Consider the following 57,671-nt stretch of genomic DNA (forward strand, 5'->3'; position numbering starts at 1 on the left):
CCACAGCGCGTCGGGGATGTGGTGAAACTTTGACGTCGATTGATCGCCCACAGGCACCTCCGTGCAAATCGAGAATGGTCTCCTCAACCTGCACTACGGATGCTTGCAGCCAAACGGTTCGGTACTCGGATAGGCTCTAAAGCGAGATGACCATGAGTGGACCTCTTATCCGCTGCAGTGACCCGAAACTGGCCGGCGTGTGCGGCGGGCTGGCCCAATGGCTCGACCTTGATCCGACAGCCGTTAGAGTTGTCTGGGCGCTGGGGACGTTTTTCACCGGCGTTATGCCCGGCTTTGCGCTCTATGCCGTGCTGTGGCTGCTGATGCCCGATGCGAATTCAGGAGCGACGTCGAGCGGCGTCCTGGCTCTGTCGCGCAAGCATCGGATGATTTTCGGCGTGTGCGGGGGATTCGCCGATTGGCTCGGCTGGGATCCAACCGTAGTGCGGATTACTTACGTGGTGTTTTCCGTGCTGTCGGCCGCCTTCCCCGGCACAATTGCCTACATCATTCTGTGGGCCGTCATGCCGCGCGCCGACGAATTGCACCAAACACCGTACTAGCCGTTGCCCTTTCAGCCGCGCGCTCGTGAGGTAATCGCGATCACCGGGCCGCGACGCGCCGTTCTTAATACCCCAGGCTCTGCTCGACTTTGCGAGAGTCCGAAGTCAGGCCCGAGCGCACGCCCGGCATCAGGCGTCGGCGGGCCGAGGCCTCGCTGGGATCTCTGGGCACCTGGTAATTGCTCGACGTGGGGCTCATGGTGCCATGCTGCCGGCAGGCGGTGCCCGAACTCGCGATGATCGCCAGCGCCGCCACGATCAGGCAACGAACAATCGCCGTGCGCGCTTGGGTCTCGATCATGCGGAGTTACCTGGCGGCAGAAATGCTACGGGGCGAGAAAATGGGCTGACGAGCAGTCGTCCCCGTTGCGGGCGAAGTCTGTCAAAACGGCCAATCTGCGTCCAGGCGAGCTGCCCGGCTTCATCAGGCCGATGGTCGGTTCGCATATCCAGCTCGTCCGGTGATTGCCTAACCGGGCCGTAAAATTTACGATAGCGGTGCTTCGACAGCAGCTTCGCACGTCTTCCAGATTCGCCCCGTCGCCGCGAGAACCACGATGGATGTAGATCAGGCCGAACAATTGCGCACGCATAAAACCCAGCTTCGCGAGCAAGCCCACGCCAATCGCAAGGCGCAGCTCGACAAGGAACCGCTCAGCGAGCGGATCGTGCAGAAGTTCATGGAGCTGCCCGAGTATGCCGCCGCCGGGAGCGTGATGTTCTATGTCGATGTCCGCACCGAGGTCCGCACCCGGCATTCGCTGCCAGGGGCGTTAGGACATGGCAAGCGGATCGTGGTGCCGTACTGCGTCAACGGCGAGTTGGAGCTGTTCCTGTTAGAGGACATGGATGAGCTGTCGATCGGGATGTACAAGATTCTCGAACCCAAGCCTGATCTGCGTAACGCCCCCGGCAAGCGCGTCCCGGTAAAAGAATTGGACCTGGTGATGGTTCCCGGCGTGGCGTTCGACCGGCGCGGCGCGCGGATGGGACACGGCATGGGCTATTACGACAAGCTGCTCGAGCACGCCCGGCCGGACGCGCCACTCGTGGCATTGGCGTTTGAATGCCAGCTCTTCCCCGAGATACCAACGCAAGAGCACGACGTTTTCATGGATAAGATCATCACCGAGAACGAAATCTACGCCGGCAGGGGGCGCAAGTAGGCGTGACGCATCGAGCCGAAGTCGAAGACACCTACGCCGAAGCTTTCCGCAGCATCTATGCCGAGGTGTTGATCACCGCGCGCGATCGAAAATGGCTGGACGAGGCCGTCCACGCCGCCACCGGTAACGCGTCGAGCACGATCCTCTGCGATTGCGAAGCGGGGCTCGATCGGTATGTCGGACCGGGGGGCGACGGCAGCTTCACCACGCCCGACGGCCGTCCCGGCGCGATCGTGCAATTTCATGTGCCGAGATTTCGCAAGGATCGGCGCGAGGCGCTCGAGCGGTCGCTCTTGGTGCGTTTGAGCCAGAACGTGCTGACCTGCCCGACGACCAGTTGCTTCAACTTGATTGACAGCGAAGACTATTTCAAACTTGGTCGCAAGATCGCCTTCTTTGGCGATGGCTATCAGTTTCGCGACACGCGAAACGGTCGTCCGGTGTGGGTCATTCCGATCCTAGGGGGCGAATTCTCGCTCGACCGCCGCTTCGGTTTCCGCGATGGACTGATGGGGGGTAACCTGTGGTACATGGGCGCGACGCTGGATGCGGCGCTCGAAGCGGCTGAGCGCGGCGCGAAGGCCGTGGCCGCCACGCCCGGCGTGATTATGCCATTCCCCGGGGGCATCGCGGCCAGTGGATCGAAAGCGGGCAGCCGGTATTCGTTCACGATCGCCAGCACTTACGCGGAATTCTGCCCCACCCTGCGCGAGAAGCTGGGGGACAAATCCAAGGTTCCGCCGGGCGTGCAATCGATTATGGAGATCATTATCAACGGCGCCGACCTGCCCACGATCGCCCGCGCGACGCATGCGGCGATCGAGGCGTCGGTCGATACGCCGGAGCTGATCAAAATCTCGGCCGGCAACTACGGCGGCCGACTAGGAAAGAGTTTCGTTTACCTACACCCCGAGAAGCAGCCGCAGTAGTAGCGAGTAGTCGGTAGCTGGTATTTAGTAGTCAGAACAAGCGATCGTCGGCGAAACACGGATGCATTACCGCGGACATCTTCTTCCTTCACTGCCCTCTGCCAACTTTTCCCCTCATGCCTGACTCCACGATCGACGTCCAACGACTGCAACGCGAGTGTTTGGTTTCGCATGTCGAACATTACGCCACGCTGACGTCGACCAACGATCGGGCCCGCGACATCGCGCTCGATCTGCCGGCCGATGAAATGGCGCTCGTGATTGCCGACGAGCAAACTGTCGGTCGCGGACGCGGCGCGAATCGCTGGTGGACCGGCGCCGGCAGCCTGGCTTGCAGCCTGGTCTTCGATCCGGCCGCGCAGGGGATCAAGCGGCAGCACTTCCCGTTGATTTCGCTGGCCACGGCCGTGGCGATCGTCGACGCAGTACGACCTACCCTGCCACCGGGTCAGCTCGGGCTGCATTGGCCGAACGACGTTTTCGCCGCCGGACGAAAGCTGGCCGGCATCTTGATCGAAGGTTTACCCAACGGCAAGCACGTGCTGGGCATCGGCGTGAACGTGAACAACCGGGTGGCCGACGCTCCCGCTGAATTGCGCGAGCGCGCGACGTCGCTTGCGGATCTGACCCGCCGCGAGCACTCGCGTACCGACGTGCTGGTCGAACTGCTCGGCCGGCTGTGGCCCAACCTGGGGCAATTGGCCGCCAACTCGGCCGAAGTCGGACGCCGTGCCGACCGTGCCTGCTTGCAGCACGGACGACCGCTCGTTCTACAATCGGGCGACCGGCAGGTCGCCGGAACGTGTGTTAAAGTCGCCGACGACGGCGCGCTCGTCTTACGCACCGAGCGTGGCGAAGAGAAATTCTATTCTGGCGTGCTCATCCATTCGTAGCGGCGCATCTCGCAGTCCCAGTAAGGGGTGACTGCGACGCATCAGCTAAACCAGCGCCGTATCGGCCGCTAGTTCTTTGCCAGAATCTCTTCCAGCAGCTTGGCCACCAGCGACGGGTTATCGGCCTTCCGCACGTGATCGATGCGGGTTTTGGGAACTTTGAGTTTTTCCAGCGTACCGACGACCTTCGTCCACTGCTTTTCGCGAGCTTTCCCGTCGGCCAAATACAGCTCCGTGATTTGCTCGCCCAGACGCTGCGTCAGAATCGCATCCTGGTTGTCGTAGAAACGCTTGATGATGTTCTGCTGGTACTTGGTGCGTTCAACCATCGCTCGGCTGTCCTCGCAAATCGCCGGTGAAAAAGTTACGGCCGCCTGGCAGGCCTAGGCGCAAGTCTATCGCCGGGCCCGCTCTCGGTGCAAATCGGCTGCCCAGCAGAGGGAACTTGACCTGCCTGGGGGGCAGGCAGACGCGATTCGCCAATCGTTTTGACCGGACGCTGACGGGCAATCGAATCCCCGGTCCGAGCCGGTATTTCGCGAACCAGTCGGCGGTTTTCCCGGTCTTTGCGGCTGGTATACTTACGTGCTTCCTGCCCCTGATCTAGCCCGCCCGGCGGCGAGTCCGGATCCATTCCTCGTTTCCCCCATTCAGGTTCCTTTGATGTCTTCCAGCACGCGAGCCTTGACCGCCCCGGCCGACGCCTTTCCCTTGCTGCGCACCGAAATCGCGGGACAGAGCGTCGACCAACTTGCCCGGCAGTTCGGCACTCCGTTCTTTGCCTACGACGCGGCCAAGATTCAGGAGCGCATCGAGGACCTGCGCAGCTTCGACTTCATTCGTTATGCCCAGAAGGCGAACTCGAACCTGGCGATCCTGGACCTGGTGCGTCGAGCCGGCGTGTTGGTCGACGCGGTCAGCGCCGGCGAAGTGCAGCGGGCCCTGGCGGCCGGCTATTCCGCGGCTGGTGATCCGCCGCCGATCGTCTACACGGCCGATATCTTCGATCGTGAGTCGTTGGATCTGGTCACGTCGCTGGGCCTGCACGTCAATTGCGGCTCGCCCGACATGATCGATCAATTGGGGGCCGTCGCGCCGGGGCGTTCGATCACGTTGCGTTTGAATCCCGGCTTCGGCCACGGCCATAGCCGCAAGACCAACACCGGCGGCGATCAGTCGAAGCACGGCATCTGGCACGAACAGCTCGACGACTGTTTGCGCCGCGCCGATCATCACGGCCTGGCGGTCACCGGGCTGCACCTGCACATCGGCTCCGGCACCGATCTGGAGCATCTCTCCCAAGTGTGCGAAGCGATGGAAAAGTTGGCTTTGATTGCCGGCCGGTCGCTGACCTCGATCAGCGCGGGCGGCGGCTTGCCCGTCCCGTATCGCTCGGGCGAGTCATACGTCGATCTGGACGTCTATTTCGACCTGTGGGACAAGACGCGTAAGCGGCTGGAAAACGCGTTTGGGCATTCGGTGCATCTCGAGATCGAGCCTGGCCGTTATCTGGTGGCCGAAAGCGGCTATCTGGTCAGCGAGGTTCGCGCTATCAAGCGGATGGGGGCGAACACGTTCTACTTGCTCGACGCCGGGTTCAATAATCTGGCCCGACCAATCCTGTACGGTGCGTATCACCCGATGTCGATCGTGCCGCGCGGCGGTGATGCGTCGCAGCGACCGCTAGTCGACGTCGTCGTGGGAGGACCACTGTGCGAGTCGGGGGACATCTTCACGCAAACCGAAGGTGGCTTCGTCGCTACGCGCAATCTCCCCGCCGCGCAAGTCGGCGACCTGGTCGTGATCGAGAACGCCGGTGCGTACGGCGCCGTAATGGCCTCGAATTACAATTCGAAGCCATTCGCCGCGGAGCTATTGATCCGCTCGGGACACGCTCACCTGGTGCGCCAGCGACAGTCCTTCGAAGACATCGTCCGCGGCGAATCGATCCCGGCAGCGGAATAGTAGGCAGAGGGCAGTCGACGGTAGGCAGTAAATGAATAGCGGCGCGCGATTGCTTAACTGGCTACGGCCCTCTTCTTAAAGTAGGGTGCGTCCGCGACGCACCGCATTGCGTTGATTCTGCGAAGGCAGTGCATTTTCGCCACGTTGCAGTGAAGTTTCGCGGAAGGTGTGTCGCGGACACACCCTACAAATTCGACTGCCTACTTCTTAAAGGGTCCAGCCGGGGCGGTATTCGCGCTGCAGATAATTGTTGGCCTCGGGGCAGTTCGTGGCCTTCAAAAGCTCGCCGTCCCAGTCGAGCTGCTTGCCGCCGGTGCGATACGAGACGTTGCCCAGCAGCACCGCTTCGGCCAGCGCGCCTGAGTAATCGAAATTGCAGGTCGTGGTGTCGCGCGTCTTGCAGGCGCGAATCCACTCCTGATGATGGCCGATCGAAGGAGGGATCGTTTCGGGCGGAGTCTCGGCCGTCAGGCCCGGCTCCATGAACAGCTTTCGGCTGCCGTAGTCGGCCAGCAATCTGCCGCGCTCGCCTTCGAACAACACGGCGCTCCCCTTGCCGTAGGCTTCGGCCCCGGCGGGCTTCCAGGTGCCGTGGTACCAGGTGAGATGGACCGGCGGTGCCTCGCCGCGGGCGGGAAACTCGTAATCGACCTGCATATTGTCCGGCACGTCGTTGTCGGCCTTGTAGGTGATTTCTCCCTTGGCCTGCACGCTCTTCGGGTAGCGCAGGTTCAATGCCCAAAAGGGGAGATCCATGAAGTGGCAGCCGAAATCCCCCAGGACGCCGCCGCCGAAATCCCACCAATAGCGCCAATTGAAATGAAAGTGCGATTCGTCGAAAGGCCGCATCGGTGCCGGCCCGACCCATAGATCGTAATCGACGTAATCGGGGGGCGTCCCTTGCTTGACGCGCTTGCCGTGCCCGACGCGTGAGTCCCCTTCCTTCCAGACGTGGACGCGGCTGATCTTGCCGATCGCGCCGGACTGCACCAATTCGACCACGCGGCGATAGTTGTCGCCGGTGTTATGAATCTGGGTTCCCATTTGCGTGACCGCTTTCTGCTTGGCGGCCCAATTGCGAATCTGCCGCACTTCGTACACCGAATGCGCAAGCGGCTTCTCGCAATACACGTCCAGCCCTCGCTTGAGCGCCCACACCGTGGGAATCGCGTGCGAATGGTCGGGCGTGGCCACGACCACGGCGTCGAGATCCTTTTGATCGAGCATCTGCCGGTAGTCGGCGTATTTCTTGGCCAGCGGGAACTTGTCGGCCGCGGCAGCCAGCCGGTGCTGGTCGATGTCGCACAGCGCGACGATGTTCTCGGTCGCCACGTTCCCCAGGTTGTACGCGCCCTGCGCCGCGACGCCGATCACGCCGATGTTCAGCTTGTCATTCGGCGAGCGAGGTTCCGCGGCCGGCGCGAAGCGCGGCAACATTCCGGCAACGGCCACACCCGTGCCCGCCAAGGCGGCCTGGCGCATAAACTCGCGACGACTGAGAGGAGACCGTGTCATAAGTATTTCTCAAAGGTGGGATTTCAGGCGGGGATGTTTTGAAACGCGCGGGATTTCTTGCAACGCGTTGAGCGACGATCAAATCCAACCCCTCTCCCTCTGGGAGAGGACAGGGTGAGGGAAGCCCAATTCGGGGTCTGCACCAAAGTATGCTAACCGGGCGCGAGAGGGCGGGCAATTCGTGGCAAGTTGCTGGGATTCAAATGTCTTGTAAGGGAGAGTCCATGCAGCCGAGACGGCTGCACCACAAAAAAACTGCTGGACCGTAAGGTGGTTTCACCACGAAGCCTGTGCGCCACACGACGGCTGAAGGGCCCTGAGTGTTTGTGGTGCAGGCGTCCCGCCTGCTCTCCCTGCACGATACGGGCCTACTGCTCGATCGCATACAAGAGCACATTCAGCCCGATCCGTGCTGCCGAATCGCTGGAATAGCCGAAGCAGCCGGCCGTCTCGTGTTTCTCCAGCGCGCAGCTCAGATCGTAGCGCGAGAAAATTACTGCGTAACGATCTCCCAACTGCAAAACCTCGAGTTCCGGCTCGACTTCGCGCACGACTGCTTTTGCGCGACCATCTTCGCCCGCAGGTGCCGCCTCGCGACGGGTCACGGTGCGCAGATCAAAGCCGCCGTATTTGGTCGTGAACACGGGATCGCCGGCCGTGATTTTTACGAACTGCTGATCCGGAAACATCGTGGTAAGTTCCTGTCGAAACGAGGCAGCGAACGCCTCGCTCGTGCAAATCGCATCGGCAAACAATACCCCGCCTCGCTGTAAATAAGTTTTCAGCTTGTTGCGCTCCGCATCGCTGAGCGTGAGTTTCTCGCGACCGTGCATGAACAGGATCGGGAATTCGAACAGCCGATCATCCGCCAGCCCCAACTCGCGATCGTCGGTGTTTGCCCGTAATCCCAGTTCGCCGGATAGAAACCGCAGCAAGTTCGGAAGCGCTAAAGGCGCCAGGTTGCCGCCGCCCGAGTGTTTGACCGTGGCCACGTAGAGCTTGGCGCGATCGAAGGCTTCGCGCTGGCTGATGCCGGCCAGTTGCGGCAGATCGAGTTTGAACTTCGGATCACGATTCGTGGCGTAGGCCAGCACATTGACGCCGATCTTCTTCGCCGCGTCGATCCGCGCTTCCATATCGCCGCCGTATTTTCGCTCGCGGTGCGGACGTGCCAGTTCCCAATAACAGGAAAGATTCTCCGGGCAATACGCCACGCAGGTGCGGCAGCCCAGGTCGATACCCCATAGCGGGCGGTGATATGGGGCATCGATCGGCTGTTCGGCACTCCAGATCGGATGCTCGGGGGGCAATAGTCGCAGCTTATATTCCGGCTCGGGAAAGACGCGTTCCATCAAGGCGCGAAAGCCACGGTCGAATTCTTCTCCTTTGCAGACAGCATCGGCGAAGATGAAGCCGCCACGATTGATGTAGTCGCGCAGCATGCGCGCTTGCGGGTCGCTGAACTCAGGCGCGACCTCGCCACACAGGTACAAAACCGGCGCTTCGAGCAGATCTTCGGTTGCGGCCACATCGGCGTCGATGATTTGCCAGGTCAGATCGCGCTGCCAGCATTTCTCGGCATACGTCACGACGTTGGCCAGGTCCTTGCGATGATGATTCCAGTCGTGCTGCGGCTGATGCTTCAGTTTGGCGGCCACGACCGGGCGTCGCCCCTTAGCCAGGAACAGAATCGCAAAGCTGGTGCCGATGTTCGGATTGATACGGCCGAGCCCTTTTTCGATCCATGCGCCGGTCACCCTGTCCTGTTGCTCGATCAGCACCTCGGACCCTTCGCGATACCAATCGTGGGCGCCGATCAATCGCTGATTCGTCAATCGCCCGGCCCGTTCGAGTCCGTAAAGGTAGTAGAGAGGCCACATGTTGTTGTTAGGATTCGCGCGCACCGAGAAATGTTTTGACAGCCAATCCATGGCTTGATCCACCGAGCCGTGCTGCCGCTGCGGCCGGCAGCAGCGCGCGTTATTTCCTTCGACCGTCGCGTCCCCTTCCTCCAGCACATCCAAGGCCAGCGCCACGGCGCCGATGCCCGCACAGGTCATGCTGCCCGTCCCTTGATCGCCGGGCTGATAACCCCACGAGCCGTCGGAGTTTTGTGATTGGCTCCAATGGCTAAGCGCGGCGCGGAGCGTGTGCGGATTCACGGCCACGCCGGCCCGCTGCGCTTCGTAGAGCGCTAGGATGGCAAATTGCGAATTCGAGTTGTCGCCGTTCCCGAGCGGATAGCTCCACATGCCGCGGTGCGCCGCATCGCGCTTCTGCTGCTCTTCTAGCCAGCGCACATTGCGGCGAAGTAGCTGGATGTCCTTTTCCGGCTCGGCGATGGCGAACACCATCGTCTGCAGCGCCGTGGGATAGTTGGCCACTGGCGGCACCTGTCGCAAAATATTAAGCGCCAACTGAATTTGCGGGTCGTTCGTCGGCACGCCGGCGTTCAACATTGCCAGCGTGCAGAGCGATGTGACGCCTCCGGCCATGACCGGCGCGACTTCTTGCCACGAGCCGTCAGGGAATTGCTGCCGGCGAAGATAAGTGACACCACGGTCGATGGCGACGCGCACTTGCTCGGCCGTGACCTCGGCCTGCGCCTCGGGCGCTGCGCTTGCGACGAGATACAGCACCGCTGTCAGCCACAGCAGCGGCCGGCTAGCCATCGAGAATGCTCCGCGAGAAGAAAGTGCGGCAATGAATGTTCCGCCCTTATCTTACAGTCGCGAAAACCGCTGCGACAATGCGCAGAATGTAAAAGTGGTGGTATGGAAAGCCAATTCCTGCTTGCGAAACGGCAAGATAGAAGAGAGACGATACCTATCATCATTCTCTGCTATTCTTCCTCGATGACCTCGATGCGGCCTGTTCGTTTTGCTTCGACCAGCGCCGCGTGGTCGCGCTCGGTCTGATCGGCGTATGCCAGGGCGAATTTCGAAATCGCCTCGTCGAACTTTTCGCTGCCTCCCAGATAGCCACTGATTGTTGCCGCGTCGCCCCCTTTGGCATGCGCCCGAGCCAACGACCAGCCGCAGATCGCTGCATAGCGCCCCAGCCCGGTCACTTCGGCGTCATCGAGCGGGATGGAATACTTCATGTCGCGCATTTGCCGCACGTAGTAGTCATGGCCGTCGCGCGAGCGCAGCCATCCCAGGAAGATGTCGCTGGCGGTCTGCATAACCCGCTGGCCGACAACGACCCGCTGTCCCTGGTTCTGGAAGGGTGATTTCGCGACGTACGGTTCCAGAACCGAGGGGCGCGCCTCCTTGATCTGCAACAACAGCGGATTGCGGTCGTCACACACCAACAGCGCGACGAAGCAGCGCGTACCGACGCTGCCGACCCCGACGACTCGCATGGCGAAATCATCCAAGCGGTAGCGGTCGAACAGCAGACGGCGATCCTCCGTCAAGGACGCGCGATATTGTTCGATGCCCTCGTCGAGCGTTGTTCGGTAGCGATCCTCGGCAATGCGCGTGACGACCGGTAGATTTTCCACGAAGCGATGCCGCCCGTCGATTTCTTCGGCGATTTTCGGCAGCAACCGTTCGGCGACGCGGCCGCGCGCCTTGGCGACCATCTTTTCGCGCCGCTCGCGCGCCTCGGCGTCGGGCGCGTTTTCGACCAGCTCATCGGCACATACACGAAAGTACCAGATCTCGAGCGGGCTCATCGTCGAGAATTCTCGCAGATGCTCGCGATACGATTGCGCGCACTGCTGGGCGATTTCCGCGCACTGTTGCTCGGTGAATCCGTTGGTTCGTCCGGCCAGAACGACACTCGCCGCGAGGCGCTTCAGATCCCACTCCCACGGTCCGCACAAAGTTTCGTCGAAATCGTTGATGTCGAAAACCAGATTCCGTTCGGGCGTGCCGAACAACCCGAAGTTCGCCAAATGGCAGTCGCCGCAGACCTGCAGAACCAGGCCTGTCGCGGGCGTTTGGGCGAGGTCGTAGGCCATCGTCACGGCCGCGCCGCGCAAAAAGGCGAACGGACTGCGCAGCATGCGTCCGTAGCGCAGCGGCGTCAGGCGTGATAGCCGCCCACGATTCGACGATTCCAAAAGTTCGACCGGATCGCGCCGCTCGTTGGCCGTCGACCAGTCGGCGTGCGCGGTGCGCGGCAGAGCGCTGCGCAACGCCTTGCCGGCCGCCAGCCGTTCTTCCCAACCGAGCGATTGTGTCGACATGATGTTGCGCGACCCCCCTTGCGGCCGTCGGGGGGAGCTTGCCCCGTTTCGCGACTTACTGCCCAGGCAACTGCCCGCGCCAGTAGAAAAATGAGACGGCAAACACGATCAAAAGATCAAGCAGGAACGACTGTCGCGCGTAGGCGCGAATCGGCTGCGTACAGACGTAGATATCGCAATCGGGTGCCTTGATTCGCCCACGCACGATTTGCAGAAGCCCCAGCATGGGCACCGCCGCCATCAAAGCGAACAGTACATCGACGCGAACATGGAAAACCGGATCTTTTTGGATATACGCGAAGAGCGCGATTGTCATCGTCACGAAGATCGCTTGGAGCGAAATGACCTCGCGATACGAATTTGCTTGGCTGACCGGGGGAACGGCATCCTCCGGCAGCGTCCGAAGCTCCGAGATCAACGACCGGCAAAAGTCGAGCATCGTTCTGCGTACCACCTTTGGGAAGCCACGATTGCGAAAACGCCCAATGTTCGTACCCGGCAACGGCTGCGTCAAGTTACCAGTTACAGCCCATGTATCCGACTGCGAAGCCAAGTGTTGCCACACACGATCGGCACTGGATGATCCCCCGCGAACCAATCCGGCAAAAGCGCAGCCACGGCGCTGTGGTGAATTTGCCTGTTCTACCGTTCCACGGCAGACGGAACACGATTTGCAAAACGGAGAGGTGGTGTTCCATTTTGCGCCTTTCAGTATTTGCGATTCCAACGGTCTGGCGCTGGAACCGCCCAGGAGGATCTTGCCATGCTTCGTCATTTACAACTAATCGCTCTCCTGTTCGCCGCGATCGCACCGGCCGAAACGGCGCTAGCCCAAAAGGGAGCGGCGCCACGCTTCGGCTGGCAGCCGTCGCAAGGCAATGCGGCGTTACGGCCCAACGTCCTTGAGGCCAATAAGCCGGTCGCGATGACCAATAAGATCATGCAGCCGGTTCCGCTGTCGGCGGATTCCCAACGGCATGCGTTGGCAAGTATCGATAAAAACGTAACGAGCCAGCTCGCGGCCGTGGCCGAGAAGCTGAAGGGGGCGTTGCCCGACGAGTTGGCGATGCTTACCAAGACCAGCGGCTGGACGACCGAAGACCAGCAGGCGCTCGTGGGCGCGCTGCGAGCGGGCAATCCGACGGCGGTCTACGAAACATGGGTCAAAGGCAACCCACGAGACATCGCTGGAGCCGAGTTGGCCGCACATCAGGCCGACGCCAGGCGTTTGATCGGTCGACTGTCGCAGGATATCGAAAAAAATAAGGCCGGCCTGAAGCAGGACGTTGCGGACTTTGACGTGGCGCTCAGCAAGATCGCCGGCGCGACGCCCGCCGTTGCTGAACTTGGCCCAACCGTGAAGAATTTGAAAACGTGGATCGAAGCACGCCGATTGATCGAAGCCGCCACGCCCGGCAAGGGGCCGGTCGCCAAGCTTCCTAACGGTAATGACGTAACGCTCGTGTTCGATCCCGCTCTCGCACGCGGCGTGGCGATTGTTCTGAGTGACGAGGCGATTTTAATTGGCCACGAAGGGGATCCGGCGCTGACGATCACTACCGGTAACGCCGCCGAGGCCCTGGGCTTGCCGATCGTCACCGGCACGCCGCTCGCCGAAGAGGAGGGAGTTGAAGTGACCGACGGTGTGTTGCTCGTGAATCCGGCCAACTCGCAGGGAACGCTCAATTACAACATTAACGGGAATCACTATGTGGCCGAGCCGGGCATGACGCAAAAACTAGCGCCGCGCGCCAATGGGCGCGAGTGGGTTGTGGAGTTTGATCGCGGCGCCACGTTCGGCAGCGCTACGTACAAGCTCGCCCCGGGTACCTATAACTTCACCCCGACCGACCAAGGCTGGCAACTCTATCGCCAGCGCTATGAGGTGGTTCTTGATAATTCGCAAAGCGATCAGGAGTTCAATTACATCTTCCGGGGCGAGGATCAGATGGTGCCAGCCGGCGGATCAAGAACCCTCAGCTCGACGTATCCGATCGTCGTACGTTTCGACCGGGGCAACGGGAGCGACTTCGTGACTAAGTCGACGTCGCTGGCGGTCGGCAACTTGCAGATCGGCGTGAATCCGACCGACAACTTGTGGGATCTATTTCCAACGAGTGCCAATCATCGCGAGGCCTCGAATTTGAAACCCTTCGATGCGGATCGCGGTGCAAGTGTGAAATAGCGATCGTCTTGTCCGACGCCGCGGTTGCTTTCGACGCCGACGTATCGCTCGATGAAGCGATGCGTCGGCGTTTTCTTTTGACGTGGCTTTGAGCCAAATACTCCCCACACGACCATAGGCTTGCCGTCTGAAGAAACGACCAATGTCGCCCCAACGGGGGCCGGGCGACGCCGTTTCGTCGGTCGACCCTTGACAGCATCCGCAGACTATTGGACGCGGCCGGCGATTCGCGGTACTGTCGATGGATGCACTAGGGCGAGGGCAGAAGGCCCGGTTTCTGCTGCAGGTTTCCGTCGGGGTAGCCGATAATACCCTCGCCTTGAAGGAGTGGAGCGCAAGACCACAAAGCAGGCACTTTTATGAGAGCTGTCCCTATCAGGGTGCACTCCTAAGATTTGCCGCCTCGAAGTCAGGATGCATGAACATGGCAGAGTTCCAGCATTCATTACGGCTGTTCCTGCGGTTGAGCTTCTTCTCGCTCAGCCTGCTAGCGATCGCGATACCGACGAGCTTCGACGTATTCGCCCCTCTCACCGCGGCGAGGGAAACGGACAGCGAAGAGGGCTCGTCGGAATCCGAGACCGAGTGTTCTCCCCTGATGGAAGAAGCTCTCGGCCGACGCCTGATCACCGATCAAGTGGCGTGCGGCGATGCGACATTGCCGCCGGCGCATGGGCAAGCCCCCAAGGCGCGCTCAACTCGCATCCCTTCTCGCTCCGAAGCCCATAACGGCTGCGGGTCTACGCTGCGCTGTTAAAGCGCGCCCCTTCTCTTCAGTCACGTCGTGAACTGTACGGCCAAGCCCCTGGTTTTTGGCTAGCGACGATTCGCGAAGTCTTTGCTGTAGCCAAGGCTTCGGATCCACGTCGCGACGAGGCCCATTCTCGGACGTGATCCTCACGCAGGTTCATTCTCGCTGCGCGCTTAGTTTGTCGTTCGGGCGACAGTTCTGGCGCCGCTCTTATCACGTTCCTTGCCAACCAACGCTCTTAAGGGGGCGCGCGGAAGCCCCTGGAAAATCGAGCGAAGTGCTGCGCACGACAATCGCACGTTCCAAATTTGCCATCACAAAGGGAGTTATCTCATGTGCCAACTCATCAACGGTATTCGCCGTTTCCAAAGAGAAGTGTTTGTGCCCCAGCGAAAGTTCTTTCAGGAGCTAGCTCAAGGACAGCAACCGTCGGCAATGGTCATCACGTGCTCGGACGCGCGCATCGATCCTGCGCTGCTGATGCAGACGCGCCCCGGCGAGCTATTCGTCGCTCGCAATGTCGGCAACGTAGTACCGGTTTACGATCGATTGCGTCCCGATGCCATCGCGGCGGCGGTGGAGTTCGCCGTGGTCGGCCTGCAGGTTCAACAGATCATCGTGCTGGGACATTCGCAGTGCGGGGCGGCCACCACGTATCTCGATGATCGGACAGGTCCTCGGTTCCCCATCATGCGGCGCTGGTTGCGCCATATGAAGCCGCTGCGCAACGCGGACCTGCCGCCGGCGCATGAGACTGCGGGTGAACGCCTGGACGCCTTCATTCGGCACAACGCCATCGTGCAACGTGACCATCTACTGAGCCATCCCGCGGTGCTCGATGCCGTCTCGCGCCGGGGTCTGGAACTGCACGCCTGGGTGTACGAGCTACAAAGCGGTCGAGTATTAGCTCACGACGCTGCTCTCGACGAGTACGTCGCATTGGGCGAGCGATCCACGCACGACGTCCCGAGTGGCGATACCTGCGCCGCACAGGCGGGAGCGTCGGACGAATCGTGGTGGTCGTAACACACGTGGTCGAGGCTCGACCGAGTTGCAATAGAATTAAAAATGAGGTGACTATTATGTGGAAAACATCGTTCTGGAACGAGGCCCTGGCGTTGCGCGGATCGGTCACGCCGCTGGTGGCCCCCTGCGTCGCCGCTTTTGGTGCCTACACACTGCTGCTCTGCCTGTTGCACCTGGCCACACCGCTCGAGATTGACGTGCCGATCGCGCCCGCCGAAGTCGTGGGGGCAGCATTGGGCGTGGTGCTGATTATGCGCACCACGGCAGGTTACGAACGCTGGTGGGAAGGGCGCAAAGCGTGGGGTGGAATTGTGAACCAATCGCGAAATCTGGCGATCATTGCGCTGGAGTACGGGCCGAACGACGCTGTCTGGCGGCAGCGTATTGTGCGGCAGGTGGCCGCTTACGCGCATGCGGTTCGCATTAGCTTACGCCGCGAAACCGATTATGGCGCACCGATCGCGCTGCTGGATCCCGCGCAGGGGGTGGCCCTTGGCACGGCCCGATTTGTACCCTGTCGAGTAGCCCGCTTGATCGCGCAATCGCTGCGCCAGGGAACGCATTCCCGTGGCTTAAGCGGATTCGCCTTTCTCGAGGCCGAACGTCAGTTGGCCCAATTGGTGGATAACCTCGGCATCTGCGAGCGGATTCGCGATGCACCGCTGCCACGCGTCTGTGCGATCAAGATCCGCCGCTTTCTGTTACTGTTCCTCGGCATTTTGCCGTTGGCGCTGTTGAACAAGGCCGGCTGGTTGACACCGCTGTATACGATGCTGGCCGCGTACGCGTTGTTGTCGCTCGATCAGTTGGGCATTGAGCTGCAGAATCCCTTCGCCAAATCGCGCCTCAGCCATTTGCCCTTAGATAATATTTGCCGCTCGATCGAAGAGAGTCTGACGGCACTGGCGGCTGACGATGCGGCCGAACCACACGGCGGCGAGCATTCACAGGCTCCGCCCCCGCTGCCAGACTACACGAGCCTGTCGACCTTTCCGATAAGCGCCAGAGCGTGACCGGCAACTGTCGCGTAACCGACAGTTCTTTTAGGCCTAAAATCGGGCCGAATTGACATCGTAAACGCAATTAAGCCTGCATGCAGTGACTGCCACGCAGCCCTAGGGAACAGGCCGTAAAAAAACTGACGTTGCCTCGGTTGAGGTCCGCATTAAACTCCCATCCTCGTGGTCTGGTTCCGAGCCTGTGCTGGCAGCGGCCGCCATGCTGCGAAAATCTCGTCTGCCAATCGAAGGAACGCCGTTCATGGACGAACGCAAGAGTCTCAAGCAGCGGCTGTGGGAAGACGTGAAGACGATGGCGGCGCTATTCGCCTATCTGGCCGTCTTTCTCGGCGCCTTCACCACGTACAAGAGATTACTGCTGGCCGAGTACGGCGTGCCGTTTTTTGAATACGGCTGCGCGCTGGTCGAAGCACTGCTCTTGTCCAAGGTGATCGTTCTCGGGCGTGCTTTGCGCGTGGGCGAACGATTCACGCGTTCGCCGTTGGCCATGCCTGCCTTGTACAAGACGTTCTGCTTCTGCTTGCTGGTTTTGGCCATGACAATCGGTGAGCATTTCGTCGTGGGCTGGTGGCATGGTGAGAGCAGGTCGGCGCTCGTCGCGTCGCTGGCCAAAGAGGGCGTCTGGGAAATTCCCGCCCGCGTGCTGACCTGGTTCATCGCCTTCGTTCCGCTGTTTGCCTTCTTCGAAGTCGACCGGGTGTTGGGCGAAGGGACACTGGTCAAATTGTTCTTTGCGGGTAACCGAGAGCGCACTGCTCCGGAACCCGTCATCCCGATGCGCGCGGCTCAGAAGCAAAAAGTCATACCGACAGCGCGCGTCAAGAACAGCGCCTGAATCCTGCCGGGCGGGGAGCAATGCTCCCTCTACAGCCCCGGGCGGTGACAACACGTTCGTCCCGCCCTCTGGAGTCGCACGCGAATGATTCGCGGTCCGACGCGTCTCCCATTCTCGAAGTCCTTCGGACCTAATAGCGCCGCAAGGACTTGAACCCCGGCGCTGGCCTCGGGAAATCGAGCTAGTCGAGCAACAGATCACCAATTCGATAAACGCATGCCAATGTTGGACGACGATCGGAAACTCTCAAAATGTCATTGATTACCGCCTCAGGACGGTAAACACTATAGAGCGACACTTCTAAGACCGCTTGTGTATGCGAAGCGACCCGCGACCAACGGCTATCATTCACACCTGAGGATCAATACTTGGACGGCCAGTGCGTCTCCGCCGAGGCGTCACCTGCTGGGGCCTCTATGCGCGCTGGCGCACCGTTGTGGCAGATGCAGCGCTTTTGGCGATGACGCTCGTGGCCTACGCTCCGGCCCTGACTGCGGGCTTTATTTGGAACGACCACGAGAACCTGGTTGCAAACCAAACGCTCATCTCGCGCGAAGGTCTGCGGCAGATTTGGTTGGTGCCGCAGGCGACCCAGCAGTACAGCCCGCTGACATGCACCAGCTATTGGATCGAGTATCGGCTGTGGGGGCTCGCGGCGTGGGGTTATCACTTGACGAGCATTCTTTTGCACGGCTTGGCTGCGGTTCTCGCATGGCGGTTGCTTGTGCGTTTGCAGGTCCCCGGCGCATGGTTTGCGGCAGCGCTGTTCGCCGTGCATCCGGTCGAGGTCGAGTCGATAGCGTGGATCAGTGAACGACAGAACGTGTTGAGCCTGTCGCTGGTTCTGTTGTCGATGCTCTGCTACTTGCGCTTTGCACCGGCCCGAACCGAAGATCGCATTGCTGAGATACCGGGCGCGGCCTCCTGGAGTTGGTACGCCCTGTCGTTCGGGTTGTTTGCGCTGGCGCTAACAGCCAACACCGTGGTGGTCACGATGCCGGCTGTGATGTTGGTGATCTACTGGTGGAAGCGGGGCCGGATCACGTTGCGCGATATTGCATGCATCGTGCCGTTTGTCGCGGTCGGGGTGGCGATGACATTGGTGACGTTGCGGATGGAAGGTCACCATCTTGGCACGCACGAAAAGGTTTGGTCTTTGCCCGCGGTCGAGCGATTCCTGCTGGCCGGCCGTGCGTTGTGGTTCTACGGCGAGAAACTCGTTTGGCCGCATCCGCTGATATTCTTCTATCCGCGCTGGACACTCGATAGTCAGGCGTGGGGGCAATATCTGTGGCCGATCGCGGCGCTGGCCTTGCTTGCCGCAATATGGTTAGTGAAAGGTCGCATTGGTCGCGGACTGTTTGCGGCGGTATTGATCTTTGTCGTCGTGCTGGCGCCAACCTTGGGTTTCTTCAATAATCGCTTCATGACGTACGCGTACGTCGCGGACCATTTCGAGTATCACGCCAGCCTGGCGATTCTTGCGGCAGCCGCGGCGATTGGTTCGCTGTGCTTCCGCCGCAATGCAAAGGCAGTGGGCTACATCTTCGCGGGCCTGCTGTTGCTGGGATTGGGCAGCTTGACTTTTCAGCAAACGTTTATTTACCACGACCTCGAAACGCTATACCGCGACACGATCGATAAAAACCCACGCGACACGATTGCTCGTTCGAATCTGGCGGATCATTTCAACGCGCTTGGAAATCACGAAGAGGCCATCTGCCTGTTGCGAGGCGTTGTGCGCCTCGATCCGAACGATCCCATGGCGCATATCAACCTGGGGCTGTTCTTGCTGATGACGGCCAATCCCGACAAACCTCAGCCAGAGCAGCTAGAAGAGACGGCCGGTTATCTGCGGCAGGGGATCGCGCTAGCGCAGGCCTCGCCGATGTCTACTCTCGACGAGCCACGCCTGCACTTTTATCTTTCCTACTGCCTGATGCAAATCGGATACAGCATCGGGTTTCAACCGCAGTTGCTGGACGAGATCCTTGTTCATTTGAAAGAAGCTACGAGGCTCGATCCCGCTTATGTCGACGCGCATGTCAGCCTTGCTCTGGCACTGGTTGTGGCCGATCAACAAACCGAGGCGATTCAACATGCCGCATGGGCGCTAGAAATCGAGCCGCAAGGGATCGACAAATTACGCAACCAACTCGGGCCCGACCTGCTGGCCGAAGCACATTACGCGCGGGGCGGAGCGCTAGCCAGCAAAAACGAATTTGCCACGGCAGCGGATCACTTTCGAGCCGCCGTCGAGTTGCGACCTGACCACGACCGCGCGCGGAATAACTTGGGCGTGGCACTCATGCGACAGGGCAAAACTGACGAGGCGATCCGCTGGTTCGAAGAGGCGGTTCAGGGCGACCCTAAGTACACGGACGCAAAAACGAATCTGGAAAATGCACGCAAAGTGCAGGAACAACAGGGCACGACGAAGTAACGTCGGCCGAGCCCGGCCCTCTATCACGCCAGCAGTGGCGAGTCGCACGCGAATGATTCGCGGTTTGACGCAACTCCCATTCTCGAAGCCTTTCGGGCAATAGCGGCGCAGGGACTCGAACCCCGGACACGCGGATTATGATTCCGCTGCTCTAACCAACTGAGCTACGCCGCCGTGGAACCCCCGAATCTAACCTACCGGGCGGGGGCGTCAAGGCGATCAGGGCGGCAACACCCTGTGCGGGGTCGCCAACGACAGGCTTGGGGTCCTCGGGACCATCCGAACGTCGGGAAATGTAGCGATCGAACAGGCACGCGCCGAACCTTGAATGGCGCCAATGGCATGACTTTGCAGTTCCTTAATTTCGCCCGCGTTTCCCGATAGTAAAACCATCCGCTGTCCAACCGAACCTGTCGGGAAAGCCGGCCTCGCTTAGCTTCTGGTGCGCGAATTGCTCTTTCGTTACTCGCGAACTTTGCCCCATTCGCATCGATTGTCTTGTGACTTGCGGTTTGTTTGCATTCTTGATGCGAAACGAGTTCGCGGGGGTAAGCGTAGCGTGACGACTCAAGGCTTCGATTTGTCGGGCAGGGGGCGGATCGAAGCCTGCGATGCCTTCGACGGAAGTCATTGCTGGGCGACGATCAGGAGAGCAACTTGCGACAGCGATGCCGCGAGGCGATCGCTTTGCGTTCAATCGAACTGATCGCTGGACTGCCACAGGTGCTTCAGGTACCAGAACGCGTAGCTTGTTCCGCGGGCCGACAACCCTCAGAATCGGGGCCAAAGCACGACCGCGTTTTTATGCAGAAGGGCTGATGTTGATGACAGATGATTCGGATCAATGTGCCAGCAATCGTTCGGCGACAGGTATTCCGGGTCTCGACGATATCCTGCGTGGGGGGTTGACTCGGAACCGGCTTTACCTGCTGGAAGGGGTGCCTGGCTCCGGAAAAACGACGCTAGCGATACAGTTCCTGTTGGAGGGGACCAAACGCGGTGAGCCGGTGCTGTATGTGACCCTGTCGGAGTCTGAAGAGGAACTCCACGAGGTTGCCGCCTCGCACGGCTGGAACCTGGACGGGATTACGATCCGCGAACTAGTCGCTTCGGAAAACGTGCTGCGGCCGGATGAACAATACACGATGTTTCATCCGTCCGAGGTCGAATTGAGCGAGACGACGAAGACAATTCTGGCGGACGTGGAACGGATCAAGCCCACCCGCGTCGTTTTTGATTCGCTTTCGGAATTGCGATTGTTGGCGGCCAATCCGTTGCGCTACCGCCGCCAGATCCTGGCCTTGAAGCAGTTCTTCGCCGGTCGAAACTGCACGGTCTTGCTCTTAGATGACCTAACGAGCACGGATCGCGACCTGCAGGTGCAAAGCATCGCGCACGGCGTGTTGCGGTTGGAGCAGGTTAATCCCGAATACGGATCCGAGCGACGGCGGTTGCTGATCGTCAAGTACCGCGGCGTGCGTTTCCGGGGCGGTTACCACGATTACATCATTCGACGTGGAGGGCTCGAGGTATTCCCACGGCTTGTGGCCAGCGAGCATCGCTCTCCACAGTTTATGGAAAAGCTTGGTAGTGGTATCGTCGAGTTGGACGCGTTGCTCGGCGGCGGCATCGAACGCGGAACCAGTACCCTGATGGTTGGCGCGCCGGGTTCGGGAAAGTCCTCGCTAGCGGCGCAATTTGTCACGTCGGCGGCAGAGCAGGGGTTGAACTCGGCCCTATTCATTTTCGATGAGAGCGCGAATACGTTATTGAGCCGGACCGCGGGACTGGGGATGGACCTGCAAAAGCATTTGGATAATGGTCGCGTCACGATCCAGCAAGTCGATCCTGCCGAGTTGTCCCCCGGGGAATTTGCGCACACGATTCGTCGTGCCGTCGAGCAACAAAGCGCTGCGGTGATCGTGATTGACAGCTTGAATGGCTATCTCAACGCCATGCCCGACGAGCGTTTTTTGATTATTCAACTTCACGAGATGCTGACTTATCTTGGGCAGGTGGGAGTCGCCACGATTCTGATTGGCGCGCACCAGGGACTGATAGGCGGCCCCATGGTGTCGCCCGTGGACGCCAGTTATCTGGCCGATGCGGTCATTCTGCTGCGGTACTTCGAAGCCCAGGGTGAAGTGCGACAGGCCATTTCCGTTGTTAAGAAACGTGGTGGAGCGCACGAACGAACGATTCGAGAGTTCCATATGAAGGCAGGGGGTATTCATGTCGGTGAGCCGTTGCGTAACTTCCGCGGCGTGCTTACCGGGGTCCCCACGATCGAGCCGAGTTCCACTCCGCAAAGGGAAGGAACCGGATCGTGACCGAAGGCGACCGAGAGGATCCCGAGCAGCGCATCCTGGTTCTTGCGCCCACGACCAAGGACGCGGCGTTGACCGAGGCGATCCTCGTTCAGGCGGGCATGGCGTGCGTCTGTTGCGCCACCCCGGAAGAGATTTGCCAGCAGTTGGACGTCGGCGCCGCGGCCGTCGTGCTGGCTGAAGAAGTGGTTGTCGAAAGTCGCATCGGCTGCCTTACCCAGTGGTTGAACCGTCAGCCGAAATGGTCCGATTTGCCGATAATTCTCATCGCCAGGCAGGGAGCCGATTCGGCCGCCGTGGCACGCTCGATCGAACTGCTCGGAAACGTAACGGTTCTCGAGCGACCGACACGCGTGGCCGCCCTGGTCAGCGTCCTTCGTACGGCACTGCGTGCCCGGCAACGGCAGTATCAAATACGCAATCAACTGACCCAGCAGGAACTGGCTCTTGAAACTCAATCGCGTCTAGGAGCCATCGTCGCATCATCAGACGACGCCATCATCAGCAAATCGTTGGAGGGAATCGTCGAAACATGGAACGCGGGCGCCGAGCGCGTGTTCGGGTACTCGGCTGAAGAAATGATCGGGCAATCGATCACGCGGCTGATTCCGCCGGAACGACAAGAGGAAGAGCCTGCTCTTTTGGAAAAGTTGCGTCGCGGCGAGCGCATCGAGCACCTGGAAACCGTGCGTGTGGCGAAGGATGGGCGGCGGCTGGATGTTTCCTTGACCGTTTCGCCGATTCGGAATTCCGCCGGCGCGGTTATTGGCGCATCGAAGGTCGCCCGCGACATCACGCAGCGCAAGCAGGCCGAGGCGGCTTTGCTCGAGGCTGATCGGCGCAAGGACGAGTTTCTGGCCACCCTGGCGCACGAGCTGCGCAATCCGCTCGCTCCGATTCGCAACTCGCTGCATATTCTGCGCATGAGCGGCGGAAATGACGCGACCGCCGACCGCGTGTACGACATGATGGACCGTCAGGTCAATCAGATGGTCCGCCTGGTGGATGACTTGATGGAGCTGTCGCGCATCACACGCGGACTAATCGAGTTGCGAAAAGAGGAAACCGACCTGGCGACCGTCCTGCGTAGCGCCATGGAAACCAGCAAGCCACTCATGATGGCCGCCGACCATCAACTCGCGATCACCATTCCACAGGAACCGATCAAGCTGTTCGGGGACGAGGTGCGACTCGGGCAGATATTCGCGAACCTGCTGAACAATGCCGCTAAATACACGAACCCCGGCGGCCAGATTTGGCTGACTGCTCGTCGCGACGGAGACGAGGTCGTGGTTTCTGTGCGCGACAACGGCATTGGAATATCGTCCGCGCTGCTGCCGAAAGTATTCGACATGTTCATGCAGGTCGACCGGTCGACAGATCGCGCTCAAGGGGGCTTAGGAATCGGCCTGACGCTTGTAAAACGTCTCACCGAAATGCACGGTGGCACGATCGTGGTGCACAGCGCAGGGGCAGGGCAAGGGAGCGAGTTTGTGGTGCGATTGCCCGTTGCGGCGTCGCAGCCCTACGACGCGGGAGTACCGTCGATTCGCCAAACGCCCGCCAGCTTGCCGCAGCGCCGGGTGCTCGTGGTCGATGACAACAAAGACTCGGCCACCAGCCTGGGAATGCTGTTAAAGTATCTCGGCAGCGAGGTGCAAGTCGCGCACGATGGAGCGACGGCCCTGGCAACGATCGAGGGCTTTCGGCCCGACGTCGTCTTGCTCGACCTCGGCATGCCTGGCATGGATGGATTCGAAGTTGCCCGGCGGATCCGCAACCGCGTGGATTTCAACAATATCATGCTGATCGCATTAACCGGTTGGGGGCAGTCGGAAGATCGCGAACGAACGCGCAACGCCGGTTTCGACCATCATCTGGTGAAGCCGGCAGATATTACCGCCCTGCGATCATTGTTGACGGCCCGCGACGGGTAATGCGGCAGTCTGCCGCGCGCGGGGACAAGCGCCCGGCGTCGCAACCGATGCTTGAATACGAACCCGCATGACGCTTCGTTGCATCGGAAATCGCCCGGCACTCCGGCCATGTAATTTCTTCGCATCACGGCATGCTCTGCGTTAAACTGATGCGCATGTTACGAACATATAAACGACATCAACATCGCTTCTCGCCGGTATGCGTCACTCTGGCGCTCCTCTTCGGCACGGTTGTTCTTGTCCGGTGCGTTCGCGCCGTGGATAGCGCAGCCAGCTCAGCGGAAGAACCGTTGCTCGTAACCGGCACTGTGGTCGATGCGGACGATCGGCCGGCAGCCGGTGTCAAAGTCACAGGAGTTCGTTGGCATATCCAAACTGAGTCTACGATCACCGGCACCGACGGCCGATTCGAATTACGAATTCCCCGCGAGTACGCCTACGACCTGGCGCTGCATGCCGCGACCGCCGATGGTTCGTGGCAAACATTCTATTCACAGCCTGATCACGGTGAGCGCGACGAGCTAGTTGCGGACATGCTCGATCTGCGGCTGACGCTGGCCCCTGCGCGAGACATCCCTGTGCGTGTGGTCGATGCAGCGGGCGCGCCGGTCGCCGAGGCTCGTGTTGTTGTGATATCCACATATCTCGTCTATCCGGTGGTTATCACAGATGCCTTGGGCAGCGCTGCGCTACGTGGCCCGGCAGATCTGCTCGTGGCGGACATCGTAGCTTACAAAGCTGGCGTTGGCCTGGATTACGTTTCGTATGGAAGTCGACGCCGCCCTATCGATCCTAAAACGTTCCCACCGCAACCCAAGTCTGGCGAGACGGTGTCGCTGACGCTCGCGGGGGCCGAAACCGTAAAGATCAAACTCGTCGACGCTGACGGAAAGCCGGCCGCGGCAGTACCTCTGACTTTGTGGCTACTCGACAAGCCGAAACAGCCGCAGGTGAATTTTTCAATGATTCAGTCCGAGTTTCGAGCGATCACCAACGAAGACGGCGTCGCTACGTTCGACTGGATCCCGAAATGGTCGACCGAGATGTTGCAGTTCTGGCCGCTGAGCGGCGACGCCTACGCTCGACGCCGCGTCATTTATGATCCTGCGAAAGATCACGGGCAGGTCACCGCCCGGCTCGAGCGCGTTGTGCCGATCAGCGGCCATGTCCGCTTCGATGATGGTCGCCCAGCGCCAGGCATCAATGTGGTCGCCGATGGTGAGAGTTACGACCTTGATGACTTCCGCGATCACACGAAGACCGACGAAAACGGCCGGTTCGAATTCCAGGCGTGGCCCGAACAGTTGTGCATGATCGTCGTGCAGGATCGGCAATGGGCCGCGGCGCCGCGCGATGGGATTGTCGTGCGGCGCGGCAAACCGATCGACAATCTCGAAATCAAGCTGCAGCCGGCCACGCGCATTCATGGCCGCGTTACGTTGGGCACGGACGACAGCCCGATCGCTAATCAAGACGTGTCGCTGTATCAATATGGCCAGGATTTGAATCAGGCCGGTGAGCAGATTGAGCTGCCCGACGACGATCGCCCCCGGCACTATGTCCGGAGCATGATCGTGCAGTGGGGAAAGACCGACGCCGAGGGCTACTACGAATTCTTCGCCGGGCCTGGCAATTTCGATGTGCGCGGTCCGAGTCAGACCGACATCCAGAAGTTCACAATTACCGACGAGCGAGATTTGACGTTCGACTTCGTCGCGCCGCGGCCTGAGAATGGGCCATTCTCGGGCCTGGTTGTGACGGGAAATCCGCCGCGCCCTGTGCCCAACGCCAAGGTAAGTGGCGTGTATCGCAGTCATCTGGCGCCAACGGATCTATCGGTCACGACCGACGCCGAGGGCCGCTTCGAACTGACCCGTTCGTTGCATCCGCTGGTGCTGTTCGCGACGAGCGAGGACAAGACGCTCGCTGGCGTCGCCGATGCAACGTCCGACGAACGACACGCCACGATCGCGCTCAATCCGGTGGCCACAGCCCGGGGACGGCTTGTCGATGCAGTCACGAAGAAGCCGCTTACCCGGCGTGAGCTGGTTTATGGTACGCGCGTCTACATGGGGGGCGCGGATGCACCATGGCGTACCTCGGGGGGCGGCAGCACCGAAACCGATGGCGAGGGACGCTTCACGCTCGAGCACATAATCGTGGGGCGCGCCATCGAAGTCTCAATGGTGACCGACCCCAAGGCTGGTCGCAGCCGCAACGTGGCCGAGGTGCGCGCCACGTCGGCGCAGCCGATCGAGTTTGGAGACGTGATCGTCAACGAACGGCAGCGCCCTACGCCCGGCCTGCGAGATCGCGTGCTCAAGGATTTCGCCGCCGTCGAAAAACCGCTGGCGGCTTACAGTGCTGCCGTCGCCGGGGCCGAGGAATCGCATCGGCGAGTGCTGCTCGTCTTCGCCGATCCCGTGGCCGGCGCGACACAGAATCTGTTCGAGGCGTTCTATGAAACCGAAGGATCGATCTTCGCCGCGCTGAGCGACTACCAGATGATCCCCATCGACGTGGCAAGAAAAAAGAGCGAACAAGGGCCGAAGGTCGCCCGTGGGCGCGGTATCGACCTGGCCGAGCTCCAGTTGCCGGTTTTGTATATCTGCGATGGCGACGGTCGCCGTCTGGCCTTGGCCGACCGGACTGAACTGATGCCGCAGGGCATCGTCGACCAGGGGTTGCTCACGAGCTTCCTACGCAAGCACGCACCGCCGCAAGGTGGATCACGTTAAAATGGCGTATGCCGATGGCGTGCTTTCGTCGCAGCGTGATGTACACGAACCATGTGTCGGCAGCATTCACATGAACCGGTGGACGCTTCCACGGTCGTAATCAATCTGAAATCTGAAGCAAGCCGCCATATGAAATGGTGACACGTGGATTCCCCATCGCTCGTTCATATAAGGCACCTGCAACGAACGTCGGCGCATCCGGTGCGAACTGTTCTGCTGCTTGTGGCCATGCAAACGGTAGTGATTGGCTACCTGTGGATGCTGTGCTGGCCGCCCATTCTCGTCAGGCCTTTTTGGCCAAGGTATGACGAAGATTTCTTCCACGCATTTCTGGCGTATGGTCTCTGGGTTAGCGATGCAACTCTCGTTGCGTTTTGGTGCGGCTTGACGGAGATGTCGCTTAGACGTCGCGTTCTAGTTGCGTCGATCGCATACGCCCTGCTGGCACTGAACTACACTTTCTTCCCACGGCTTGTCTATCGATATGGTGGAGTCTTGCTCTGCGCGGTTATTGTGGCTCCGGCTGTCGTCACTTTGGGAGGAGCATTGTTGCTTCGCGGCGCAAGTTATCGTCTCCGACGAGATAATCGTGAGGCAGTTTCAACGACTCAAGCTGGTCTTCAATTCGGAACTCGGCAAGTTCTTTTACTTATGGCCGGTGTTGCCGGCTTGCTCGTTGCAGTTCCCTTCCTCGGACCGATGCTAGTCGAGGTTGACAAGATGCAGCCTCGGCACCTGACAATATTTGAAATTGAACTGCTCCGACAACTTGTCATCGGGATTGTTTACACCGTCCCATGTTTTCTGTTTTTTCTCGCGATATTCGGAAGTCGCAACTGCGTCTGGCGAGCCCTTACTGCTCTGGCTGCTGTCGCGTTCATCAGCGGGATTCACCGAATTGACCCCGAAGACTTTCCCGTCAGTCTGATTCTCGTCAGTGCCGCTGCAACGAGTGTCATTTCAGCGTTCGTGCTTCGACTTTGCGGGTTCCGCCTAATACGAGACGGCTTCTGCCTGCTCTGAAAGTGCATTTCAACGTAGTTCACCGAACGCAAATAAGTTCACGGTCGTCCCTTTCTTGCTTTCGCTTCGTGGCGGCAGTACAGTCGCGGATAACCTTGGCGATGCGCCCCTAACAAAGGCCCCTGCGGTCGCCGGGCGGGATCCAGGCTTCAATCTCGGTCGTGCAGACGGAGGACCGCCATGCGCAGCGCTCTTGCGCGACTGCTCACTGAATTATCGTTGGGCATCGTCGTCGTTTCCCTTGCCAACGCCGCGGAACCGACGACGACCGAAACTGGCCCGAAATCGTTTTGTCTCGCCGCGGCCGAGCCCGACTCGCTGACCAGGTTCACGCCCGCCAAGTTGCTGGTCCGCGAAATTCTGCGCCAGGCCGTGCTGCTGGCCGCGCGCGAAGAGCTCGGCCTGGCCACGCGCGATATGACGCTGCGCGAGAGTATGGCGCCGACGGACGATGCTAATGCGCTCGTACTCGACGCGCACACCGCTGAAAGCGAAGGAAAGTTTGTACGCCTGCGCATCACGCGCGGCGAGGGCGACGCCGCCGAGGTTCTTTACGAGAAGGAACTCCCTTATCCGAGTGGCGTCGGCAAGTTGGTCGATTACGCGGCGCTGGTCGTTGCTGTTGAACCGCTCACACGCACCGAGATTCCTGACGCGCTGCGCAAAGCCGGCATGCAGGGTAACGCGAACAAAGTCGACAAGACCGTTCTTCTCGCGGAGCGGTCGAAAAAACGCCTCGCCGAGTTGAACTTCTTTTCGCAAATGGCTGCGCTGCGCGAGGTGCATAAGCTGGTGCGCGACGAGGGGGAATCGGCGCAGACGCTGGCGGCCCTGGTGCGCGTGTACGCCAATCTCGGCCAATTGACGAAGTTCCATTGGAACGCCTCGCACAAGGCATTCGCCGCGCGATCGCTGCTTTACGCGCAGCGGCTCGTGGCGCGCGACGAGCAAAGCCCCTGGTCATTGCAACATCGCGCCTATGCCGAAGCGCTGGCCGGATTGCACGCCGCGGCCCTGGCCGACTTGAAAGCCGCGACCCCCGAAAACGACGTGCCGGCCGACGAAATGTTGGCCGAGGGAGCTCGCCCACCGTTGTATACGCATTGGGTTCCCTTGATCGAAGCACTCTGTCGTTACGACGCCCCGGCGCTCGAAAAGCCTCCGGCCGACGACGATCTGGCCGAACTCGCAGCGCTGTGCGCCTACCTGGTCGTCGAGAATTCCAATTGCGAAAGCATGGCATTGACCGCCGGCCGTAAAGCGCTGGAGGTGGTGCCCGAGTGTTATGCGATCTGTGATTCGATGGACCGGTACTCGGGCGTGATCAATCGACATACGACCACGGTGCAAGCGCCGATGGAATTGGGGGAGCGAATCAAAGATCGCTTGCGGCAATTCTCCGATCTGCCGGCCGGCGTGAACGAGGAGCTGCGCAGCCGCGCGCTGGGCATGATCGAAGGGCATCCCGATCCGGCCTGGGCCGGCGGTGCGCCGCGTGCCGCGCTGGTCAAGAGCTTGGTGCAGGCGGGTGCCGTCGGCCGTGACACGCGCGAGCCGAGCTGGGAATTACTCGGCCGGTTGCTCGAAGACATAACAATCGTTCACGTCTTCCGGCGCCTGGAATTCTTCCACGATGGGCTGGGGCTGCCGTCGTCCAGCTACCGCGATCAACTGCCGACCGCGTTCGCCGCCGTGGCAGACCATCCGTACTTGCCTCTGGCGAAGACGGCCATCCTCGACCCACAGCGCGACGTGCAGCAAATCGCGAAGTTGTTGGAAAGCTCGCAGGCCGTGGACCTGGGCTTGAGTTTGTTGCCAGTTCATCAGCGCATCGGTTATGCGAGCGCCGACCGCGGCAGCATACGTACGATTTGGTGGGACAAGATTTGGCGGCATACAGATCACACGGCCGAAGACCTCGAACGCATGGCGCAATTCGCCAATGCGCGAGAGTTTGCTCACCTGCTGCAAACGGTCAGTCCCCACTCGCCGCAAGCGATTGCACTACTGGTGGCGAACGATCCGGAGTACTCGCAGGACAAGCTGGTCGACTGGGAAAAAGACGGGCGCAATCAAGCCGTGGTTTGCAAGGCGCTCGGCCTGCGCTATTCCCGGTTGGGGCAGTCGTCCGATGCCGAACGCTGCCTGCAGCGCTACATCGAGTTGTCCCCCGACCAATGGGGATTCGGCACGCTGGCCGACGTTTATTGGAAGCAAAAGCAAACCGACAAATGGCAGCAGACGCTCGAAGAATCGCTGAAGCACGAGGATTTTGCGCTGTCGCATGCCAACACGCAGGTCAAGCTGGCCCGCTACTTCATGGGACAGCAAGACTTCCACCGCGCGCAACCGTACGCCAACGCCGCGGCGCAAAGCGGTGCCGCCTGGGCCATGATCTGCGCGGCGGACTGCCACGAAGGGCTGGAGAACTGGGATCAGGCCGAGGAGTTGGTTCAGGCCACGGCCGAGCGCTACTCCGACTCGCGACTCGATTGGTTCTTCTGGTGCTGCCGCACCGGCCACGGACATAAGGACGCGGCCCAGCGGCTGGCCAAACAAATCGCCCCGCAGCTATCGCTCAGTTCGAACGGAAATGATTGGGACCGCTTGGGCGTTTATCACCTGTTATGCGATAAACAAGACCTGGCGAAGAAAGCCTTTGCCAAGGCGTTCGAAATCTCGGGCCAGCCCTATTCCGCGATTCATCTGGCGCTGTTGGAAGACCAGGCCGGCAACACCGCGGCCCGTGACGCGGCCTTGGTCGGCGCCGTGGATCGCGGTTCGAAGCTCACCGGGCAGGGGAATCTCCCCACGGCCAATATCGAATTCGCCAAATGGCTGAACGACGCCTACCACCAGCCAGCGGACGCGGCGCCCAACGTCGCGGCCCTCGACGAGCAACTGAAAACCTACGACGTCCACAATCAGGCCAACCTCGATTATTTCGCGGGGCGTTACCTGCATGATCACGGTCACGACGACCTGGCGCGCGAGTATCTCGAAAAATGTCTTGCCACCAGGGTTTCGAAATGGAATCTCGCTGTTGCCGGACAATTGTTGCGCGAAATGACGCCGAGCGACGGGCCGCAGAAATCGGAAAACGGCTCGTCGGAAGAATCCAAGCCGACCGATGGCAAGGAGTACTAATCTTTCGGCGCACGTCGTCGCTGGTGTGGTGCGGGATTCTTGCTTGCCAAACTAGAAATCCCGCCTCTGCGGCCGGCTCTGGCACCGCGCTTGGCCGTGATTTACAGTGGTGGCAGAGATAGTCAGCTTGCCTGCCCCTCCGCCCCGTACCCCGCCTCCGGAGTCTGCACCCATGCCCGCGACGATTTCTGTTCGGGTTCGTTTGGCCATCATCGTCAGCGCCTTCGTTGGTTCACTTGCGGTTCTCGCATCGAACTCAGCCGCGGCCGATCCTGCCAATCCGGCCGCGGTGAACGCTGCGCCGCGCGTGCTTGCCGAAGGCAAGCTTCCTGCGGATAAGCGGCTCGAGCCGTTGAAAGACTTGGACGGTTACTTTCCGTTCACGCCCCCCACGTCGGTCGAGGCCTGGAACAAGCGCGCCGCGGAAGTGCGCCGCCAGATCCTCGTCTCGCAGGGCATTTGGCCGATGCCGAAAATGACGTCGGCCAACGCCGTGATCCACGGCCGCGTCGAGCGGCCTGAATACACCGTCGAGCGCGTTTATCTGGAAAGTTACCCAGGACACTTCGTCACCGGCAGCTTGTATCGGCCGAAGGACGCAACCGGCAAATGCCCAGGCATATTGTTTCCACATGGTCATTGGAACCACGGCCGCTTTCACGATGCCGGCCGCGACGTCGTACGCAAACAATTGGTCGAAGGAGGCGAGCGCTTCGAGCTGGGCGGTCGCAGCCCTTTGCAATCGCTGTGCGTGCAACTGGCGCGAATGGGTTGCGTGGTTTTCTCGTACGATATGGTGGGCTACGCCGATAGCGAGCAACTTTCGTTTGACCTGGCCCATCGGCATCAACGCCGCCGGCCGCAGATGGAAGCGGCCGACGACTGGGGCTTCTTCAGCCCGCAGGCCGAACTGCATTTGCAGAGCATCATGGGCTTGCAAACGTATAACTCGGTTCGGGCGCTCGATTGGTTCACTTCGCTTACCGATGTTGATCCGGCGCGCATCGGCGTAACCGGCGCCAGCGGTGGCGGCACGCAGACCTTCTTACTGTGTGGCATCGACCCGCGACCGGCCGTCGCCTTTCCCGCTGTGATGGTGTCGACCGGGATGCAGGGGGGCTGCACGTGCGAGAACGCGCCGCTGTTGCGGGTCGACACCGGCAACGTTGAATTCGCCGGGCTGTTTGCCCCCAAGCCGCTGGGAATGACCGGCGCCGACGATTGGACCAAGGAAATCGCTACTAAGGGTCTGCCCGAGCTGCAGCAGCTCTACAAGCTGCTCGGTGCGGACTTGAACATCATGGCCAAGCCGCTGAATCACTTCGGACACAACTACAACTACGTCAGCCGCGCAGTGATGTATAGCTGGTTCAACCATCATCTGAAGCTCGACCAGGAAGAGCCGGTCGTCGAGGAAGATTACGTCCCGCTCTCGAAGGACGAAATGACCGTCTGGGACAGCTCGCACCCGCGCCCGCCCTCAGGCGAGGATTACGAGCGCAGCCTATTGCGCTTCATGACCGACGACGCGCGACAGCAGATCGCGGCGCTCGCGCCAAAGGATGCGCAAACCTTGGACGAATACCGCCGCGTGATCGGTGGCGCGGCTGACGTGATGATCGGTCACCGCTTGCCGACCGCCGACGAACTTTCTTACGAAAACGTGGCCGAGAAGGACCGCGGTAGTTACACCGAGTTTCTCGGACTCGTCCGTAACCGAGAGCACGGTTCCGAACTGCCGACCATCTTTCTGCATCCCAAGCAGTGGAACAAGAAAGTCGTCGTCTGGGCTGACGAGGCCGGCAAGTCTGGATTGTTCGGCAGCGACGGCGGACCTAAACCGGAAGTGCGCAAGCTGCTCGACGCCGGCACGACCGTCGTTGGGGTCGACCTGCTCTATCAAGGTGAATTCAACGCCGATGGCAAGGCGCCCACCAAGACGCGACGCGTGAAAAACGACCGCGCTTTCTCGGGCTATACCACCGGTTACAACCATCCGCTGTTTTCGGCGCGCGTGCAGGATCTGCTGTCGATCGTGGCCTTTGTGAAGAATCACGAAGACAAGCCTGAGCGCGTCGATCTGATCGGTCTCGACGGGGCAGGTCCGTGGGTGGCCGCGGCCATAGCGCAAGCCGGCACGGCCGTTGATCGCGCGGCCATCGATACCGCCGGTTTCCGCTTCGCGAAGCTCACCGAGATCGACGACGTGAACTTCCTGCCCGGTGCGGTGAAGTACGGCGACGTCCCCGGTTTCCTTTCCTTAGCGGCGCCGCACACACTATGGCTGGCGGGCGAGGGGAGCCAACCGCCGGAAATCGTCGCGGCCGCCTATCAAGCGGCCGGCAAGCCGGATGCCGTGACCTCGTACGACGGCACCGAAGAGAAAGAAACGCTCGACGCCGTGGGATGGCTGCTGAAGTAGCCATGCGACGGGAGTAAACTACGGTCGTAGCCGAAGTCATGGCGAGACCGTATGTCGAACACCGCACGTCGCCGCTGGTTTCAATTCAGCATTTTTGGGCTGCTTGTGTTGGTAACACTCGTGGCCACGTTTTGCGCGCTGGTTGTAATCCCCGCGCGCCGTAAGCACCATGCGGTGGAGCAAATTCAGGCGCTCGGAGGCTTCGTCCGGTACGACTTTGAGTGGAGTAGCACACCCTGGCCAGAGCTTCCCACTCCTCGTGGTCCCGCTTGGCTGCGCGCTATCGTCGGTGACGATTACTTTCAAACGGTCGTAGACGTTACCGTTGAAAGTCACACCATACCCGCACAACATTTGCGGCCCTTTATTCAGGCGGTCATGCAGTTTCCGGAGCTTGACGGGCTTTGCCTGATTAGTGATTCGCTCAACGATGATGACGTCAAACAGCTAAGCAAAATGACGTCGCTGAAGTCATTGATCCTCGCATCCAATAGTTACCCGACCGATCCAAATACTGCGATTACCGACGTCGGCGTGTCATATCTCGCCAACCTTACTCGCCTTGAGTATCTGACTGTAGAGGGCTCGTTCACCGATAATGCCCTGCTGAGTTTGTCTCATCTGACAGAATTGAAGTTCCTTGAGCTTCGCGCGCCGGTCACTGACGCCGGCATGGTCCATTTGCACTCGCTTCGAAAGCTTGAAAAGATTATCTGCTCAAACCGACGCGACGCAGATTGTCTGGATTCTAAGTATTTCGGCGACCATGACTCCGAAGAAATCCCGCTAACAGATATGTTCGATTACTTTGCGTCAGTCTTGGACATGGAATGCAGCGTCGACGTCGAAAAGATCGGTGGTGATCAGAGCGGGCTATCCGACGTGAAGATCACGCTGCACACGAAGAAGGGGACGCCGCCGCGAGATGTTATTGATCAGATGCTCAATCCGCTTGGTTTGGGATTTCGAATTCAAGAAAATCGTCTCATCATTACGACGCGTGCTGAAGGAGTGCGTGCCCACGCTGGAATCGACGCCTTGCGAGAAAAGCTACCCAACTTGCAAGAAGTGGAAGTTACGTGGTAATTGGGTGCCCGCTGCGAGTAAAATACGGTCGTAGCCGCAGTCACCGTGATGCCGTATGTCGAACACCGCACGTCGCCGCTGGCTTCAATTCAGTATCACGGGGTTGCTTGCGCTGATGAGCGTGACAGCGCTGTGCCTGACGTTGGTACATCGCGGCAAATTCGATCAACGCACGAACGTTCAATTTGCGCAGACGCCTATTTGGGACGTAATTGACTATCTCTCGAACAAGCACAGTTTCGCCTGGCGCGCGGATGATCCTGAGCTTGCCGCAGCCGGCATCCTGTTTTATAGCCGCCCGACGGCCTTGACGATTACCGATCGGGTTACCGACGCGCCGCTCGGCGAAACACTGGATCGATTTCTCGCGCCGCTCGGTCTTGGCTACTTTGTCGAGAATGGCGAACTCGTCGTCTCGACGCGCGCGGCCGCTGAGCGTGCGCACTCCGGGCTGGGTGCCCTGCGACAACGCTTTGCCCGTCTCGAAGCGCGTCCTTGAGGACAGTTTCTGCTGACCGGTACCACAAATCACCGGTTATCGAGGCCGGCTGGTTGCTTTCCGCAACCTATATTTTGCCAGGCGATCGAGCGTGCCGGTTTGCCGGGCAAGCGACGTCAGGTTTCGTGTCTACTACCAGAATTTAAACGTCAACGGCGCGTCCCCTTATGCCACAGATCTTCTCGAAACTGATGGGTGCCGCGGTGGGCATGGTCATGGGCGTGTTCCTCTCGTTCGTCATAACGATTGCCTTCGGCATTCTCATCGGCGTGGTGGCAACCTTCCTGTATCCGAACGATCCCAGCGCCGGCAGCGCCGCCGAGATCGCGATCCTGGCCTTCCCGCTCTTGGCCCTGATCGCCGGCATCATTTGCGGCGTCATCGGCTGGAATCGCGCCGGTCGCTTGATGAAGCACGGCGCATAAAACGCCGATTGCACGAAGGCCCAGTTCGAGCGGGCACTCTCCGGGTTGTTCGCCGGGGTTTCGCTACGCCCGCCGCTCGTCATCTCCAGAATTGTTGTCCGCGCTGCGCCGCATGGTTAATATGCCCACGGGTCGTGCGGATGCCGCGCTCCAAGCGAAATCGTGGTAGATTTCCGTTGCGGCGCGCGATCCGCCGAGGGGCGTTCGTCCCTTGCTACCGGCTCGATCACAATCACTTCCGGATTTTTCTTACGGGGTAACGTCATGCGCTGGGAAGGTCGCGAGGAAAGTCAAAACGTCGACGATCGCCGCCGGATGGGCGGGCCGGCCGTGGCCATGGGGGGCGGCGGTCTGCTGGTGATTATCGTTTTGGCCCTCTTGTTCGGTGTTGATCCACAACAGTTGCTCAACGCGCCCGGCGTGAACGTTGGCGCCCCTGGCGCGCCGGCCGAAGAAGGTCCCGCCGATCCCGAGGAAGAACGTCTCGCCAGCTTCAGCAAAGTCGTGTTTAACGATACCGAGCTGGTCTGGTCGGACATATTTTCGAAGATGGGCCGCCGCTACCAATCGCCGACGCTGGTCCTCTTCAGCGGTCGCGTCGAATCGGCGTGCGGGCTGGCCAGCGCCGCGGTCGGTCCGTTTTATTGCGGCGGTGACAGCAATGTCTACATCGACCTGGCCTTCTATCGCGATATGGAGCGCAAGCTGCACGCTCCCGGCGAATTCGCCCGAGCTTACGTCTTGGCACACGAAGTAGGGCATTACGTGCAGCGGCTGTTGGGCTTTGCCGACATGGCACAGCAGCAGCGCGGCTTCGGCCGCGGCGACAAGAATCAGGCCTCGGTGCGGCTGGAGCTGCAGGCTGATTTCCTGGCTGGCGTGTGGGCCCATCACGCGCAGGAGAAATTCGATTACCTCGATCCGGGCGACGTCGAATCGGCCCTGAATGCGGCCAACCAGATCGGCGACGATCGTTTGCAGAAGCAAGCCCAGGGCTACGTCGTGCCGGACGCGTTCACGCATGGCACGTCGGAGCAGCGCAAACGCTGGTTCAGCCGGGGATTCAAAAACGGGGACGTCCGCGAAGCCACGCTGCTGTTTGAAACCGAATACGATCAGCTATAGCGACCGGTGCTGGCTGGGACGCAATCGGCGCGCGAGGCGTGTAAGATAAGCCCCAACGGCCGCGAAACTTCGCACCATCAAACGTCCCTGCGCACGAGGCATGACATGTATAAGTCGACGCGTCGAGAGTTCCTGGGAACCACGGCCGCGGCGCTGGCCGCTTCGGGCGTGCCAGGAATGGCGAGCGCTCGCACGGCAACCAACTCCGCAGCGACGCTCGACGAATTCGCCGCGCTCGATGCGTTGGCACAAGCCGAACTGGTACGCAATAAGCAGGTCACGCCGCTCGAACTGGTGAACGCCGCGATCGCGCGCGTTGAGAAGCTCGATCCGCAGTTGAATAGCGTCGTGACGACGGCGTTCGAGCAGGCGCGCCAGCGAGCGGCCGAGCCCTTGGGGGATGGGCCCTTTGCCGGCGTGCCGTTTCTAGTAAAGGATCTCGAACCGCTCAAAGGGGTCCGCCTGAGTTATGGTTCGAAATTCTTCAAAGGCAATATCTCGCCAACCACATCCGAAGTCGTGCGCCGTATGGAGCAGTCGGGCTTGATTGTGATCGGCAAGTCGAGCACGCCCGAGTTTGGCCTGGTCCCCACGACCGAGCCGCGCGCCTACGGTGCAACGAAGAATCCTTGGGATGTGACGCGTTCGTCGGGCGGGTCGAGCGGGGGCTCGGCCGCCGCCGTGGCGGCGGGGTTGGTGCCGCTGGCCTCGGCGAGCGATGGCGGTGGATCGATCCGCATCCCGGCGAGTTGCTGTGGACTGTTCGGGTTGAAAACCAATCGCGGCCGCAATCCCGAGGCGCCCGGCGTGCATGAAGATGGCCTATCCGTGGTGCATTGCGTCAGCCGCTCGGTGCGCGACAGCGCTGCGCTATTGGATGCCACGCGCGGTCCAACGCCGGGAGAGCGCTGGCTCGCTCCCGCGCCAACTCGGCCGTTTGCGCAAGAGGTCGGCGCGCCTCCGGGCAAATTGCGGATCGCCTTCCGGCTGACTGACTTTGCCGGCAGGAAAGTTCATCCCGACTGTGCTGCGGCCATCGAATCCACAGCCAAGCTCCTGGCCGACCTCGGGCATAACGTCGACGAGGCGGCGCCGAAGTTCGACGAAAAGGCGTTCGCCGACGCGTTCCTGGTTTTATGGGCGGCCGTGGCGGGCCGGGTATTGAAGAGTGTCAAGAAATTCCTGGGCAATAAGATTCCGCCCGACAGTTTCGAACCATGGACGATGAAGCTGGTCGAGATCGATAGTAACAACACGCCGTCGGACGTCAGCGTGGCCTGGAGTGGACCGCTGCAATCGGCGAACAACTCGATGCTGCAGTTCATGACGAAATACGACCTGCTGCTGACGCCTGTTCTCGCGCGGCCGCCTGTCAAGCTGGGCGAACTGGACCAGTCGCAATCGGCCGAAGAAATCATCGCCTGGCTGCAAGGGTACTGCCCGTTCACGCCGCTGGCGAATGCAACGGGGCAGCCGGCCATGTCGGTACCGCTTTATTGGAACGACGCCGGTCTGCCGATCGGCAGCCACTTCATGGCGCGCCACGGTGACGAAGCAACGCTGCTGCGATTGGCATCGCAGCTAGAACAAGCCCGTCCCTGGGCAAAACGATGGCCGACAGTCAGCGCCGTCGGTGGTTCAGCGCCTGCGGAATCGTAAACTCACCAGCAGACAGTCCGCAGATTTCACAGATGAGAAGCCACGACCGACACCCGTTTTGTTAAAATCTGTGTCATCTGCGAAATCTGCGGATCATCACTTCTTCTCTGCATTTCGTTAAGTCGACCAAACCCGCGGTTCCGTATGGCACGCAGGATGCGCGATGGACATTAAACCTGATTCGTTCGAAAAGCTTGGCGTCTTCTATTTGGGGCGCGAGTATGACCTCGATCGCGGTCAGCCGCGCGACAAGCTGTTGTTGTACGACTCGAAGGACCTGCTGACCCATGCCGTGTGCGTCGGCATGACCGGCAGCGGTAAGACTGGTCTGTGCCTGACGCTGCTGGAAGAGGCGGCCATCGACGGCATTCCGGCCATCGTCATCGATCCCAAGGGGGACCTGACGAATCTGCTGCTGACATTCCCACAACTTCGTCCCGAAGATTTTCAGCCCTGGGTTCACGAGGACGATGCGCGACGGCAAAACGTCTCGACCGAGGAATTCGCCAAGCAGCAGGCTGAGCTGTGGAAAAAGGGGCTTGCCGAATGGGGGCAGGACGGCGATCGCATCGCGCGGCTGCGCGCGGCCGCGGATTTCGCCATCTACACTCCCGGTTCGAGTGCCGGGCGGCGCGTCTCGGTGTTGCAGGCCTTTGCCGCGCCGGCACAATCGATTCGCGATGACGCCGATCTGCTTCGCGAGCGCGTGAATGCCACGGTAACCGGCCTACTGACGCTCGTCGGTTTGACGGTCGATCCACTAACCGGCCGCGAGCACATCTTGCTGGCCACGATTCTGGAAACGGCCTGGCGCGCTGGGCGAAATCTTGACCTGTCGGCACTAATCGAACAAACGCAAAAACCGCCGGTGACGAAGATCGGCGTCGTCGATCTGGAATCGTTTTTCCCGGCCAAGGAACGATTCGCCCTGGCGATGAAGTTGAACAACCTGCTTTCGGCTCCCGGCTTTGCCGCTTGGCTCGAAGGAGAGCCGCTGGATGTGGGGGCCCTCCTGCACTCGTCGACTGGCAAGCCAAGGGTCTCGATCTTTTCGATCGCGCACCTCGATGATTCGCAGCGGATGTTCTTCGTCGCGCTGTTGCTGAACGAAATGCTCTCCTGGATGCGCACGCAATCCGGCGCCACCAGCCTGCGGGCGATGCTGTTCATGGACGAAATCTTCGGCTACTTCCCGCCGGTCGCCAACCCGCCGACCAAGCTGCCCCTGTTGACGTTGCTCAAGCAGGCTCGCGCGTTCGGACTGGGAATCGTGTTGGCGACACAAAACCCCGTCGACCTCGACTACAAAGGTCTGGCCAACGCCGGCACCTGGTTCCTAGGCCGACTGCAAACCGAGCGCGACAAAGCCCGGGTGATCGAAGGGCTGCAAGGGGCCGCGGCCAGCGCCGGCGCGCAGTTTGACAAGCAGGCGATCATGCAGATGCTTTCCGGCTTGAAGAATCGCATTTTCCTGATGAACAACGTACACGAAGATGCGCCGGTCGTGTTTCAAGCGCGCTGGGCCATGTCTTATCTGTGCGGTCCGCTGGCCCGTGATCAGATCAAAAGGCTTTGCGACGAACAGCAGCCGGCGGCATCGGCTGGTGGCTCGAATAACGTCCATGCGGCATCGGGTGCCGCTGCTGGCTCGTCCAGCAGTGCGAGTGTGAATTCTGCTTCCACGGCCACTTCAACGAGCAGCGCTACCGATGTAGGCGACCTCTCATTGCAGCCGCCACTGGTGCCGCCGCAGATTCCGCAATTCTTTGTTCCGCTGCGCGGTACATCGCCCGCCGGAGCGAAGCTGGTCTATCAGCCAGCGGTCTTGGGTCTGGCGACAGTGCATTACACCGACAAGAAGTTGGCCATCGACGCGCAGCGTCCCATTTGCTGGCTGGCCAATTTTCACGCCACGACCGGCGCCATCGATTGGACGACCGCCGCGCCGGCGCAACTCACCGACGACGATCTGGAAAAGCAACCGGCCGGACAATCCTTGTTCGCGTCGCTGCCGGCCGAGGGATCGAACGCCAAAGCCGTGACAGGGTGGCAAAAGGCGTTCGCCGACGCGGTCTATCGGCTGGCCAAACTCGACCTGATGAAAAGTGCCGCGCTCGACGAGGTCTCGAAGCCTGAAGAGTCGGAGCGAGATTTTCGCATTCGCCTACAGCAGGCAGCCCGCGAACAGCGCGACGCGTTACTCGCCAAGCTACGGGAGAAATACGCACCCAAGCAGGCGCAGCTTGAAGATCGCATTCGCAAAGCCGAGCAAAAAGTCTCTCGCGAAAAGAGCGAGGCTCGCGCCGAAGGGTGGCAGACCGTGATCTCGTTCGGCGCCACGTTGCTCGATATGGTGCTCGGCCGGAAGCGATTGAGCGCCACGACAGTACGCAAGGCGCAGACTGCCGCGCGCGGCGTGGGAAGATCAATGAAGCAATCGGCCGACGTGACCGAAGCCGAGGAATCGGTCGAATCATTGCAGGCCCAGCAAGCGCAGCTCGAACAGGAAGTGCAGGCCGAGACCGCTGCGGCGCAAACTAAGCTCGACCCGCTCACCGAGACGTTCGAAGTTGTCTCGCTGCGGCCCAAAAAGGTCGACATCGCGGTCCGCCTGACGGCCCTCGCCTGGCTACCCCAGTGGCAAGACGCCTCGGGCACGAACAAGCCGGGCTGGCAGTGATTACTTCGACAACGTACGGCGAATAAAGCATCACCAGCCCGCAGCGCCAGCAATGGTTCATCGTAGTGAGCGTCTACTGCGGGCTCTGCAGAAACGCTGCGATGCGATCGAAGCCGATTTCCAGATTCTCCACGCTTGTGGCAAATGACAGCCGGGCATAGCCCTCGGCCCCGAAGGCCGAGCCCATCACGCTGGCCACGTTCTGCTGCGACAACAGTTCCAGGCACCACTGCGCCGAGTTATCGACCTGCACCCCGTTGTACTTACGCCCCAGGTGCGCTTTCACATTGATGAAGGCATAGAACGCGCCGCTCATCCGCGTGCCCGTGATCTGCGGCAATTGCGTGATGCGCTGCTTGACGAATTCGCGTCGCTTGGCGAACTGTTCCAGCATCTCGCTCACGCATTGCTGTGGGCCGGATAGCGCAGCGAGCGCCGCATACTGACTTACGCTGGATGGATTCGACGTTTCCTGGCTTTGCAGATTGTCCATCGCTTTGGCCAGCTTCTTCGGCGACAGCGTCCAGCCAATGCGCCAACCGGTCATGGCGTACGACTTGCTCACGCCGTTCACGAGCACCGTCCGCTCGGCCAGGCCGGGACGTACCGTGGCAAAGCTGGCGAAGCGGTTGCCGCCGTAAACCAGGTGCTCGTAGATCTCGTCCGAAATGACACCCAGATCCTTTTGGACAACGATATCGGCCAGCGTCCCAAGCTCTTCGGGCGTGTACATGCTGCCCGTCGGATTCGATGGCGAGCACAGCAGCAGAAGCTTCGTCCGCGGTGTGATGGCGCGTTGCAACTGCGCCGGCGCCAGTTTGAAATCGCTGGCTTCGGTGGTTTCCACGATCACCGGCACGCCGCCCGTCAGCTTCACCTGCTCGGCATAGCTGACCCAGTACGGCGCGGGAATGATGACCTCGTCGCCAGGATTCAAAAGCGTGGTGAAGGCATTGTGCAGCGAGTGCTTCGCGCCGCAGGAGATCACGACCTGATCGGGCGCGTATTCCAGCCCATGCCGCTCCTTATAACTTTTGGCGACGGCGGCCTTGAGTTCGGCGATGCCGCCGGCGGCGGTGTAGTGCGTGTGGCCGGCCTTCATGGCGGCCACGGCGGCGGCACAAATGTGCTCGGGCGTGGTGAAGTCCGGTTCCCCCAGGGTGAAGTCGTAGACCGTCTTGCCGGTCGACTTCAGCTCGCGCGCTTTGGCCGCCATGGCGATCGTGGCCGATGGCTCCAGCGCGTCGACGATTCGTGAAATGGTCAAAGCCATGACAAGTTTCCTGTGGGCGCCTGCGCTCGCCGCGACGCAGTTATTCGTGGGACGCACGCCAGGGGCGAGATTCATCAATCAGCGCGCGAGAAAGACCCCTTCCGGGTCCGACAATCATAGTGTTTGGCGGGTTCACTTCCAAGCAGCGCAGAGTCGGTGGCCGCGCGCAGGTGGCCGGCGCAAGAGGGCAGCGGTGACACATTCGTGACAGGCACTTTGCGTGACGGAAACGGGACGATTCTGTTGTCGTTGATCGGTAAAGCCAGCGCGCAATTGTTGGCCCGCGGCGCGATTCTGGCGAACTCGCCTTGACGTGAAGTGCGAAAAGCTGCTTCAATGCCCACGCCGGTCGGGGGGTTTGAGCACCGGCATGGGGCGTTTGATCGATCTCGATCGAGATGCCACGGGCAAAAGACATCGTGCGGAATCGTCCTCGGTGCCGCACGTTCGACATGAAAATCTGCGACTTCCCTCTGCGGGCACCCGAGGGATGATTTCGCGTTTCTGAAACGGGTGCCCTATTTTGAAGGAGCCAAGGATATGGCAGCCAAAATGACGAAGAAGAAGATCGTCAAGACCCCGAAGGCCACGCGTTCGCCGAAGAAGACCGCCAAGAAGACGGCGAAGGTCGCCAAGAAGACCAGCAAGTAAGCTCGGTCCGGGGCGCTTCAAGCGCGAGGGAACAACGAGAAAGGCCGGTAGCGTCTGGGCGGAAGCCGCGCAGACGCTCCGGCCTATTTTTATAGTGTCTTGGTTTCAGCTAAGTCATTGTCAGGAATCGCGGCCGGTAGGAGCTACGGATTTGGAGCCCGGCTCGAACGGCTGGTTGTTGACCCAACCCCCCTTGCCGGCTATAGTTACATCCAAACGTATTGCCAAAAAATGAAATCGCGCCGTGAGAAGTTGATCTCGGCGCTAATCGAATCAACCTCACAGGAAGATCTCTTGTCCCACCCTCCGGTGGAATCCGCTTCCGGATTCCAGAACCTCTCGCTGTCCGAGCCGATGATGTCGGCTCTGGAGCACGCCGGATATATCGAGCCTACCGAGATTCAAGCCGGTTTGATCCCGCGCGCCTTGGCGGGTGTCGACGTGCTGGGTCAGGCGCGCACGGGAACCGGCAAAACGGCCTCGTTCGCGATTCCCATCATTGAACGGTTGAATCCGCATCCTGACCATCGCGGCCCGCAAGCTTTGATCCTGGTGCCGACGCGCGAGCTGGCTGTCCAAGTGCGCGAAGAATGCGTCAAGCTGTCGCATGGCCGCAAGACGCACGTCGTCGCAGTCTATGGCGGCAAGCCGATTCGCGAGCAGATGGAAAAGCTGAAGCGCGGCGTCGATATCGTCGTCGGCACTCCGGGGCGCGTGCTGGATCACATCGGCCGTGGGACGCTGCATCTCGAAAGTCTGGCCGTCGTCGTGTTGGACGAGGCGGACCGGATGCTTGATATCGGCTTTCGCCCGGACATCGAGAAAATCTTGCGTCGTTGTCCGACGTCGCGGCAAACGCTGCTCTTAAGCGCCACGGTACCGCCGCCCGTCGAACGGCTCGCGCGGCGCTACATGCACGACCCCGAGTCGTTGAACTTCTCGCCGCGCGACGTGTCGGTCGAAACGATCGACCAGTACTATTTCACCGTGGCACCAGATCGCAAGATGGAGCTGGTGGTACGGCTATTGAAGCGCGAAGATCCACGACAATCGATCATCTTTTGCCGCACCAAGCGCGGCGTCGATAAGGTGACACGCAGCCTGGCCAAGCGCATGGAAGGGGTCGACTGCATTCACGGCGACCTGCCGCAAAAAGGGCGCGATCGGGTGATGGCCCGCTTTCGCGAAGGCAAGGTCCGCCACCTGGTCGCGACCGACGTTGTCGGCCGCGGCATCGACGTCAGCAACATTTCGCACATCGTCAATTACGATATTCCTGCCTTTTGCGATGACTATGTCCACCGCGTCGGGCGGACCGGGCGCATGGGACGCGAGGGGGTGGCCTACACCTTCGTCACTCCCGAGGAAGGGCCTGAGCTGACCCGCATCGAGATGCGCATCGAACGACTGCTGACGCGCGACGAGTTCGAAGGTTTCGAGGCGATCGCGAAGCCTGTCGCCCCCGCAATCGATCAAGCAGCGGGCGAAGAAGGGGCTGATCCGGCGGCCGAACCCGCCAAGCCCACGCCCCCGCTAATGGGTCGTGGCGGCCGCGCCCCACGCCGCTTCCGCCGGGCGCTGTAAGAGTCGCCCGATCAACGGCTGCTTCTCGACGCATCACTTCTCCACATCGGTGCCATGCTTTTCCGCAGCAAGCGGATAAGCATGCCAAGCCACAACGATAGGGGCGCAACCGATTGCACGTCCTTCGACTACCTGCACGCGCCACGGCTATTGACCGTTGAACTCGTCATGCAGGAATTTCTGGCTCGACTCCCACAGTTCGGCCGCCTTCTGAAAATCGACGTCCATGCGCCGCGTCCCCATGGGGATTTTTAGTCGTGACTCGGCATCGACGTTCGGTCGCAATGGTTCCTGCGCGCTGAAGGACTGCGCTAATTGCGTCTCGACCGCCGGAGACAGAATAAAGCTCACGAGGCGCTGCGCCGTGCGCGGGTGATGCGATCCCTTGACGATGCTGACGGTCGTGGGAATGAATAGCGTCCCGAGATGCCCGTCACCTTGATCGGGATAGACGATCGCGACCGGCATGGCACGATCGACTTCCGCAATAGCGTCGTCCGAATCCGTGAGGCCAAAGGCCAACTGCCCAGCCCCGACGGCCACGGCCACTTGCTTATTGCTTCCCATGATCTGGACATGATTGTCCTTGATTTCGAGGAAGAACTGCTCGGCCGCGGCGCTTCCCCATGCGGCGAATAGGCAAGACGCGTGCGTGGCCGTCGTACCGGCAAGCGGCCTGGCCATGCCCGCCCTACGGCTCCAGCGCGGGTCGACCAGATCACGGATCGATCGCGGCAGTTGATCGTCCTTGGTCAATTCGGTATTCACGATCAGCACCCGCGCACGCGCTGCCAGTGCGTGCCAGGTGCCGCGCGGCGCACGATACATCTCGGGCAGGTCTTCGTCGCTGGGAAGCGGATATTCTTCGAGCAGCCCGAGCGCGTCCAGCCGCAGTGTCTGCACGATTTCGCTATTCCAAAAAATATCGCACCGCGGGTCGGATGCTTCCTTGATGATCTGCCTGGCAAGGCCGACCGAGCGGGTCGTGTCCGTGTCATAGACAGGTACGACCTTGATGCCGCTGGTGCGCTTGAAATCCTGATAGATCGGCTCGACGAATTCGGCATCGAGCGAGGTGTAGGCAATCACCTCGGGCAGAGGGACCCGCGAACTGCAGCCCCCCAGCAAAACGAAAGCCAAGGGTACAAACGCGCGCAGCGCTGTATCCATCCGTCAATGCACTCCCTGCCGTACGGTCCTCCCCCAAGGCCCTCGTATCTTCAGTTTATCTCGCGACCAGCCCGGCGAGTAGTTGGCGAGAACAGAATTTGAACGTGACACCAAAAGGGAACGACTTATTGGCCTAAGGTAAAACAGCGATGTATTTCGCATGCCTGCTGTCAGGAACCGCGTCGCCCCGATCAGGACGCCACGCGTGAAATGACTTGTACGCTGCCAGCGCACCGCCGGATTGCCTTAAATGTCTAAAAATCCCCATTCCTTGGTTGGTACGCAGGCAAAGTACAATAGAGGAGTGCTAGGATTGGCTCCCCATCCTTGTCGTCCCCTCGCCACCGCTATGCCGAACTCCGCCTCGAAGATCATGTTCTTGGCCGTCTGGCTATTTTCGACTACGCCTGCCGTTGCGGGCGAGAATCCGGCATCGGAAGCGCGCGACAACACGGCAACAGCATCGACCGTGCCGGTCCGCGAACCCGGGAAGGCCCTGTTAAAAACGGCCGGTATCCGCGAGCTGTCCGGCAAGTATCTGACTCTCTATACCGATCTGCCCGCCAGCTCGGGCGCGGATCGACTCGTCGACGCCTTCGACCAGGCCTATTCCCAGTGGTGCTCCTATTTTGGCCTGCCCGAGGCGCGCACTCCCCCGTGGCGCGCGACAGCGTGTCTGATGCGCGACAAGAAGCGTTTCGCCGCCGCGGGACTTGTCCCCGCGGACCTACCAGCCTTCGACCACGCGTACTTTCGAGGAAATCGAGTGTGGATTTACGAGCAGAAAGACGGCTATTACCAACGGCATCTACTGCTGCATGAAGGCACGCACGCTTTCATGAATGCCACGCTCGGCTCGTGCGGCCCTCCCTGGTTCATGGAGGGCATCGCCGAGCTTTTGGCGACGCACGCGCTCGATGAAGACAAGGTCGCCTTGAACCGATTTCCTGGCGACGCCGATGATGTGCCTGGCTGGGGGCGCGTTCGATTGGTGCATGACGCACTGAAGCAGGGGCGGCGTTTGAAGATCGATGACGTCCTAACCTATGACGCGCGCGCTCACGAGCAGGTCGAACCGTACGGTTGGTGCTGGGCGGCGGCGGCGTTCCTTGACGGTCATCCACGCTACCAAGAGCACTTCCGAAAATTGGCCGTTCATCCTGACGCAAAGGACTTCAACGAACGGCTCCGCCGTGAATTCGCCACAGACTGGCCGCAACTGGCCGAAGAATGGCAGCTTTTCGTCGAGCATCTGGAATATGGTTACGATCTTACGCGCGAGGCGATCGACTTTCGCCCGGGCAAGCTACTCGCCGCAACGGGCACGAAAGTGAAAGTCGCTGCTGATCGCGGCTGGCAATCGACAGGTCTAACGCTCGAAGCCGGCAAGGGCTATCGATTGCGCGCCACCGGCCGATTCCAAGTGGCCTCTGATCCGCAACCCTGGCCGAGCGGCCCGGCAGGCGTGACGATCCGCTATTGGGAAGGAAAGCCGCTGGGGATGATGCTCGCGGCCGTGCATCCCGAGCCGTTTGACCCAAGTTCACAAAGCAGCCTGCTCAAGCCGATCGCGATTGGCGAAGACGCCACGATCGAGCCAGCGATCACGGGCACTCTCTATTTGCGCATCAACGACTCGCCCGCCGAACTGAACGACAACGCGGGTTCGGTCGAAGTTCGCATCAGCGCCGAGTAGATGCAACGCATGATCGTTGCTCGCGATGCACGGCGCAATGAACTTACGGCTGCCGCTGCGCAAACTTAACAAGAAGTTGCTCATTGAACTGGCGCGTGCGAGAATGTCGTCGCGGTGACGGCCCCGGACGCGGCCATGTTTCCGATTCACAAGGGCAATTCTTATGAGTACCGATCCAGTTACGCGTGATTATCCGCCGCCGGTGCCTGCCACCACGGCTCACAGACTCATCGGCACGCTCAACATACTCTTTGCGAGCGTCATGCTGTTGTGTGGGCTTTGTAGTGGCGCCAGTTTGCTGATGCAGGTGGCCATGGCACCGATGACTGAGGGTTACCAAAAGCAAATGCAGGAGACGATCCAAGCGCAGATTGAAAAGGAACATCAGAAAAAGATCGATGAACTGAAGGACCAAGAAAACGCGGCGGCCACTGCCGAAGAAAAAGCGCGCCTCGTGGCCGAGCGCGAGGCCCTGGAGCAGAAAACGCCAGCGGAGGTGCCGATCGCCGACATGATGGCGGCCTATCGCGACCCCAAGCTGATAGGCTACTTGATCGCCGATATGACGACCGGACTCTTCGGGAACGTTTTCATGCTCGCCTCGGGGATCGGCTTGCTGGCATCGAAAGCCTGGGCGCGCCGTTTAGGCGTTTGGGTAGCCGTGTTCAAGATCATCAGGCTCGTGGCAGTGTATGGATTCGCGATCGTCTTCGTGATTCCTGTTTTCTCGCAAAAGATGGGCGAGATGCTGGGGCAAATGACGGAGCAGATGCAGCAAAAAGCGGCGCCACCGGCTGGCGGTGCTCCGATACCGAATATGGCCCAGACCATGGCAACGTTTTACGGCATTGCCATGAGCTCGGGGGCCGTGTTGATGATTCTCTTCGGCGCCATATATCCGGCCATTGTGCTTTGGGTGCTAACGCGTCCCCGCGTTAAGTCTGCGTGCGGCGAAGTGCCCGTCGGCTTCGGGGCCGAGCTGCAGTGAACGTGCTCGAACCACTGTTCGGCCCGCTAGCGGTCTTGGAATGCCGTCGCGCGGCGCAGCCTGCGTGGTTAATTTGGGTGCGGATGGCAGCGGGCATTCCGGCAGCGGGAATCGCGCTGGTCGTGTTCTGGTTGTGGATGTTCCTGTCCCAGATCGATAACACTTTTTTGCCGGGGCGACTTCTGGCGCATGGATTGATCACCGCCGAGGCAACGCAAATTGTCTTGGCGCTATTGATTGCCCCGGCGCTGGTCGCGGGCTCGATCGCTGGCGAGAAAGATCGCGGCACGCTCGCACTACTGCTCACGAGCCGACTCACGGCGCGCGAAATCATTCTGGGCCGGCTGGTCGGATGCCTTTCACAGGTTGCCTTGTTAACGATCGCGGCCACACCATCGATTGTCGTGCTGGCCGCGTCGCGACGGGTCACCTTGATCGAGCTGTTGTTGCTAATCGGCCTGCCTGCCGGCGTGGCGCTCGGCGCGGGGGGCCTGACAATTGCCGTCTCGGTCCTGACCAAACGCGGACGTGATGCATTGATTGCCGTCTACGGGATCGAAGCAATTATGCTGGCCGTTTCGTTCCTTGCCGGAGGAAGTGGCTGGCTCGTATGGTTGGAAACACTTAATCCGCTGGCGGCCATCTATTTGCTGGTGGCTGGCGCTGATGTTCGCCCCGCACTCGGGACCGTAACGATTTGGCTGGGACTGGCTGTCACAGGCGCACTCGTGGCAATCTGGCAACTGCGGCCCGCGTATCGGCGACAGTCCGGCGACGAATCAACAGACCGCGGACAGCGCCGGCGCAAGGTGACTGAGATCGACCGATGGCCCATGCTGTGGAAAGAATTGCAGTTCGAAAGCTACAACAATCTTGGATCATTCGGCAAATGGCTGAACCGCCTTTTGGCCGGATTGCTGCTGACCGGCGCCGCGCTGATTGTGCTGAAGTTCGTTTGGGACTTCGGGCGAGGGACGTCGCTGGCCTCGGTCGATTATTACGCCGCTACGGCGATCGGTGGTTCGGCCACTTTCGTACTGTGGCTGGCGCAATGGACGATCGGTTTGCGGGCCGCCGCGACGATCGGTGTCGAGCGACAGCGTTCTACGTGGGACGCCGTTCTCACGACGCCGCTCGATGGGTACGAGATTGTTCTGGCGAAGATTTGCGGCGCCTTGCACGCGATGCGTTGGTTGCTCGTTGCCATATGTCTGGCCTGGACCGCGGCCATGTTGGCCGGCGGATTGCCGGTCTCGACATATCTCAATGACCTGGCACTCCTAGGGGCAGGAGGCGCCTTCATGGCGGCGCTTGGCGTAGCGGTATCGCTGCAGGTTTCCAATGCCGCGCGAAGCATGGCGGTCACCATCGGCCTATGGATGGCCGCGGCGGTCGTGACGGGAATCTTGGCGTGGCTGCTATCGATCGTCATTTCGCTGGTCGCGGCAATTATCGGCGCGACGTTTGTCGTGGCCACCGCTCCGAACGCCGTACCTTCGGGAGGATCTGTCGGCGACTTCATCAGGTTGATCCTGGCCGCGGCCCGCGGCTTGTCACGAGTTGGGTTGTACGTCGTAGGATTGGTGACGCTGGCGATGTGGATTGGAGCTCATTTCGATCGGCTCGCCGGACGGATGGGTGGCCGGTCGATCGGTAATATTGCCAAGACGGCCTTCAATTCGTTGACCAAACCGTAAACAGTCTCGGCGAAAGCGTCCGCACCCGAGCCGAAGAGCAATATTCCGCCGGTTCCCCCCCTCGCCCGGCGTACCGCCGGCGCGTTACTATTTGGGTTCCCAAATTGGCTGCCCGCGGTTCGGCACCTCACACCAGCCCGAATCGCCAGCGAGGGAAGCGCGACCCATGCTGGCGCTTCGGTCTACTAGGTAAGAATCTCGCTTATTTTGAAGCTTCGATACAACCGGCCCTCATGCCCAAACTCTACATCGAAACCGTCGGCTGCCAGATGAACATGCTCGATAGCGAGCTTGTCGTGGCCAGCCTGCGCAAAGACGGGTACGAGTTGGTTCCGACCGCGGGCGAGGCGGATACGATTCTGTTCAACACCTGCAGCGTCCGGCAGCATGCCGAGGACAAGATCTACAGCGCCCTGGGCCGGCTGAAGCACGCCAAGACCAAGGACCCGCACAAGATCATCGGCGTGCTGGGCTGCATGGCGCAAAAGGATCAAAAGCTGATCTTCGACCGGGCCCCCTACGTCGACCTGGTGGTGGGGCCGGGGCAACTGCACCAGATTCCGACATTGATTTCGGAAATCGCGGCCGGCAGCGGCCCTCGCATGGAAGTCAGCCTGGATCGTACGGCCGGCAGCCGCTCGGAAGTCGAGCGCAGCTTTGAAAGCTATGATCCGCTGCGCGACGAACAGATGCGCCCCTCGCCGTACCAGGCGTTCGTGCGGATTATGATCGGCTGCGACAAGTTCTGCACCTATTGCATCGTGCCGAAAGTTCGTGGGCCGGAGCAAAGTCGCCCCGCGGCGCAGATCGAATTCGAAGCCCGCCGTTTGGCCGAAGAAGGCTGCCGCGAGATCACGCTGCTAGGGCAAACCGTCAATAGTTATCGGCATACCGACGGTGGCCGTACCTCGCGGTTATCCGACCTGTTGGTGCGATTGCAGGAAATTCCGGGGCTGGATCGCATCAAGTTCGTCACCAATTATCCTAAGGATATGACCGACGACCTGCTGACCGCCGTGCGCGACCTACCCAAGTGTTCGCACTATTTGCACGTCCCGGTACAAAGCGGATCGGACGAAGTGCTACGGCGGATGAAACGCGGCTACACGGTGGGCGAATATCGCGAGATGCTGGCGCGGATTCGCGAGATGATTCCCGACTCGGCCGTGACTAGCGACTTCATCGTCGGCTTTTGCGGTGAGACGGAAGCTGATTATGAGCTGTCCGCCGAGCTGTTGCGCGAAGGGCGCTTCAAGAACAGCTTCATTTTCAAATACAGTGCGCGCCCTGGAACGAAAGGGGCGGAACTGTACGCCGACGATATTCCGGACGACGTCAAGCGCCGCCGCAACAACGAGTTGCTTGCCATTCAGGCCGAAATCAGTGAGCAGGACAACCAGGCGTTTCTGGGCCGCCAGGTACAAGTCTTGGTCGAAGGACCGAGCAAATTGAACCGCGCCGACAGCGGCATGCTTCAGTTGACCGGCCGTACCAACTGTGATCGAATCGTAGTGTTCGACGGGAATGAGCGCCTCGTCGGACAATTCATTCCCGTCGTGATTTACGACGCCAACGCGTGGACTTTGTTCGGCAGCGTCGTCACCACCCACGCCGGCCCCGAAGTCTACAGCTTGTAAGCGCCCCACCCCGCAGGCGGCTACCCAGGCGCGTTCGAAAATCATGGAAATCGGCCGACTGCATCATTTCCTCGACAACCCCGCTGAGGCCGAGAGCTGGCTGCGGTCGTGGGGCCTGGAGAACTTCGAGCGGGCCCACGCCAACCTGGTCAGCATGGCCACGGCTGGCATCACGCTCGACTTGTTGGCCGATATCTGCGCTCAGTTGGCTGAGTATATGCCACGGTCGAGCAATCCGGATATGGCGCTCAATAACCTGGACCGTTTCGTCCAGGCGTCGCGCAATCCACTTGCCACCGGCTCGCTCTTCGAACGCGACCGCGAAGCCTTGCCTGACCTATTGCAGATCATGGCCACGAGCCAGTATCTGAGCGACCTGCTGGTGCTCGATCCCGGCAGCTTCGACCTGTTGCGGATCACCGAGGGGCAGCCCGTCGCGCGTGAGGTGCTGGTCGAAGAGCTGGCCGCCGAGGTCGCGGCCCTGGACGACGATCACGCCGTGATGACGGCGCTGCGGCGTTATAAACGGCGCGAGACGTTGCGGATCTCCTACGGCGACATTATCCGCAATCAGCCGCTGGCCACGGTGACGGCGCAGATCTCTTACCTGGCGGATGCGATCGTGGAAAGCGCGGTCCGCTTCGCGCGCCGCCGGTTGATCGAAAAGCGCGGCCAGCCACGCGGGCCTGACGGCCGCCCCGCGCGTTTCGTGGCGCTGGCGATGGGCAAGCTGGGCGGCGTCGAGCTGAATTATTCGAGCGACATCGATCTGATTTTCCTATACGACGTCGACGGTAAGACCGACGGCTCCCGCGCGCAAGATAACGTCGAATTCTTCGATCGCCTGGTGCGCGACGTCGTGCGATTGTTGACCGAAACCACGGAGTTGGGTTCCCCCTATCGCGTGGATCTGCGGCTGCGTCCATTGGGTGAGCGCGGTCCGCTCGTGCAAAGTATCGAGCAAGCAACGCACTATTACGACGTGCTGGGGCGCACCTGGGAGCGGCAGGCGTACGTCAAGGCACGGGCCGTGGCCGGCGACCTCGACCTCGGTGAAGAATTCCTCCGCTACCTCGAACCGTGGATCTATCGCCGCTACCTGGCCCTGGCCGATATCACGGGCATCAAGGCGCTGAAGCGGCGCATCGAGCATCGCACGCTGTCGCACGGCAAAGACGCCGCGGACGTGAAGACCGGTCAGGGGGGCATCCGCGACATCGAGTTCGTCATCCAATTCCTGCAACTGCTCAACGGCGCCGATATGCCGCAACTGCGCACCGGCAACACGTTGAAAGCGATCGCGCAGCTCGAAACCTCGGGCTGCCTGACGCATCAGGAACGTTCATTGTTGGAAGAGAACTACAACTTCCTGCGCAAGATCGAGCATCGGCTGCAGATCATGTTCGATCTGCAAACGCACAGTATGCCAACCGACACGCGCGAGCTGCGGCGGCTGGCGATTCGTATGGGCTACACGGATCAAAAGGGCAAAACCGCTCTGGCCGCTTTCGAAAACGACTATCGCACCAAGACGGCGCTGAATCGCAAGATTCTCGATCACCTGCTGCACGATGCCTTCGGCGATGATGCCGAGACCGAGCCCGAGGTGGACCTGGTCCTTGATCCCGATCCTCCTGAAGAGCAGATCGAAAGCGTGCTGGGGCGTTATCCGTTCCGCGATGTGCAATTGGCGTATCGGAATCTGCAAGCGCTCTCGACCGAGAAGATTCGTTTTTTGTCGACACGCCGCTGCCGGCATTTCCTGGCGTCGATTGCGCCGCGATTGTTGAAGGCGATCGCCGCCACGCCCGACCCCGATTCGACGCTGACGAACTTGGAAAAGGTCAGCGACTCGTTGGGCGGCAAAGGGGTGCTGTGGGAGCTGTTCAGCTTCAATCCGCCGTCGATGACCCTGTACGTCGAGATCTGCTCGTTCAGCGAATTGCTGTCCGGCATGTTGATCAGCAACCCGGGCATGATCGACGAACTGATGGACAGCCTGGTGCTGAACAAGTTCCCCTCGCGCGACGACCTGGGCACGATGTTGGCCGACCTGAGCCGCGGGGCCGAGGATCTCGACCCGATCCTGCACAGCTTCAAAAACACGCAGCAACTCTACGTCGGCGTGCGCAACATCCTGGCCAAGGAAGATATTCAATCGACGCTGCTGGCGCTGACGAACATTGCCGAAGTCTGCCTGGAGCGCATCGCGCTCGTGGAATATGAGAAACTGACCGCCAAGCTCGGCACGCCCACGGTCGGCGAAGGCGCGCGGGCCGGCGAGCCGTGCGCTTGGACGATCCTGGGCATGGGCAAGCTCGGCGGACGCGAGCTGAACTTCCACAGCGACTTGGACGTGGTCTTCCTCTACGAAGCCGATGGCGCGACAGCGCACGCGCGCCGCCGCCAGGCCGAAACCACGAATAATCAGCATTTCTTCAGCGAGCTTGGTCAGCGGATTATCAAGATCGCCAATCGGTTGAGCCCCTACGGCCGGCTGTACGAAGTCGATCCCCGGCTGCGGCCCACCGGGCGCTCGGGTGCGCTGGCGACCAGCTTCGCCGAGTTCTCGCGCTACTTCGCCGAAGGGGAAGGACAGCTCTGGGAGCGGCAAGCGCTGACCAAGGCGCGGCCGGTCTTCGGCACCGGCGACGCTGCTGTGCAGGCCTCGGATCTGGTGCTGCACGCCGCTTACGATCAGCCGTGGCAACCGCAATTCGCGCGCGACATTCACGCGATGCGGCTGCGATTGGAAGAAGGGGCACCCCCTTGGAACTTGAAGCGCGGCAAAGGGGGCATCGTTGACATCGAGTTCTCGGTCCAGCTCCTGCAACTGGCCCACGGCCGCCGACATCCCAGCCTGCGCGTCGCCAACACGCTCGATGCGTTGGCTGCGCTACGTGCGGCGGGAGTGCTAGCCGCGAAAGACGCCGATTTCCTTTCGGCCAGTTACCGCTATCTTCGCAGCGTCGAAGGGGGATTGCGGCTGATGAATTCGCGCGCCCGCAACACGCTGCCTCAAGAACCGCTCGACCTGGCCAAACTCGCCAAGCGCCAAGGGGCTGCCGATCCTCAAGCCCTGCTCGACCAATGCGGCCACTACATGGCAGGCAACCGCGACTGCTTCGAACGCGTAGTCGCGGCCGCGGGCAAGTAATCGCAGAGCTTGCAACTCGCAGCCATAGTGCAAGGTGCGATCCCTAGTGCAATAACCCCTCTCCCTTTGGGAGAGGGCCGGGCGAGGGCGAATTGCACAATGATCATCAACTCGCACTGGCACCCACTCACCTAACCTCTCCCCCACGGGGGGAGAGGGATTTGCAACACCAGCCCGACGCGCGAGCGAGGGTTGCGTACTCGGCGCCAATGGTCTTCATGGCCGGCCAATTCTGCGCGCTGACAACGCATCGTCGATTTTCTATGATCGACCGTCGCGCGGCGATGAAGAAGCTGCGCGCGGTCACATCACGATGTGATTGCGGTATCTAGAGGAGCTTGGCCCAGAACCGGGGCCCGGTATCCAAAGAGCCCGCTACTTGAGAGCGCTTGAAGGGCGCTCGCGAGTAGCGGGCTTTTTTTGTTGGCCGCGCGCCTGGGTTGCGGCTGTCGCGGCGCCCCAAATTCAACAGCGAGGACAAGAAGCATGCCTCAAGAAACGCCGAAGTGGTTGCGCGCGGATCACAAAAACGGCGACGGCCGATCGCTACTAAGCGAGGGAGAACGCTTCGCCCAGATTCTACTAGGCCGAACCGACGATCGGCCGACAGCGTGGTTCCTCGAGCGCAAGCCCAGCGAGCGAGAAACGCTGGAATTTCTGGCCAGGTTCTCCACGGAACACAGAGCGCAGCTCGAGCGACTGAATCGACTCGAAGCTGAAGCCGCGCGTCGACAGGGCCAATCTCGATGCGATGCGTTTGGGATGCCAATCGCGGAATGGAACGAAGGGGACCATCCACGCACGGGAACTGCGCCGAATCCCGGTTGGTTCGCGTCGAAGGGTGGCGGAACAGGCGGAGCGGCGGCGAGGCATGGCAATGGCATGTTCAACGTCAAGGACGATCGGTCGCAAACCAAGATTGAGCAAGCTAGTGGAAAGAACTGGCACGGCGACACTGTCCTTGGCATTTTGAGCACTGTTCAACCCGACGTCATACCGTTCATAAAAAAGCATGTCACGCTCGCTCGCAATTCGAGCGGTGAAAGAACGGCTTCGACCGTCGTTCGCAGTGGCGAGGCTGGCCCCGAGGCCACGGATATATCCGATGCCACGGCGAATGAACACGGACATCTGATTGCGCACTTTCATGTTCCCGATGACTGGGACGACTTACAAGTTGCGCAATACATCCTCGAACAACTGGCCGACCATTCCGACGTCTATCGTATGGTCTCGCAATGGGCACAAGGCAATCCAAAAATCCTGGAAAGCCTCCGCCAGCAGCGCTTTCGGCAGGGACTTAAGGACGTAAAAGCCCTAGTCGAAGGCTACTACACAGCGCTAGCCGGGCTCGCGCCTGGAGGTGGCGCTGTTGTGGCGACGTGGGACATTCGACAGGGGAATTACCTCGGCGCCGCGCTCGGCATGGCGTTTTCGCTTCCTCTGGGGAGGATCCTCAAGGCCGGTGTTGAATCGACCGGCACGATTGCCATTCGCGCCGGCGACAAGCTGATCGCCGCGATTCCGGTCAAGGCGATCAAATTCATCGAGAAGATGCCGGTCGACCAGCGTCGATTATTGAATGCGCACCTACGTGAAGCTAAATCCGCCGACGAAGCTGCGGCCATTGTAACCAAGTTCATTGGCGGGACATTCCACAAGCATCATCCGCTGCCGAGATTTCTGGGAGGTGACTTGAAACAACTATTGTCAACCATCCCCAAGGCTGTCCATGATGAATTCCACGCGGAACTGCGCCACGAGTTGCGTGCTTCAGGCTTTAAACTTCCGATTGGCTCAGTGAGAGGCAGCGCCGCGAAATGGAAGGCGTTATTCGCAAGTACGCCGGGGTCCCAGGGAAGGGCGTTTGACGCGGTAATACGTACGTCGCAACGCATCGACAAGCGGCATAAGACCAGCATCACGAAAGCGGTTTTAAAGAATCTAACGGACGAGAACGCCGCCTTCTTCCCATGATCATGTCGACACCCTTCTACCACATACACTCTGGAACCATGTCGCCTTGTTCGTTGATGCGCGAAGCCAAAGCGGAAGCAAAGTCCTGGATGTGCGGCAGTTGCTTGACGCCCCAAGCCCATGTGAAGGCCGTAAATGTGTGGTTACAAGAACGAGTGCCGCCCAACAAACCCCTCAATTTCGTATATAGCTGCTCCGTTCCACTGATTCACAGAGATCTTCTACAGCTGTTTGGGGCAGATAACATCTCACGAGATCTTTACTTGGGGCGAGTGTTTGGGGAGCGGGAGAATGAACTATCCGATTGGGTAACTGCCCGCGGCCGACGACAAATCATCGTTCGAGGCGACCGCGATGCTTCTTTTCGGCTGTGCCCAGCATGCGGTCGTGTCCTCTACTTCGGCACTGGCAAGCGGTACCTCTATCCGGCACCACCGGCCGGCGCCCAGATCTTCGAGAGCGATTACAACGGTTTCATCGTAACCGCCGAAATCTATGAACGAGTGAAGGCCGCGCAGTTTCGCAAGTTGCGCGTCGAAGAACTCGCCGTCGTCGATGTTCCGCTCGATGGTCTGGGAGTCCTGCCCACCGATCAAGCAAATCGTCGATAGTTGTTCCGGCGCGTCGAGTGGAATGCCCGACCTGGCAGCGCGGGAATAAAATCAGCCGCGCAGGCGAAGGCGGAATTGAAAGCGGATTTGGAGCGGGCTTCACAAAAGCAGCAGCCTACGGTTCGTCGGTATGGAATCTGATCGTCGCGAGCAGTTTGTCCAAGCCTTTCCCATTCTTGCGTTATTACAAGGCTCAGAGGATCCGCCGCTGGATCGGGAAGCAATTGAGGAGCTCGAACTCGTGCTGGGCGTCCACCTGCCGGCCGACTATATCGACTTTCTACTGGCATTCAACGGCGGCTACTTTCGTCCAGACGTCCGATTTGACTTGGCCTCTGCGAACTTTATCGACGGCGCCATGATTACGGGGTTCTCCGGCGAGCCGGGCGATGGCGCAAACGGACTCGGTGCTCACTCGAAGCTGTTTCGGGATCGGTTACCTGAAGGGCATCTCGCGATTGCCGACGGGCCGGGCCAGGATCTTCTGACGCTAAAGTTCGACAGCCCTCGAGATTTTGCAGGCGTGTGGTACTGGGACAGCACTGCCTTCTGGATATCTGAGGATCGGCAAAGCATGTTTTGGGTAGCTGATACATTTCACGATTTTCTGAGAGTCTTGGAACCCGACCTCGAAGAGTTTGATTCGCTCACGGAGACGATCCCGATCTTCCAGACCA

The 57,671-nt window shown here is 60.5% G+C and carries 40 protein-coding genes and 1 tRNA gene (1 of these 41 running past the window's edge); 32 read left to right on the forward strand and 9 right to left on the reverse strand.

The window, feature by feature from the left end; all coding sequences use genetic code 11:
- Positions 1–152 precede the first annotated feature (152 nt).
- Complete coding sequence (locus tag VGN12_06125) at positions 153–563, forward strand: PspC domain-containing protein (GenBank protein ID HEY4309011.1); 411 nt, start codon at positions 153–155, stop codon at positions 561–563.
- Positions 564–627: 64 nt separating this feature from the next.
- On the opposite strand, the gene VGN12_06130 is transcribed toward VGN12_06125, so the two are convergent.
- Positions 628–864, reverse strand: a complete 237-nt coding sequence (locus VGN12_06130) for a hypothetical protein (GenBank protein ID HEY4309012.1) — start codon at positions 862–864, stop codon at positions 628–630.
- Between the two features lie 256 nt (positions 865–1,120).
- Between VGN12_06130 and VGN12_06135 the strand changes: the two genes are divergently transcribed.
- The 3 genes from VGN12_06135 to VGN12_06145 all read left to right on the forward strand — a co-directional run bounded on the left by VGN12_06135 (position 1,121) and on the right by VGN12_06145 (position 3,551).
- Positions 1,121–1,729, forward strand: coding sequence for a 5-formyltetrahydrofolate cyclo-ligase (locus tag VGN12_06135; protein HEY4309013.1), 609 nt, complete (start codon positions 1,121–1,123; stop codon positions 1,727–1,729).
- Between the two features lie 2 nt (positions 1,730–1,731).
- Complete coding sequence (fhcD, locus tag VGN12_06140; protein HEY4309014.1) at positions 1,732–2,658, forward strand: formylmethanofuran--tetrahydromethanopterin N-formyltransferase; 927 nt, start codon at positions 1,732–1,734, stop codon at positions 2,656–2,658.
- A gap of 116 nt (positions 2,659–2,774) precedes the next feature.
- Positions 2,775–3,551 (forward strand): biotin--[acetyl-CoA-carboxylase] ligase, encoded by a 777-nt coding sequence (locus tag VGN12_06145; GenBank protein HEY4309015.1) that lies wholly within the window; start codon positions 2,775–2,777, stop codon positions 3,549–3,551.
- A gap of 68 nt (positions 3,552–3,619) precedes the next feature.
- Here the strand turns inward: VGN12_06145 and VGN12_06150 are convergent, their stop codons facing one another.
- Positions 3,620–3,880: a hypothetical protein gene (locus tag VGN12_06150; protein HEY4309016.1), complete on the reverse strand. Its 261-nt coding sequence runs from the start codon at positions 3,878–3,880 to the stop codon at positions 3,620–3,622.
- A 334-nt stretch (positions 3,881–4,214) separates the two neighbouring features.
- On the opposite strand from VGN12_06150, the gene lysA reads away from it, so the two are divergent.
- Positions 4,215–5,516, forward strand: a complete 1,302-nt coding sequence (lysA, locus tag VGN12_06155) for a diaminopimelate decarboxylase (protein HEY4309017.1) — start codon at positions 4,215–4,217, stop codon at positions 5,514–5,516.
- 207 nt (positions 5,517–5,723) lie between these two features.
- Here lysA and VGN12_06160 read toward each other — a convergent pair whose 3' ends face one another.
- The 4 genes from VGN12_06160 to VGN12_06175 form a co-directional block, all read right to left on the reverse strand.
- Complete coding sequence (locus tag VGN12_06160) at positions 5,724–7,031, reverse strand: Gfo/Idh/MocA family oxidoreductase (protein HEY4309018.1); 1,308 nt, start codon at positions 7,029–7,031, stop codon at positions 5,724–5,726.
- Positions 7,032–7,399: 368 nt separating this feature from the next.
- On the reverse strand, positions 7,400–9,703 hold the full coding sequence (locus VGN12_06165) for a DUF4159 domain-containing protein (GenBank protein HEY4309019.1): 2,304 nt from the start codon (positions 9,701–9,703) through the stop codon (positions 7,400–7,402).
- A gap of 170 nt (positions 9,704–9,873) precedes the next feature.
- Complete coding sequence (locus tag VGN12_06170; GenBank protein ID HEY4309020.1) at positions 9,874–11,226, reverse strand: DUF2252 domain-containing protein; 1,353 nt, start codon at positions 11,224–11,226, stop codon at positions 9,874–9,876.
- A gap of 55 nt (positions 11,227–11,281) precedes the next feature.
- A complete protein-coding gene (locus VGN12_06175; GenBank protein ID HEY4309021.1) occupies positions 11,282–11,665 on the reverse strand; it encodes a hypothetical protein in 384 nt (127 codons plus the stop codon).
- A gap of 324 nt (positions 11,666–11,989) precedes the next feature.
- Here VGN12_06175 and VGN12_06180 point away from each other — a divergent pair, with 324 nt between their 5' ends.
- The 6 genes from VGN12_06180 (at position 11,990) to VGN12_06205 (ending at position 19,485) form a co-directional block, all read left to right on the forward strand.
- Positions 11,990–13,411, forward strand: a complete 1,422-nt coding sequence (locus VGN12_06180; protein ID HEY4309022.1) for a hypothetical protein — start codon at positions 11,990–11,992, stop codon at positions 13,409–13,411.
- A 424-nt stretch (positions 13,412–13,835) separates the two neighbouring features.
- On the forward strand, positions 13,836–14,168 hold the full coding sequence (locus tag VGN12_06185; protein ID HEY4309023.1) for a hypothetical protein: 333 nt from the start codon (positions 13,836–13,838) through the stop codon (positions 14,166–14,168).
- 327 nt (positions 14,169–14,495) lie between these two features.
- Positions 14,496–15,188, forward strand: a complete 693-nt coding sequence (locus VGN12_06190) for a carbonic anhydrase (GenBank protein HEY4309024.1) — start codon at positions 14,496–14,498, stop codon at positions 15,186–15,188.
- Positions 15,189–15,244: 56 nt separating this feature from the next.
- Positions 15,245–16,201: a bestrophin family ion channel gene (locus tag VGN12_06195; protein HEY4309025.1), complete on the forward strand. Its 957-nt coding sequence runs from the start codon at positions 15,245–15,247 to the stop codon at positions 16,199–16,201.
- 247 nt (positions 16,202–16,448) lie between these two features.
- Complete coding sequence (locus VGN12_06200) at positions 16,449–17,042, forward strand: hypothetical protein (GenBank protein HEY4309026.1); 594 nt, start codon at positions 16,449–16,451, stop codon at positions 17,040–17,042.
- 379 nt (positions 17,043–17,421) lie between these two features.
- Positions 17,422–19,485: a tetratricopeptide repeat protein gene (locus VGN12_06205; protein HEY4309027.1), complete on the forward strand. Its 2,064-nt coding sequence runs from the start codon at positions 17,422–17,424 to the stop codon at positions 19,483–19,485.
- Positions 19,486–19,585: 100 nt separating this feature from the next.
- On the opposite strand, the gene VGN12_06210 is transcribed toward VGN12_06205, so the two are convergent.
- Positions 19,586–19,659, reverse strand: a tRNA-Met gene (locus VGN12_06210).
- A gap of 650 nt (positions 19,660–20,309) precedes the next feature.
- On the opposite strand from VGN12_06210, the gene VGN12_06215 reads away from it, so the two are divergent.
- The 12 genes from VGN12_06215 to VGN12_06270 all read left to right on the forward strand — a co-directional run bounded on the left by VGN12_06215 (position 20,310) and on the right by VGN12_06270 (position 40,553).
- A complete protein-coding gene (locus VGN12_06215) occupies positions 20,310–21,815 on the forward strand; it encodes an ATPase domain-containing protein (protein ID HEY4309028.1) in 1,506 nt (501 codons plus the stop codon).
- Complete coding sequence (locus VGN12_06220) at positions 21,812–23,749, forward strand: ATP-binding protein (protein ID HEY4309029.1); 1,938 nt, start codon at positions 21,812–21,814, stop codon at positions 23,747–23,749. The genes VGN12_06215 and VGN12_06220 overlap by 4 nt, the downstream gene beginning before the upstream one ends.
- Before the next feature lie 155 nt (positions 23,750–23,904).
- Positions 23,905–26,487, forward strand: a complete 2,583-nt coding sequence (locus VGN12_06225; GenBank protein ID HEY4309030.1) for a hypothetical protein — start codon at positions 23,905–23,907, stop codon at positions 26,485–26,487.
- A 201-nt stretch (positions 26,488–26,688) separates the two neighbouring features.
- A complete protein-coding gene (locus VGN12_06230) occupies positions 26,689–27,510 on the forward strand; it encodes a hypothetical protein (protein HEY4309031.1) in 822 nt (273 codons plus the stop codon).
- Positions 27,511–27,690: 180 nt separating this feature from the next.
- Positions 27,691–30,657: a hypothetical protein gene (locus VGN12_06235; protein ID HEY4309032.1), complete on the forward strand. Its 2,967-nt coding sequence runs from the start codon at positions 27,691–27,693 to the stop codon at positions 30,655–30,657.
- 172 nt (positions 30,658–30,829) lie between these two features.
- On the forward strand, positions 30,830–33,079 hold the full coding sequence (locus VGN12_06240; protein HEY4309033.1) for an acetylxylan esterase: 2,250 nt from the start codon (positions 30,830–30,832) through the stop codon (positions 33,077–33,079).
- Positions 33,080–33,130: 51 nt separating this feature from the next.
- Positions 33,131–34,165 (forward strand): hypothetical protein, encoded by a 1,035-nt coding sequence (locus VGN12_06245; protein HEY4309034.1) that lies wholly within the window; start codon positions 33,131–33,133, stop codon positions 34,163–34,165.
- A gap of 55 nt (positions 34,166–34,220) precedes the next feature.
- Positions 34,221–34,664: a hypothetical protein gene (locus VGN12_06250; protein ID HEY4309035.1), complete on the forward strand. Its 444-nt coding sequence runs from the start codon at positions 34,221–34,223 to the stop codon at positions 34,662–34,664.
- Between the two features lie 167 nt (positions 34,665–34,831).
- Positions 34,832–35,089, forward strand: coding sequence for a hypothetical protein (locus tag VGN12_06255; protein HEY4309036.1), 258 nt, complete (start codon positions 34,832–34,834; stop codon positions 35,087–35,089).
- 264 nt (positions 35,090–35,353) lie between these two features.
- Positions 35,354–36,214, forward strand: coding sequence for a neutral zinc metallopeptidase (locus VGN12_06260; protein HEY4309037.1), 861 nt, complete (start codon positions 35,354–35,356; stop codon positions 36,212–36,214).
- Between the two features lie 105 nt (positions 36,215–36,319).
- Complete coding sequence (locus VGN12_06265; protein ID HEY4309038.1) at positions 36,320–37,873, forward strand: amidase family protein; 1,554 nt, start codon at positions 36,320–36,322, stop codon at positions 37,871–37,873.
- Positions 37,874–38,036: 163 nt separating this feature from the next.
- Positions 38,037–40,553 carry an ATP-binding protein gene (locus tag VGN12_06270; protein HEY4309039.1) on the forward strand — a complete coding sequence of 839 codons (2,517 nt, stop codon included), beginning with the start codon at positions 38,037–38,039 and terminating at the stop codon, positions 40,551–40,553.
- Positions 40,554–40,626: 73 nt separating this feature from the next.
- Here VGN12_06270 and VGN12_06275 read toward each other — a convergent pair whose 3' ends face one another.
- Positions 40,627–41,826, reverse strand: a complete 1,200-nt coding sequence (locus VGN12_06275) for a pyridoxal phosphate-dependent aminotransferase (protein ID HEY4309040.1) — start codon at positions 41,824–41,826, stop codon at positions 40,627–40,629.
- Between the two features lie 945 nt (positions 41,827–42,771).
- On the opposite strand from VGN12_06275, the gene VGN12_06280 reads away from it, so the two are divergent.
- A complete protein-coding gene (locus tag VGN12_06280; protein HEY4309041.1) occupies positions 42,772–44,061 on the forward strand; it encodes a DEAD/DEAH box helicase in 1,290 nt (429 codons plus the stop codon).
- 147 nt (positions 44,062–44,208) lie between these two features.
- On the opposite strand, the gene VGN12_06285 is transcribed toward VGN12_06280, so the two are convergent.
- Positions 44,209–45,231 (reverse strand): extracellular solute-binding protein, encoded by a 1,023-nt coding sequence (locus VGN12_06285; GenBank protein HEY4309042.1) that lies wholly within the window; start codon positions 45,229–45,231, stop codon positions 44,209–44,211.
- Between the two features lie 250 nt (positions 45,232–45,481).
- On the opposite strand from VGN12_06285, the gene VGN12_06290 reads away from it, so the two are divergent.
- The 8 genes from VGN12_06290 to VGN12_06325 all read left to right on the forward strand — a co-directional run.
- Positions 45,482–46,927 carry a hypothetical protein gene (locus VGN12_06290; GenBank protein ID HEY4309043.1) on the forward strand — a complete coding sequence of 482 codons (1,446 nt, stop codon included), beginning with the start codon at positions 45,482–45,484 and terminating at the stop codon, positions 46,925–46,927.
- A gap of 163 nt (positions 46,928–47,090) precedes the next feature.
- On the forward strand, positions 47,091–47,915 hold the full coding sequence (locus tag VGN12_06295) for a hypothetical protein (GenBank protein HEY4309044.1): 825 nt from the start codon (positions 47,091–47,093) through the stop codon (positions 47,913–47,915).
- Entirely contained in the window at positions 47,912–49,612 is a 1,701-nt protein-coding gene (locus VGN12_06300) for a hypothetical protein (GenBank protein ID HEY4309045.1), read from the forward strand. The genes VGN12_06295 and VGN12_06300 overlap by 4 nt, the downstream gene beginning before the upstream one ends.
- Before the next feature lie 233 nt (positions 49,613–49,845).
- Complete coding sequence (miaB, locus tag VGN12_06305) at positions 49,846–51,249, forward strand: tRNA (N6-isopentenyl adenosine(37)-C2)-methylthiotransferase MiaB (protein ID HEY4309046.1); 1,404 nt, start codon at positions 49,846–49,848, stop codon at positions 51,247–51,249.
- Between the two features lie 43 nt (positions 51,250–51,292).
- Positions 51,293–54,406 (forward strand): bifunctional [glutamate--ammonia ligase]-adenylyl-L-tyrosine phosphorylase/[glutamate--ammonia-ligase] adenylyltransferase, encoded by a 3,114-nt coding sequence (glnE, locus tag VGN12_06310; GenBank protein HEY4309047.1) that lies wholly within the window; start codon positions 51,293–51,295, stop codon positions 54,404–54,406.
- Positions 54,407–54,892: 486 nt separating this feature from the next.
- The gene (locus VGN12_06315) at positions 54,893–56,383 is read left to right on the forward strand and encodes a hypothetical protein (protein ID HEY4309048.1); all 1,491 of its coding nucleotides are present in this window, start codon (positions 54,893–54,895) and stop codon (positions 56,381–56,383) included.
- A 263-nt stretch (positions 56,384–56,646) separates the two neighbouring features.
- Complete coding sequence (locus VGN12_06320; protein HEY4309049.1) at positions 56,647–56,994, forward strand: hypothetical protein; 348 nt, start codon at positions 56,647–56,649, stop codon at positions 56,992–56,994.
- Positions 56,995–57,124: 130 nt separating this feature from the next.
- Positions 57,125–57,671: the 5' portion of an ankyrin repeat domain-containing protein gene (locus VGN12_06325; protein HEY4309050.1), read on the forward strand. 341 nt of this gene lie beyond the right edge of the window; 547 of the gene's 888 nt are visible here — the first part of the coding sequence; the start codon lies at positions 57,125–57,127; its stop codon lies off the right edge, out of view.

It is taken from the genome of Pirellulales bacterium (genome assembly GCA_036499395.1).
Lineage (GTDB): Bacteria > Planctomycetota > Planctomycetia > Pirellulales > JACPPG01 > JACPPG01.

Excerpts from the sequence above, each read along its gene's own strand:
- lysA (HEY4309017.1), top strand. The coding sequence starts at position 4,215 with ATGTCTTCCAGCACGCGAGCCTTGACCGCCCCGGCCGACGCCTTTCCC.
- VGN12_06195 (HEY4309025.1), top strand. The coding sequence starts at position 15,245 with ATGTGGAAAACATCGTTCTGGAACGAGGCCCTGGCGTTGCGCGGATCG.
- VGN12_06270 (HEY4309039.1), top strand. The coding sequence starts at position 38,037 with ATGGACATTAAACCTGATTCGTTCGAAAAGCTTGGCGTCTTCTATTTG.
- VGN12_06185 (HEY4309023.1), top strand. The coding sequence starts at position 13,836 with ATGGCAGAGTTCCAGCATTCATTACGGCTGTTCCTGCGGTTGAGCTTC.
- VGN12_06165 (HEY4309019.1), bottom strand. The coding sequence starts at position 9,703 with ATGGCTAGCCGGCCGCTGCTGTGGCTGACAGCGGTGCTGTATCTCGTC.
- VGN12_06295 (HEY4309044.1), top strand. The coding sequence starts at position 47,091 with ATGAGTACCGATCCAGTTACGCGTGATTATCCGCCGCCGGTGCCTGCC.
- VGN12_06130 (HEY4309012.1), bottom strand. The coding sequence starts at position 864 with ATGATCGAGACCCAAGCGCGCACGGCGATTGTTCGTTGCCTGATCGTG.
- VGN12_06265 (HEY4309038.1), top strand. The coding sequence starts at position 36,320 with ATGTATAAGTCGACGCGTCGAGAGTTCCTGGGAACCACGGCCGCGGCG.
- VGN12_06285 (HEY4309042.1), bottom strand. The coding sequence starts at position 45,231 with ATGGATACAGCGCTGCGCGCGTTTGTACCCTTGGCTTTCGTTTTGCTG.
- VGN12_06125 (HEY4309011.1), top strand. The coding sequence starts at position 153 with ATGAGTGGACCTCTTATCCGCTGCAGTGACCCGAAACTGGCCGGCGTG.
- VGN12_06190 (HEY4309024.1), top strand. The coding sequence starts at position 14,496 with ATGTGCCAACTCATCAACGGTATTCGCCGTTTCCAAAGAGAAGTGTTT.
- VGN12_06235 (HEY4309032.1), top strand. The coding sequence starts at position 27,691 with ATGCGCAGCGCTCTTGCGCGACTGCTCACTGAATTATCGTTGGGCATC.
- VGN12_06275 (HEY4309040.1), bottom strand. The coding sequence starts at position 41,826 with ATGGCTTTGACCATTTCACGAATCGTCGACGCGCTGGAGCCATCGGCC.
- miaB (HEY4309046.1), top strand. The coding sequence starts at position 49,846 with ATGCCCAAACTCTACATCGAAACCGTCGGCTGCCAGATGAACATGCTC.
- VGN12_06215 (HEY4309028.1), top strand. The coding sequence starts at position 20,310 with ATGACAGATGATTCGGATCAATGTGCCAGCAATCGTTCGGCGACAGGT.
- VGN12_06290 (HEY4309043.1), top strand. The coding sequence starts at position 45,482 with ATGTCTAAAAATCCCCATTCCTTGGTTGGTACGCAGGCAAAGTACAAT.
- VGN12_06150 (HEY4309016.1), bottom strand. The coding sequence starts at position 3,880 with ATGGTTGAACGCACCAAGTACCAGCAGAACATCATCAAGCGTTTCTAC.
- VGN12_06170 (HEY4309020.1), bottom strand. The coding sequence starts at position 11,226 with ATGTCGACACAATCGCTCGGTTGGGAAGAACGGCTGGCGGCCGGCAAG.
- VGN12_06145 (HEY4309015.1), top strand. The coding sequence starts at position 2,775 with ATGCCTGACTCCACGATCGACGTCCAACGACTGCAACGCGAGTGTTTG.
- VGN12_06200 (HEY4309026.1), top strand. The coding sequence starts at position 16,449 with ATGGACGAACGCAAGAGTCTCAAGCAGCGGCTGTGGGAAGACGTGAAG.
- VGN12_06225 (HEY4309030.1), top strand. The coding sequence starts at position 23,905 with ATGTTACGAACATATAAACGACATCAACATCGCTTCTCGCCGGTATGC.
- VGN12_06250 (HEY4309035.1), top strand. The coding sequence starts at position 34,221 with ATGTCGAACACCGCACGTCGCCGCTGGCTTCAATTCAGTATCACGGGG.
- VGN12_06240 (HEY4309033.1), top strand. The coding sequence starts at position 30,830 with ATGCCCGCGACGATTTCTGTTCGGGTTCGTTTGGCCATCATCGTCAGC.
- VGN12_06175 (HEY4309021.1), bottom strand. The coding sequence starts at position 11,665 with ATGCTCGACTTTTGCCGGTCGTTGATCTCGGAGCTTCGGACGCTGCCG.
- VGN12_06315 (HEY4309048.1), top strand. The coding sequence starts at position 54,893 with ATGCCTCAAGAAACGCCGAAGTGGTTGCGCGCGGATCACAAAAACGGC.
- glnE (HEY4309047.1), top strand. The coding sequence starts at position 51,293 with ATGGAAATCGGCCGACTGCATCATTTCCTCGACAACCCCGCTGAGGCC.
- VGN12_06135 (HEY4309013.1), top strand. The coding sequence starts at position 1,121 with ATGGATGTAGATCAGGCCGAACAATTGCGCACGCATAAAACCCAGCTT.
- VGN12_06180 (HEY4309022.1), top strand. The coding sequence starts at position 11,990 with ATGCTTCGTCATTTACAACTAATCGCTCTCCTGTTCGCCGCGATCGCA.
- VGN12_06255 (HEY4309036.1), top strand. The coding sequence starts at position 34,832 with ATGCCACAGATCTTCTCGAAACTGATGGGTGCCGCGGTGGGCATGGTC.
- VGN12_06260 (HEY4309037.1), top strand. The coding sequence starts at position 35,354 with ATGCGCTGGGAAGGTCGCGAGGAAAGTCAAAACGTCGACGATCGCCGC.
- VGN12_06245 (HEY4309034.1), top strand. The coding sequence starts at position 33,131 with ATGTCGAACACCGCACGTCGCCGCTGGTTTCAATTCAGCATTTTTGGG.
- VGN12_06160 (HEY4309018.1), bottom strand. The coding sequence starts at position 7,031 with ATGACACGGTCTCCTCTCAGTCGTCGCGAGTTTATGCGCCAGGCCGCC.